Origin of the sequence: Nocardiopsis flavescens (genome assembly GCF_900141985.1) — a bacterium.
Classification (GTDB): Bacteria; Actinomycetota; Actinomycetes; order Streptosporangiales; family Streptosporangiaceae; genus Nocardiopsis; species Nocardiopsis flavescens.
Map to the genome: position 1 here is coordinate 1 of NZ_FQZK01000020.1, position 56,654 is coordinate 56,654.

The following is a 56,654-nucleotide window of genomic DNA, read 5'->3' on the forward strand; positions in this document are numbered from 1 at the left end:
GGGGCTTGCCCTCGTGGTTCAGGTCGGCGATGCGGATGCGCTCGGTCTCGTCGAGGTAACGCGAGGGGCCGGTGGGCGGCACCGCCCCGGTCAGGGGTGGTGCCGCCCTTCGACGGCCGGGCTCGGCGCTGCGGCCGTTGCGCCAGCGTCTGCCGGTCTTGGGGTTGATGCCCACGATCCGGCAGGCTTCGTCGTTGCTCAGGCCTTGCTGCATGAGTTGTGAGTATGCCGCTCGCTCAGCGGTCAGCCTCTTGCGGCCATGGATGATCGGGCTGTCCGGGATCTGGAAGTCCATCGCATTCCCTGAGGTGGGGTGTTGCGACAACCACTAGAACCCAAGCTCCACCGCGCGGGCCCCTTCGTGCGCCCCTCACCGAGGGGCCGGGATCACCAGCCCTGCTGCTGGCCGTACCCCGGGTACTGCTGCCCGTAGCCGGGCTGCTGGCCGTACCCCGGCTGCTGCCCGTAGCCCGGGTACTGCTGCTGGTCGTACCCCGGGTACTGCTGCTGCTGTCCGTAACCCGGCTGCTGGCCGTAACCGGCGTACGGGTCCTGCTGCTGGTGGGCGCCGGTCGGGTGCGGGTAGGCCTGCTGCTGGCCGGACGGCTCCGGCTGCTGCGCCTCCTGCTTCTCCGCCCCGCCCTTCCCGGCGTCCGCGTCCGGCCGGAAGATGAACATGCGGGTCGGCTTGTCCTTCTCGCCGTCCTCACCCGGGGTGATGAGGTCCAGCCGCCAGCCGGCCTCCTCGATCCCCTCCAGGATGCGGGTCAGGCCCGGGCGCAGCTTGCTGGAGGGCTCGTCGTAGGCGTTGATCTCCAGCTGGATGATGAACATCCGGCGCTTCTGCTGCGCCGCGACCTTGGCGTGCTCGACGACCGTGCTGTCCCTCACGACCTGTGTGACGCTCATGAATAACCGTGCCCATCTGCTCTGTTGGAGCCGTCAGTACCCGTCGCGGGCTGCTACCCGGTCATCCGCGTCCGACCATGGCGGGACTCCGCCGGGTTCCGTCACCATCATGATGCCTTCTATGGGGCCATCTGGCCACAGAAGTGCCGGGGCCGCCGCTGGGAGCGGCGGTGCCCGGCCCTCACCCGGCGGCGGCGCGGACGGCCTCGACGACGGGCGTCTCACCGTTCAGAAGGGTGAGAACCCTCCCGACGGTCCCTGGTTCGTCCAGGAGCGCCACGATCACGGCGGCCACGTCCTCCCGGGTCACCGAGTCGAGTTCGGAGTCCTCCTCCAGGGCCACCCGGCCGGTGCCCGGCTCGTCGGTGAGGCGCCCCGGGCGCAGGATGGTCCAGTCCAGCTCCAGAGAGCGCTCGCGCAGGTCGGCGTCGGCGGCGCGCTTGGCCTCCACGTAGGCGGCCCACACCTCCTCGCTGTCGGGCGGGAGCGGGTTGTCCACGCCGATCGCGGAGACCTGGACCAGGCGGCGCACCCCGGCCAGCGAGGCGGCGTCGGCGGTCAGCACCGCGGCCTTGTGGTCGACGGTCCGCTTGCGGGCGGCGCCGCTGCCCGGGCCGGCGCCCGCGGCGAACACCACGGCGTCGGCGTTCATGACCTTCTCCGCCAGCTCGGTGACGGTGGCCTGCTCCAGGTCGATGACGACGGGCTCGGCGCCCGCGTCGACGACGTCCTGCGAGTGGTCGGGGTTGCGGATGAGGGAGACGGGCTCGTCCCCGCGCGCGGCCAGCAGCCCGGCCAGCCGCAGCGCGATCTTCCCGTGTCCTCCGGCGATGACGATACGCATACCGGCACCCTAAACCCGGACCCCCGTGCCGGGGCGGCGGCGCCGGGCCGCGATGCCCCACATCCGGCCCGGGAATACCCGCGCCCCGGCCCCCGTCGGCGCGCCCGCGGCGCGCCCCTCCGGGCGGTCGCGCCCGACCCTGGGGACCACCCGCGTGCGGGGGCGCGTCGGCGGGACCTTCTCCGTCCGCGCCCCGGAGTCCCGGCCGCACAGGCCCCGGTCCGCCCGGGTCCCGGACCGGCTTGCGTGCGTCGGCGTTCCTCCCCGCGGGGCCGCCCCGGGCGCGGGACGGCGACGGCCCGCCCCCGCCTCGGCGGGAACGGGCCCTCGCGCGGTCCCGCTACTCCACGGTCCAGGTGTCCCCGCCCGCGAGCAGGGCCGACAGCTCCCCGTCGCCGCGCTCGGCGCGCGCGTCGGTGACCTGCTCGTTGACCAGCTCGTCGTACACGGGGCGGCGCACGTCCCGGAACACCCCGATCGGCACGTGCTCGAACGCCGGGCGGTCCAGCCGCGACAGCGCGAACGCGTACCCCGGGTCCTCCCGGTGCGCGTCGTGGCGGACCAGCCGCTCCTCACCCGCCGAGGCCGTGTCCACCACCTCCAGCGCGCCGTACTCCCCGGCGACCACGCCCCGGTCCCCGCCCAGGCGCAGCGGCTCGCCGTGCTCCAGCCGCAGCAGCCGGGCGTCCCGGGCCGACGGGTCCTTCAGCGGCTCGAACGCGTCGTCGTTGAAGATCGGGCAGTTCTGGTACACCTCCACGAACGACGCGCCCGGGTGCTCGGCCGCCGCCCGCAGCACCGACGTCAGGTGCTTGCGGTCGGAGTCGACCGACCGCGCCACGAACGTCGCCTCCGCGCCCAGCGCCAGCGACACCGGGTTGAACGGGTGGTCCAGCGACCCCGCCGGCGACGACTTGGTGATCTTGCCGGCCTCCGACGTCGGCGAGTACTGCCCCTTGGTCAGCCCGTAGATCCGGTTGTTGAACAGCAGCACGTTGATGTTGACGTTGCGGCGCAGCGCGTGGATCAGGTGGTTGCCGCCGATCGACAGCCCGTCGCCGTCACCGGTGACCACCCACACCGACAGGTCCGGCCGGCTCGTGGCCAGCCCGGTCGCGACCGCCGGGGCGCGGCCGTGGATCGAGTGCACCCCGTAGGTGCTCAGGTAGTACGGGAACCGGGAGGAGCAGCCGATCCCCGACACGATCACGATGTTCTCGCGCGGCACCCCCAGCTGGGGCAGGAACGACTGGAACGCGGCCAGGACCGCGTAGTCGCCGCACCCGGGGCACCAGCGCACCTCCTGGTCGGACTTGAAGTCCTTCATCTTGTAGGCGGTGTCGGTTTTGGGCACCAGCCGCAGCCCCGCGAACCCCTCGCCGCCCCCGTGCGTGTGCTCAGTCACGGTCGATCACCTCCTGAAGTGCCCCCGCCAGCTCCTCCGCGGTGAACGGCAGGCCGCGGACCTTGTTGTAACCGATGACGTCGACCAGGTACCGGCCGCGCAGCAGCAGCGCCAGCTGGCCCAGGTTGATCTCCGGGACCACCACCCGGTCGTAGCGGGCCAGCACCTCGCCCAGGTTCGCCGGGAACGGGTTGAGGTGGCGCAGGTGCGCCTGCGCCACCCGGCGCCCGGTCCGGCGCACGCGGCGCACCGCCGCCGTGATCGACCCGTACGTGCCGCCCCAGCCCAGCACCAGCACCCCGGCCCCGCCGTCCGGGTCGTCCGCCTCCAGCGGCGGGATGTCCCGGGCGACGGCGTCCACCTTGGCCTGGCGGGTGCGCACCATCAGGTCGTGGTTGGCGGGGGTGTAGGAGATGTCGCCGGTCGCGGCGTGCTTCTCGATGCCGCCGATCCGGTGCTCCAGCCCCGCGGTGCCCGGCACCGCCCACGGCCGGGCCAGCGTCTCCTCGTCGCGCAGGTACGGCAGGAAGGCGCCGTCGGGGCCGTTGGGCTCCGTCGCGAACCCGGGGTCGATGACCGGGAGGTCGGCCACCTCCGGCAGCCGCCACGGCTCCGAGCCGTTGGCCAGGTACCCGTCGGAGAGCATGATCACCGGGGTCCGGTGGGTGACGGCGATCCGCACCGCCTCCAGCGCCACCGCGAAGCAGTCGGCGGGGGAGGACGGCGCCACCACCGGCACCGGGGACTCGCCGTTGCGCCCGAACAGCGCCATCAGCAGGTCGGTCTGCTCCGTCTTGGTGGGCATGCCGGTGCTCGGACCGGCCCGCTGCACGTCCACGATGACCAGCGGCAGCTCGGTCATCACCGCCAGCCCCACCGTCTCCTGCTTGAGGACCATGCCCGGGCCGGAGGTCGTGGTCACCCCCAGGGAGCCGCCGAACGCCGCCCCCAGGGCCGCGCCCACGCCGGCGATCTCGTCCTCGGCCTGGAACGTGCGCACCCCGAACTCCTTGTGCCGGGACAGCTCGTGCAGGATGTCCGAGGCCGGGGTGATCGGGTACGAGCCCAGGAACAGCGGCAGCCCCGACCGCTGCGAGCCGGCGATGAGCCCGTAGGCGGTGGCCAGGTTCCCGGTGATGTTGCGGTAGGTGCCCGCGGGCAGCCGGGCCGGCTTGACCTCGTAGGAGACCGCGAAGTCCTCGGTGGTCTCGCCGAAGTTCCAGCCCGCCTGGAACGCCGCGAGGTTGGCCTCCAGGATGTCCGGCTTGGCGGCGAACTTGGACTTGAGGAAGGCCGTGGTGCCCTCCGTCGGCCGGTTGTACATCCACGACAGCAGGCCCAGCGCGAACATGTTCTTGGCGCGCTCGGCGTCCTTCTTGGAGATGTCCAGGTGCGCCAGGGCCCCCACCGTCATGGAGGTCAGCGGCACCGCGCTCACCTTGAACCCCTCCAGGGTCCCGTCGGTGAGCGGGTCGGTGGCGAACCCCACCTTGGCCAGGGCGCGCTTGGTGAACTCGTCCGTGTTGGCGATCACCGTGGCGCCGCGCGGCAGGTCGCCCAGGTTCGCCTTCAGGGCGGCGGGGTTCATCGCCACCAGCACGTCCGGGGCGTCGCCCGGCGTCATGATGTCGTGGTCCGCGAAGTGCAGCTGGAAGCTGGAGACACCGGGAAGGGTCCCGGCGGGCGCGCGGATCTCCGCGGGGAAGTTCGGCAGGGTCGACAGGTCGTTGCCGAACGACGCGGTCTCCTGGGTGAAGCGGTCACCGGTCAGCTGCATCCCGTCGCCGGAGTCCCCGGCGAAGCGGATGACGACGCGGTCGAGCTGTTCGATCTGTTTGGACACTGAGATCGACGACCTCCTCGGCCGCCGGTCGTTGGGGCGGCGGCGCTCGTGAGTGTCAGCCCTCCGGCCGGGGCGCACCGCTGCGGGGCGGCCCCCCGGTCCTGTGAGAGCGCGGACGGAGAGTGCGGCCCCCGGGCCCATCGGGTGCGCCAACCCTTGTGGACACGGTGAGGCATCGGTGCGCGGGGACACGGAGCGGTGTCCGCGGCCTCGCGCGCGGAGTGATCAGGGCCACGTTCGCACTATAGGTCGTCCGGGCCGCGCGCACCGAAGGCGGGTGGCGATTGTCACACCCGCGCCCGGAGGCCGACCGGGGCGGGCGCCGCGTCCGAGGTCCGGCGCCCGCCCCCGTCCGAGGGAGGAAGACGGGTGCCGGGGGGCCGGGCCGGGAACGCGGGACCCCGATCCACACGTTCATCACCATGTACACATACAGGGACGAGAGAGCGGGGAGGTGACGGCGTGCACGTCGGTGCGGCTCGCGCGGTCGGTCTGTTCACCGGCGTCGCGGTGGTCATCCTCCTCGCCGGCTGGCTGTGCGCGGCCGGCAAGGGGTTCCAGTTCGCCGTCACGCTCGTGGTGGCCGCCGCGATCCTGGTGCACCTGTTCGGGGACTCGCTGGCGCTGCGCGCCATGCGGGCGCGGCCGGTGGGGGAGATCGAGCGGCCCGACCTGTACCGGACGGTCCGCGAGCAGGCCACGGCCGCCCGCCAGCCCATGCCGCGCCTGTACCTGTCGCCGATCCGCTCGCCCAACGCGTTCGCGACCGGCACCGGCCGCCGGGCGGCGCTGTGCTGCACGACGGGGCTGCTGGAGACGCTCGACGAGCGGGAGCTGCGCGCCGTCATCGCCCACGAGCTGGCCCACATCAAGGCGGCGGACACGCTGGCCGGGTCGGTGACCGTCACCCTCACGGGGCTCATCACGGCGCTGAGCGCGATCGCGCTCCTGGTGCCGCTGGGCGACTCGGAGGAGACGGACGTGCCCGAGCTGCTGGGCGGGCTGCTGGTGGTGCTGCTGGCCCCGGTCGCCTTCCTGGTGGTGCGCGCCGGGGCGGGCCGGCACAGCGAGTTCCGGGCCGACGAGCAGGCGGCGCGCACCACGGGGGACCCGGAGGCGCTGGCCGCGGCCCTGCTCAAGCTGGAGGCCGGCATGCGCGAGCACCCGCTGCCCCGGCAGCGGACGCTGCTGCCGGCGGCGCACCTGATGACCACCAACCCGTTCCCGACGGGGGCCTGGCGGCTGTTCGCCGCCCACCCGCCCACCGGGGAGCGGGTGCGGCGGCTGCGCGAACTCCGCAGGGGCTGGGAACTCGGCTGACGCCCGCCGCGGGAGGCCGGGACCGGCCCCCCGCGGGGCGTCAGCCCCGCGCGGCGGGGACCGCCCGTCCGCGCGCACGCCGCCCCGGCAGAGCACGACGGCCGCTCCGGAGAGCGGCCGTTCGGTGCGTTCGGTCGGGAGCGGTGTCCGCTACCGGTAGTTCACGAACTGGAGCGCCAGGTCGAAGTCCTTCTCCTTGATGAGGTTCTGGACGTTCTGGAGGTCGTCCTTCTTCTTGGAGCTGACGCGCAGCTCGTCGCCCTGGATCTGCGCCTTGACGCCCTTGGGGCCCTCGTCGCGGATCAGCTTGGAGATCTTCTTGGCGTCCTCGGAGGTGATCCCCTCCTTGAGGGCGATCGGGAGGCGGTACTCCTTGCCGGAGATCTTGGGCTCGTCGGCGGGGTCGAGGATCTTCAGGGACAGCTTGCGCTTGATCAGCTTCTCCTTGAACACCTCCAGGGCGGCGGTGGCGCGCTCCTCGGAGGTGCTGCGGATCTCGATGCCGTCCTCGCCCTGCCAGGAGATGGTGGTCCCGGTGCCCTTGAAGTCGAACCGCTGGGAGAGCTCCTTGCCCGCCTGGTTCAGGGCGTTGTCGACCTCCTGGCGGTCGAGTTTGGACACGACGTCGAAGCTGGATTCGGCGGCCACGTTCTCACACCCCGTTGCTGGGTCTTCTATGGTCCGCGGGCGCCCAGGGGACGCCCGCGCGGTCGGATCGGAGCCCGGCCTGAGGCGGCGCGGGCACGGTCCCAGAGCTTAGTGGGGGCGTGGTTCCCGGTGGTCGAAGGGCCGACCCCGACGCGTCGGCGAAACCGATTTCAGGTTCGGGGCGAACATCCGCTATTCTCGTTCATGCGACGCGCGGAACCGCGACGTCGCAGCCCAGGCAGGTTGCCCGAGCGGCCAATGGGAGCGGACTGTAAATCCGTCGGCTTAGCCTTCGAAGGTTCGAATCCTTCACCTGCCACCCTGGGAACGAGGCCCCGACACCGTCAGGTGTCGGGGCCTCGTCGCGTTCACGGGTCCCCGCCTCTTCCCTCCCCGCCCTCCGCGCGCCCTCCCCGCCCCGCCCTCCGCGCCTCCGCGCGCCGTTGAGAGCCGGGTCACACCGCGGCCCCCGGTGCGGAGACGAACCGGGAGTAACGGACCGATTTCACAGAGTGAACGGGATTCGGTCGGTCGCGAGTCCATAGCGTGCCGGACACGAAGGCGTAACGCGCCCGCTCCGGTGTGTCGGAAAAGCAAGGAAAAAAAGGATTCATCGGGCCGACAAAAAGAATGCTCCGGGCAAACTGGACAATCCAATTCCGGGGGTTTCGGCGTTGACAAAAAACCGGGGCCCGATGATGATTGCCTTAGTCCACCGCGACACAGGTGCAAGAAGCGCCTGCGTCTTTTTCTGTCCACACCTCGACGATTTCCGGGGGAAGAACATGATCAAGAAGATGGCCGCTGCTGGCCTGGTCGCCGGTGCCGCGATGGGCGCGCTCCTCTTCGGAGCCCCCGCGCACGCCTCGCACGGTGGTGACCAGCAGTTCAACCAGAACCTCCAGCTGGTGCCGGTTCAGTCCTGCAACCTGACCGGCAGCGTCGGCCTGGTCGCCGTCACCGTGCCCATCCTGTCGCCGCAGACCACGGGCGACTGCGTGAACGGCCCCATCGGCACCAACATCAGCTAGTTCCGGCAATTAGCTCCGACCTTAGCTCACATCTTTTCGAAAGGTAATTCAATGCTGCGTAAGCTCGGCGTTGCCGGTCTCATCGCGGGCGCTGCCCTCAGCGCCGTTATCGCCGCCTCCCCGGCCTCGGCCTCGGGTTCCCACGGTGGCGACCAGCAGTACAACCAGAACCTGCAGGCCATTCCGGTGCAGCTGTGCAACACCAGCGCCGCCGTCGGCCTGGTCGGCGTCAACGTGCCGATCCTGTCGCCGCAGACCACCGGCGACTGCGTCAACGGCCCGATCAGCACCAACATCGACTAGGAGATCCCGAAATGCTGCGTAAGTTCGCCACCGCCACCGCCGTCGCCGGGATCGCCCTGGGCGCCGCGCTGTTCGCCGCCCCGGCCTCGGCCTCCGGTTCCCACGGCGGGGACCAGCAGTACAACCAGAACCTGCAGGCGGTTCCGGTCCAGCTGTGCAACACCGACCTGGCCGTCGGCCTGCTCGCCGGTGTGAACGTGCCGATCCTGTCGCCCGACACCACCGGCGACTGCGTCAACGGCCCGATCAGCACCAACATCGACTAGGAGGCACCGCCATGCTGCGCAAGCTCTCGATCGCGGGCGCGATCGCCGGCCTCGCGCTCGGTGCGGTCCTCGCCGCGTCCCCGGCCTCCGCCTCCCACGGCGGCGACCAGCAGTTCAACCAGAACCTGCAGCTCGTTCCGATCCAGCTCTGCAACACCGAGCTGGCGGTGGGTCTGGTCGGGGCCAACGTGCCGATCCTGTCGCCGCAGACCACGGGCGACTGCGTCAACGGTCCGGCGAGCACCAACATCAGCCAGGACGGCGACGCCGACCGTGAAGAAGACCGTGACCACGATGGTGGCAACGGCTACTAGTCACCACCCCGTGGTGACGGCGGGGCCCGAGCCCCGTTGACGTGAAAGAGCGTGACCAGAGGCCCCCCGGCGCGAGCCGGGGGGCCTCGTCGCAACCGGAGGAGGGGCAATGCGGGGCATCGGACCGTGGCTCGCCGCCGCGGCGGCCGCTGTGGCGGTCGCCGGGTGCGGGGACGGCGGGGCGCGGGAGTCCGGGGAGGGCGCCGCGCCGAGCGCCGCGCCGGGGGAGTCGGCGGCCCCGTCGCCGGACGGCGCGGACGCCGCGCAGGTGTACGTCCTCAACCGGTACGGGGACGAGAACGGGTTCGACGACCGTCGGCCCGTCGAGTACGTGGCCACCGAGTTCACGACCTTCTCCGGCATGGAGTGGGACGAGTGGTCGCCGGACCGGGCGCGGGGCGAGGGCGGACTCCTGGGCACCTGGTGCATGGAGCAGGAGTGCCAGAACGACCCCTACGAGGTGGAGGTCGAGCTGGCCGACCCGGTCGAGGTCGACGGCGTCCGCTACTTCACCGCCTACACGATCACCGGGTACGACGACGACATGACCGACGGCGTGCGCCGGGCCCTGGAGGACGCCGACGGCGGGAAGCTCGCCCGCCCGTCCGGAGAGTGACCGGGACCACTCGGGCCGGAGTCCCCGCGAGAATGATGCCAAAGTTCCTCAAACAGCCATAATCCCAGTTCAGAGATCGTGTCGCGGGGTGCCTAAGGGGGAGAACCCGACGTGCGCCGTCCCTGAGGTCTCTACCCTGCTGGAGTGTGGGACTCAACCAGTGGACGGATGACCGCGCGGACGACGCGCGCGGCGACGGCGAGAGGCCGGCGCCGCGCCACGGCCGCGCCGCGCTGCTGCGCCTGGCCGCGTGGTTCGAGGCGGCGGAGCCGGAGCGCGCCGACGCCCTGGCCGCCGCCGCCTATGCCCTGTACCCGGCCCGCCACCTGAAGGGGCGGGTCGACGAGAGCGTCGCGGCCACCACGGGGTGGTGGCAGGCCGAACCCGACCGCAGCACCGTCACCGAGCGCCCCGGGACCCGGCCGCCCGAACCGGTCCGCGACCACCGGGCGCAGCAGGCCCGGCTGCGCGACGCCGCCGAGTCCTCCGCCCACTGGCGGCGCACCGGCGCGGCCCAGGTCCGCGCCCTGCTGGCCCGGCCCACGGGGACGCGCGCCCACCTGGACCTGTCCGGCGCGGGCATGGAGGTGCTCATGGAGCTCCTCACCGCCGCGCTGGGCTCGGGCAACGCGGGCCGCGGTCCCACCTCGGCGGGCGACCTGGAGTTCGCCCTGCGGCTGCACGTGGTCTCCGCGCCGGGGGCGGAGGTGGTGATCCAGGGCGAGGGCGGCGAGCTGACCCTCGAAGGCCTGCGCCTGTGCGTCACCCCCTACGAGCAGCACGAGATCCCCCCGGAGGTCCTCGACCCCCTGGCGCCCCGCGCGGCGCCGCCGGCCTCGCTGCTGTCCGCGCCCCGCGGGCCCGCGCCGGCCCCGTCCGCGCCGGCCCCGGCCGGCGACGGCGCGCCCCCGTCCGACGACGACGCCCCGACGCCCCCGCAGGGCGTCCCGGCCGTGCCGCCCGCGCCCGCGGCCGGCTCCCCGCACCACTCCGGCGCCTTCTCCGCCGCCGCCTTCCTCGCGGCCGGCGGCCGGTCGGCCCGCCCCGGGGCCCCGGCGCCCGCCGCACCGGCCGCCCCGGCGCCCCCCGGGCCGGGGGACGCCGGCACCGGGACGCCGCCCGCGGGGACCGCCCCGGACCCGCCGGCCGAGGCCGACGGTGACGGCGGCGACGGCGCGGACGACCGGAACACGGGACCGATCGACCTCGGCCGGGAACGGCCGTGGACCCGGACATGGGGGTGAGGGAGACGGACATCCACAGCGAGGACACCGCGCTCATCGGCGAACGGCAGGCCGCGGCGCGCGCCCTCATGGCCCACCCCCTGCTCGCCGAGCGCACCCACCCCGCGGAGTTCTCTCTCGTCCGCTCGCACGCCGAATGGCTCACCCAGCGCTTCCACCGCGTCCTGGGCTACCGCCTGAGCGTCGCCGACGACCACGCCCGGCTCGTCAAGCGCGGCCCCGGGGCGCCCGCGCCGCTGACACGGCCCACCGGCGCGCCCTTCACCCCGCGCACCCACACCTACCTCGCCCTGGTCCTGGCGGTGCTGGTCGAGGACACCGGCCCCCTGGGCATCCGCGACCTGGCGCTGCGGGTCCGCGAGGCCGCCTACGAGGCCGGCATCGACGCCGACCCCGGCCGCGGCCTGGGCGAGCGCCGCGCCTACTGCGCGGCCCTGGAGTTCCTGGCCGGACTGGGCGCCCTCACCGAGGACGGCGGGCGCATCGCCGACCACCGCGCCGACGCCCTGGCCGACGCGCGGATCCACCCGCACACCCGCGTCGTCCGCTCGGTCGCCGCGCACCCGCCCCGGGCCGCCGACGACCCCGACTCCTTCCTCGCCGCGGCCGCGGTGGCCGACCCCGACGGCGACAACCCGGGCGAGCTCGCCCTGCGCCGCCTGCTGGCCGAGACCGCCGTCGTCCACCGCGAGGACCTCTCCGACCGCCAGCGCGACCGGCTCGCCGCCCACCAGTGGCGGGCCGCCGCGGCCCTGTCCAACCTGCTGGGCTGCGACGTGGAGGTCCGCGCCGAGGGCGTCGCCCTGGTCATGCCCGACGAGGCCGACGGCTTCCCCTCCGACGGCCCCGTCGGCCAGGTGGCGCTGGCCCTGGTCCGCCACCTCGCCGGACGCCTGCACCCCGGCCGCCCGGCCACCTCCGTCCCGGTCCCGGACGGGGAGCTGGACGCCGCCCTGGAGGTGTTCTGCGGCACCGACGCCCCCGAGCGCGCGGAGTGGTCGCGCACCGCGGGCCCGGAGGTCCCCGACCCCGAACGGCTGCGCGCCCTGGTCCTGGACCTGCTGCTCGGCCTGGGCCTGCTCCGGGGCGGACCCGGCGCCCGAAGACTCACCGCGGCAGCCGCCCGCTATGGGGCGGAAACGGACGATCGCGTCCCCCTGATCCAGGACAATGACCATGACACCCGGACACAACCCTCCCCGCCGAGCGGTTCCGATGGGGGAGAGGACACCCCCGACCCCCGGAACGACCTCGATCGGGTGGCGTCCGTGCTGCAAGCGGTGGCGAACGAGAAGGTGAGCGCGACCAGTGGTGACCCAGGAGACGACGGCGACGGCTGACCCCGCCGCCACCCCCCGCTACCGGCTCGAACGCGCGGGCATCCGCAACGTCTGGCAGTACGACGACCACGTCCTCGACTTCGCCGAGGGCCGCCTCCTCCTGCGCGGCCGCAACGGCGCCGGCAAGTCCAAGGCGCTGGAGATGCTCCTGCCGTTCCTCCTGGACGGCGACACCCGCCGCCTGGACACCACCGGCACCAACCGCACCAGCCTGCGCTGGCTGATGTCCGACGACCCGCGCGGCGCCCGCGCGCCCGGCCCCGAGGACACCGGCCCCGACCTGCTCGGCGGCCCGCAGGAGCCCGCGGCGGACGAGGCCCCCCAGGACCCGGCGGAGGCCGCCGACGGCGCCCCGCCGATCCGCCTGGGCTACCTGTGGGTGGAGTTCACCACCGCCCGCGGCGACCGCGGCCTGGACGGCGCCGCCCGCGGGGCCTCCTCCGCCTCCGCCCTGCTGGCCGCCTCCGCCGACGCCTCCGGCCCCCCGGCGGACGGGGACCCCGAACCCCGCCACCTCACCCTGGGCGCCGCCGTCATGGCCGTCGGGGACGCCGACCCGCGCTGCGTGTTCTTCGTCACCGAGCGCCGCGTCGGCCGCGACCTCGACCTCGTCGTCGACGGCCGCCCCAAGCCGGTGGACCGCCTGCGCTCGGAGATCGGCGCCGAGAACTGCTACACCTCGGCCGTGCCCTACCGGGCCCGCGTGATGCGCGACCTGTTCGGCATCGACGACTCCGTGCGCTACCGCAACCTCATCCACCTCCTCTACCGTCTGCGCCGCCCCACCATCGGCGACCGCCTGGAGGCCGGCGAACTCGTCGGCGTCCTCTCCGAGGCCCTGCCCCCCATGGACGAGTCCGTCCTGGACGAGGTCGCCCGCAACATCTCCGACCTGGAACAGGCCCGCACCGACAAGGACGCCCTCTCCGCCGCCGGCGACGGCGTCGCCGCCTTCCTGGACGACTACCGCGCCTACCTCGTCGGCGCCCTGCGCACCCGGGTGGCCGAGGTCCGCGAGCAGCTGGACGCCTGCGCCCACCGCACCGCCGAGGCCGACCGGCTGCGCGCCGAACTCGACGAGCTGGTCACCGCGGAGAGCCGCGTCGCGGAGGAGCGCGACCAGGTCCGCCGCACCCGCGACACCGCCGCCGCCGACGGCGGCACCCTCGAAGGGGTCCGGGGGGCCGCCGGAGCCGCCACCGCGGGCGAGCGCCGCGCCCTGGACGCCGCCGTCGGCGCCTACATCCGCGCCGCCGAGGCCACCTGGGTCGCCGCCGAGCACGCCGAGCGCGTCGAGCGCGCCGCCGTCGGCCTGCTCGGCGAGGACACCGACGCCATCGGCCGCGCCCTGGACTCCCTGCGCCAGACGCACGCCGAGGCGGCCCGCGCCGCCGTCGCCTCCGGCCTGGAACCCGAACTCCTGGGCGCCGTCCCCGACCCCGGCGCCACCGTCCTCACCCCCCGCGAGAGCACCACCCGGGTCGACCTCCAGGGCCTGGAGCAGGCGGTCGAGCGCGAACCGGTCGACGGCATCGACCTCGACGCCCTGCGCGACCACCTGGGACGCCTGCACGACCACCTCAGCGACGCCGCCGACCGGGCCACCGAGCGCGCCGACCAGGCCGCCCGGCTGACCGGCCTCACCACCACCGAGGCCGCCGCCGACCGCCGCCTGGTCGCCCTCACCAGCGAGGCCGAGAGCGCCGACGCCGTCCTGGAGAACGCCCACACCCGCGAACAGGACGCCATCTCCGACCTGCGCGCGCGCAGCGCCGACTACGCCGACGGCGTCCGCGCCTGGGCCGCCCGGCTGCACGACTCCAGCCACGCCCACGCCCTGGGCGAGGCCGTCCACGAGCTGGAGGGCAGCGTCGAACTGCCCATCACCGACTCCCTGCGCGTCCTGGACGCCTCCGTCCCGGCCACCGTCTCCCGGCTGGCCCACGCCGCCGTCGACCCCCTGCTGGAGGAGCTGCGGGCCCGCCGCGACCTCGCCGTCGGCGAGGAGGGCCGCCTCTCCGACGAACTCGCCGAGCTCGCCGACCGCCGCGCCCGCGGCACCGACCACGCCCCCGACCGCCCGGCCTGGGCCACCTACCCGCGCCCGGAGGCCGACGGCGTCCCGCTCTACCTCGCCGTCGACTTCGCCGACGGCCTCTCCGCCCGCGACCAGGCCGGCCTGGAGGCCGCCCTGGAGGCCAGCGGCCTGCTCGCCGGGTGGATCCGCGCCGACGGCGGCCTCTACGACCCCGCCACCCGCGACCTGATGATCACCACGGCGCGCCCGGCCAAGGGCCGCACCCTCCTGGACGTCCTCGTCCCGGTGGCCGTCCCGGACCGGGGCGTGGGCCACGACTCGCTGCGCGCGCTGCTCTCCTCCATCGCCCTGCTCGCCGACTCCGGCGCCGTCCCGGGCACGGCGGAGGGCGGCGAGGCCAAGCACCGCCGCGACGACTCCGTCGCCACCGTCAGCGCCATGTCCGTCTCCGGCTCCTGGCGCCTGGGCGTCGCCTCCGGCGCCCACTTCAAGAGCGAGCCCGAGTACATCGGCGAGGCCGCCCGCAAGCGCGCCCGCGACCGCCAGTCCGCCAACACCGACCGCCGCATCGCCATCGCCGAGGCGCTGCTCGCCGAGGCCGGCGAGCGCCGCTGGGGCCTGGAGAACTCCTACGCCGAACTCCTGGAGGTCGCCCGCGACCTCCCCGACCCGGCCCCGCTGATCCGGGCCTGGGCCGCCCTGGACATCTCCCGCGCCGACACCGCCGCGGCCCGCCGCGCCCACGAGACCACCCGCGGCGCCGCCGACGCCGCCCGCACCGAACTCCTCGACGTCCGCGCCCGGCTGGGCGCGGCGGCCGACGGGCACGGCCTGTCCACGGTCCGCGCCGACCTCGACAGCTCCCTGCGCGCCCTGGACCACCTGCGCGTCCTCATCGCCTCCGAACTGCGCGAGCTGGAGGTCCTGGCCTGGTCCCTGGCCGACCACGAGCGCCACGTCGCGTCCTGGCGCTCGGCCCGCGCCGACCGCCTCCTGGCCGAGGACGTGCGCGCCGCCGCCATCGACGACATGATCACGGTGCGCCGCCAGATCGAACTGGGCGACCGGGCCAAGGGCGTGCCCGACGACCAGCTCGCCGCCGCCCGCGCCCAGGTCCGCGAGCGCGCCGAGGCCGCCGCCCGGCGCCTGCCCGAACTGGAGAGGTCCGCCCAGCGCGCCCGCGACGAGCGCGTCGGGGCCGAGGCCCGCCTGGACACCGCCACCGCCGAGCGCGCCGAGCAGGTCCGCCGCGCCCTGGCCGCGGGGGACCGCCTCACCGCTGCCCTGTCCGTGCCCGGCGAGGGCGACGACCCCGACCGCCCCGACGCCGTCCTGCTGGGCGCCGCGGGGCTGGCCGCCTGCGCCGCCGAGGGCTCCGCCCCGGCCGCCCTCATGCTCGCCCGCCCGGGCAGCGCCGCCGACCCCGCCGCCACGGCCCCGGACACCCGCCTGGGACTCCTGGGCGCGTGCGTCGCCGAGCTGGAGGAGGGCCTGGCCGCACAGGGCGAGGTCCCCGAGGTCGACGACAGCGCCATCCTGGGCAGCCGCGAGGAGCTGCACCGGCTGCTCACCTCGGTCGGCTGGGCGCAGACCCGCACCGAGCTCACCGAGCCGCGCGGCCTCAAGCGCCTCACCGTCCACGACGAGGACGGCTCCCACGACGTCACCGCCTACGCCGAGCGCATCGCCGCCTCGGCCACCGGCGCCTCCGAGGCCGTCGCCCTCGCCGAGGAGGAGGCGTTCGAACGCCACCTGCTGGGCGAGCTGGCCGCGCACCTGGCCCGCCAGATCGACGAGGCCCGCGCCCTCATCGAGACCATGAACGACGTCCTCAAGGACGTCACCACCTCCGCCGGCCTGGGCGTGCGCCTGGACTGGAGGCTGGCGCCGGACGCCGGCGCCGACATCGAGGCCGTCGTCCCGCTGCTGGCCACCCCGGCCCAGGAGCGCACCCGCGTCCAGACCACCCGCCTGCGCGACGCCCTGCGCCGCTGCATCGAGGCCATCCGCCGCCTGGACCCCACCGCCACCGGCGGCGCCCAGCTGCGGTCCGCGCTCGACTACCGCTCCTGGTTCACGTTCACGGTCTACGTGACCGACGCCACCGGGGACGAGCGCCGCCTGGGCCACCGCACCGCCCTCAGCCAGGGCGAGCAGCGCGTCGTCGCCTACCTGGTGCTGTTCGCCGCCGCCGCCGCGCACTTCGACGCCCTGGCCGCCCGGGCGCCCTGGGCGCCGCGCCTGATCCTCCTGGACGACGCCTTCGCCAAGGTCGACGAACCCACGCACGGCCGCCTGCTCGGCCTCCTCGTGGAACTCGACCTGGACTTCGTCCTGACCTCCGAACGCGTCTGGGGCTGCTTCGCGAGCGTGCCCAGCCTCAACATCTACGAATGCCTGCGCGATCCCAACGTGCCCGGCATCGCCACCCTCCACTTCACCTGGGACGGGAGCAGACGCCGCCTGGTCGGCGTGTAGTACGCCTCGGCCGCCCCGGGTCCGCCCGTCCCGCCACCCCTCCGGGCACGGGTCCCGACCTTTACGGGCGGTTCTCATGCGGGCTGTCCTAGTCTGCTGATGCAGGAACGACGACAGATGGGGTACGACAATGACCCGGGTGCCCGAGGGGATCGAGACCGGCGACCGCGCCGCCGCCGCGACCGGCGACGATCCCACCGCCGCGGTCCTCCTGGACGCACTGGCGCGCGCGGGGCTGCCCCGCGGGGTCCACTCCTGGGTCACCGCCGCGCTCTGGGGGGACGAGGCGCTGGAGGCCCGCGCCCAGGGGCGGGCGGTCCCCGACGCCCCGCCGCCGGCCCCGGCCCCGCAGGCGCCCGCCCGGGTCCGCCGCGCCTACCTCACCCGCATCCGGGTCCAGGGCTTCCGCGGCATCGGCCGCCCCGCCGAGCTGACCTTCCCCCCGGGGCCGGGCCTGACCGTCATCGTCGGCCGCAACGGTTCGGGCAAGTCCAGCTTCGCCGAGTCCGCCGAGGCCGCCCTCACCGGGCGCAACCCCCGCTGGGACGCCATGCCCACCGGCTGGCGCGACGGCTGGCGCAACCTGCACTACGACGAGAGCACCGAGGCGACCGTCGACATCCTCATCGCGGGCGACGACGCGCCCACCCGGATCAGCCGCCGCTGGACCGGGGAGAGCGTCCGCTCCGCGCGCGGCGAGATCGTCCGCCCGGACGGCACGACCGCCCCGCTGCGCACCCTCGACTGGGGCGAGGACCTGATCCGGTACCGCCCCTTCCTGTCCTACGACGAACTGGGCCGCACCGTCACCGGGCGGTCCGCGGAGCTGTACGACACCCTCACGGCCCTGCTGGGCCTCACCGGGCTGGCCGAGGCCGAGCGGCGCCTGGCGCGCTTCTGCGACTCCCTGGCCAAGCGCCGGGACCGCCCCTCCCGGGAGCTGCCCCGCCTGCTGGACGCGCTGCGCGCCTGCGACGACCCGCGCGCGGCGCGCGCCGCGGAGCTGCTCACCGGACCCGGCCTGGACCTGGAGGCGCTGCGCCGCCTGGCCGAGGACGACGGCCCCAGCGACGCCGCCCTGCACGTGGTGATGCGCCGCCTGCGCCGCCTGTCGGTGCCCGAGCGCGTGGTGATGGCCGACGTCGTCAACGAGCTGCGCGGCGCCTCCATGGAGCTGGCCATGGCGGCCGGGAACAAGGGCGACCACGCCTACGGGGTGGTCCGCCTGCTGGAGGAGGCGATCGAGCTCCACCAGCGGCACCCGGCCGAGACCACCTGCCCCACCTGCGACACCCCCGGGACCCTGGGCGCCGACTGGGTGCGCCGGGCCCAGGCCCGCCTGCGCGTCCTGCGCCAGCAGGCGGCCCCGGCCGCCGCCGCGCACGAGCGGGCCGAGGCCGCCCGGGACCAGGCCAGGTTCCTCCTGGCCCCGACGCCCTCCTGGCTGCCGCCCGACAGCGAGCTGGGGCTGGTGTGGGCGCTCTGGGAGTCGGGGGCGACCATCACCGACCTGGGCGAGCTGGCCGACCACGTCGAGACCGTGGGCAAGAGCCTGCGCGCCGCCGCGCTCAGCGCCCGCCGGGACGCCGCCGAGCGCCTGGAGGACCCCACCGGGGGCTGGGCGGAGGAGGCCGAGCGGCTGGCCTCCTGGATCGACGCCGCGGGGGACGCGCTGGGCGCCCGCGACACCCTGGCCGAGGCCGAGGCCGCGCTCACCTGGCTCGCGGAGCAGGCCCGCCTGCTCCGCGACGAGCGCCTGGGGCCGGTGGCGGGTCAGGCCGAGCAGGTCTGGTTCCGGCTCCGCCAGGAGCGCCACATCGACCTGCGGGGCATGCGCCTCATCGGGCGCGGGGCGCGCCGCCGCGTCGAGGTCGACGTGACCGTCGACGGGGTCGGCGACCAGACGAGCGCCCCGGGGCTGCTCAGCCAGGGGGAGTTCCAGGCCCTGGCGCTCTCCATCTGCCTGCCGCGCACCCTCGTCGACGGCAACCCGTTCGGGTTCCTGGTGCTGGACGACCCGGTCCAGGCGATGGACACCGAGACCGTGGAGGGCCTGTCCGCGGTCCTGGCGGAGGTGGGCCGCCACCGCCAGCTGGTGGTGTTCACGCACGACACCCGGCTGCCCGACGCGCTGCGCCGGCTGGGGCTGCCCGCCGCCATCCGCACCATCAACCGGGACGCCATGTCCAACGTCTGGGTCTCGGACGGCTCCGACCGCTACTGAGCGGGCGCCGGGCCCCGCGTCCGGGTCCTTTCCCCGGGGGTGGGCGCGTGCCCGTCCCGGACCCCCGCAACCCCTGTGCCGCAAGGGCTGCGGGCCCGTGCGCAGGGGGGTGCCGGGCCTGCCCCGGGGGCGCCCGCATCCGATTTGGCAGAGCACCCCCCAACCCATGTATAGTCATGACCAGCGCAAGGGGGAACGCCCCGAAGGGCCGGGCCGAGAGGCCGGGACCGACGGAGCGGGAACCGTGCAGCGCGCCCCTTTAGCTCAGTCGGCAGAGCGTCTCCATGGTAAGGAGAAGGTCTACGGTTCGATTCCGTAAAGGGGCTCCACCACTTGATGAGGTCCGGTCCACTCAGGTGGGTGGCCGGTGGATCTCCGCCGGCCGACCGGGACGGGTCCGATAGCATGGGCCCCGTCCCTCCGATCGGGGCGGAGTAGCTCAGTCGGTAGAGCAAGCGGCTCATAATCGCTGTGTCGTCGGTTCAAGTCCGGCCTCCGCTACCACCTCGCTGGCCCCTGGACACCGCACACTGTGCACCAGGGGTCGATGCGGGGGCTTCGCAGTGTTCACCCTCGGTGCACTGCACGACCAAGTCCGACTTCCACGAGAAAGGCACTCCGACGTGGCTGCCACAGACGTGAGGCCGAAGATCACCCTGGCCTGCCAGGAGTGCAATCACCGTAACTACATCACGCGCAAGAACCGTCGGAACACCCCCGACCGGCTCACGATCAAGAAGTTCTGCCCGAACTGCCGCAAGCACAACGAGCACCGCGAGACCCGCTAGGTCCGCGTGAGCCGTTGCGGTCGATCCAACCGCGCGTGAGGAGCACGGCTTCTCATAGACTTCGAGCCCGGTGAGCGAAACGCTCACCGGGCCGTTCGCGTCCCAGGGCACTTTTCAGGAGAGGCAGAGCGTGGCGATCAACCCCGACTACGTGGGCCGGGAGTACCGGGCCCCCGAGGCCTACGAGGTCACCCGCGTCAAGATCCGCGAGTTCGCGGAGGCCGTGGGAGACCCGTCCCCGGTGCACACCGACCCGGCCGCGGCCAAGGCCGCCGGGTACGCCGACGTGGTGGCCCCGCCCACCTTCCCCGTCATCCTCGGCATGGCGGGCTCCGCCCAGGCGATCGCCGACCCCGGCCTGGGCGTCGACTTCTCCCGGGTCGTCCACGGCGACGAGGGGTTCCACTACAGCCGCCCGGTGGTCGCGGGCGACGTCCTCGACACCGTCACCCGCATCACCGACGTCAAGGCGCTGGGCGGCAACGAGCTGCTCACCCTGGAGACCGTCGCCACCGACGCCTCCGGCGAGCACGTCGTCACGGCGGGCATGATGCTCGTCGTCCGCGGCGAGTAGTCCACCGCCCCCACGAACCGAGGAACGCGACCGTGAGCAAGCTGCGCCACACCGACGTCGAGGTCGGCACCGAGATCCCCGAACGGACCTTCACCGTCCGCCGCCTGGACCTGGTCCGCTACGCGGGGGCCTCGGGCGACTTCAACCCCATCCACTGGAACGAGCGCTTCGCCAAGTCCGTCGGCCTGCCCGACGTGATCGCGCACGGCATGTTCACCATGGCGCAGGCGGCCCGCCTCGTGACCGACTGGACCGGCGACCCCGGCGCCGTCGTCGACTACTCGGTGCGCTTCTCCGCGCCCGTGGTGGTCCCCGACGACGACGAGGGCGCCGAGATCGTCGTCGGCGGCACCGTCAAGAAGAAGCACGACGACGGCACGGTCACCGTGGCCCTCACCGCCCGCTCCGGCGGCGCCAAGGTCCTGGCCCGCTCCACCGCCGTCGTCCGCCTGGCCTGAGCCGCAGCAGCAGGAGGAACACCCCGTGTCCGCACACACCGAGCCGGCCGCCGTACGCCTCGCCGACCACACCACCCTCGGCCTGGGCGGCCCCGCCCGGTCCTACCTGGCGGCCGACACCACCGACGGCCTCGTCGCGGCGGTCGCCGCGGCCGACGCCGCCGGCGAGCCGGTCCTGGTCCTGGGCGGCGGCAGCAATCTGGTGGTCGCCGACACGGGGTTCCCCGGCACCGTGGTCCACGTCGCCTCCCGCGGCGTCTCCCTGGAGGAGACCGGGGAGACCGACCCCGCCTCCGGCGAACCCGTCGTGCTGCTGCGCGCGCAGGCCGGCGCGGAGTGGGACCCGCTGGTGGAGCGGGTCGTCGCCGAGGGCCTCAACGGCCTGGAGTTCCTCTCCGGCATCCCCGGCCGGGTCGGCTCCACCCCCATCCAGAACGTCGGAGCCTACGGCCAGGACGTCTCCCAGACCGTCCGCGAGGTGTTGGTGTACGACCGGCGCGGGGGCGGGCTCCGGGTGCTGTCGGCCGCCGAGTGCGGGTTCACCTACCGCGACAGCGTTTTCAAGGGCGACGACCGGTACGTGGTGTGCGAGGTCGTTTTCGCCCTGCACCGAGGCAAGCTCAGCCGTCCCGTCGCCTACGCCGAGGTCGCCCGCGCCCTGGGGGCCGAGGCGGGGGAGCGGGTCCCCATGGACCTCGCCCGCGAGGCCGTCCTGGGCCTGCGCCGCGGCAAGGGCATGGTCCTGGACCCCGACGACCCCGACACCCGCAGCGCCGGGTCCTTCTTCACCAACCCGGTCGTGTCCCCCGCGGAGTTCGCGGCGGTGCGCGAGCGCGCCGCCGCCCTGCTGGGCCCGGACACCCCGGTACCCGGCCACCCGGGCGCCGACGGCAGCGTCAAGCTGTCCGCGGCCTGGCTCATCGACCGCGCCGGGTTCGGCAAGGGCTACGGCTCCGGCCCGGCCCGGCTGTCCGGCAAGCACACCCTGGCCCTGACCAACCCGGGCGGGGCCACCACCGCGGACCTGCTCGACCTGGCCCGCGAGGTCCGGGCCGGGGTGGAGGCGGCGTTCGGGGTGCGCCTGGTCAACGAACCCGTCATGGTCGGCGTCTCCCTCTAGGCTCCGGACCGGTCCGCGGCCACGGACCGCTCCGGGCCCTAGCAGAGCCGGGCGGTCCCGCACAAGCGGTGAAGACCCCGGTGCGGACCGGGCGCCGTACTCAGGCGCCGGCGGCCGGACCCCCGGAGGATGGGGGCATGACGAACAGACAGCACGCGGTCTCCCTCGGCGCCCTCGGCCTCCTCGCCCTCGCCCTCACGGCCTGCGGGGCCGGCCCCGGCCCCACCGGGGCGTCCGAGCAGGACGGGGTCCCGCCCCTGAACGCCTCCACCGCGGGGGCCGGGGAGGAGGGGCTCCCGCCCCTGAACGCCGACGGCAGCGCGCCCAGCGAGGAGATGTCCCTGGAGGAGGCCGCGCCCTTCCTGGAGGCGCAGGGGTACGCGCCCGCCGGGGACGACCTCGGCGGCTACACCGTGGGCCACCTGCCCGACGATGTCGCGGGCACCCCCTACGACCAGGACTCCACGGCCCTGGCCCGGGCGCAGGACCAGGTCGTCCCCGACCTGCACGAGGTCGAGCGCTCGTGGCTCGCCGACACCGTCCAGGTGGACCACCTCGTGGACGACGACGGCCGGGTGATGTCCGAGCGCGAGGCCGTGGCCGTCTCCGACCTGTACGTGTCGGTGATGCGGCGCGACGACCTCACCGACATGGACGCCTACTACGAGGTCATGGGCGTCGACCTCGACGAGGAGTTCTCCGACGCGCCCGCCCGCGAACTCCCCGACGGCGACGGCCACTACAACGGCTCGACCGCGCTCTTCTCCCCGGAGCCCGGCGTGGTCGTCCGGGTCATGTACGTGGACGACGCCTACTGGGACGAGCTGTACGCCACCGACGACCTGACGGCCGAGGGCGACCCCGGGGAGGTCCTGCGGATCGTCGAGGGCATCACCCCCTCCTGAGCCCTGCGCGGTCGCGGCGGGCGCGACGCACCGGCCGCCGCGCCGGGCGCACCGCCGGGGGACGGTGCGCCGGGTTCCGGCCCGTGTCCTGCCGCCCCCCGGCGCCCGTGCCCGCCCCGCGGCGGCACGGGCGCCGCCGTGTGCGCGGCGCAAGGCCCGGCGGCGCGGAACCCGACGGGCGGGGCGGCGCCGAAGAAAAAGCGGACCCTTGTCGAATGGAAAAGTGAGGCGCGCCGAACACCGTTATTCGACCGGCCTCCGCGGCGAATTCGCCTGATCCATGAATTGCAAGTCCCCGCCATTCTGTCCTAAAGTCGAACACGTCGAGGGGGAGTAGTCCCCGATCGCGTGGTCGACACACTGGACCCCCTGTGGTCCCGGTCACGCGGGCCCGGCCGTGCCCAACTCCCACGGGAGGGGCGGACACCAGGGCGGACGAGACCTTCGACCCGGCCATCACCACGACCGGGTCGAAGGGGCGTATCCGCCTCCTTCCGCCCAGACCGCCACGGGGGAGAACACATATGACGGCATTTCTCACGGGACTCGGAATCAGCGCCCTGGCCGTTTTCGTCGCCGAAATGGGCGACAAGACCCAGCTGGTCGCGATGTCCCTGGCGACCCGCTACCGCGCCCTCACCGTCATCCTCGGCATCACCGCCGCCACCGCCGTCGTGCACATCGCGAGCGTGTTCATCGCCGAGGTGCTGGGCGCGTCCCTGCCCACCGACTGGATCACCCTCGTCGCGGGCATCGCGTTCCTGGTCTTCGGCGCCTGGACCCTGCGCGGCGACGAGATGAGCGCCAAGGACGAGGAGCGCGCCGCCTCCCGCCGCATCAAGTCCGCGTTCGTCACCGTCTTCACGGTGTTCTTCATCGCCGAACTCGGCGACAAGACCATGCTGACGACCATCGCCGTCGGTACGCAGCACGACTGGTTCCCGGTCTGGATCGGCTCCACGGCGGGCATGGTCGCCGCCGACGCCATCGCGATCGCCGTCGGCGCGGTCCTGGGCAAGAAGCTCCCGGAGAAGGCCATCCGGATCGGCGCCGCGGCCCTGTTCTTCGTCGCGGGCGCGGTCATGGTCGGACAGGGCGCCCTCATGCTCCTGGGCTAGGGGCCGCCCGGTCCCCGCGGCCCCGCGGGTCCGTCAGCCCCGCGGCCGCGCGGGCTCGGGGTCGGCGGCCAGCCAGGCGTCGACCCCAGACAGCAGCTCCTTCTTGAGCGAGTCCGGCGCCCCCGCCCCCCGGATCGACATCCGCGCCAGCTCGGCCAGCTCCGGATCGGTGAACCCGAACACCTCGCGGGCGATCCGGTACTGCTCCACCAGGCGCGGGCCGAACAGCAGCGGGTCGTCGGTCCCCAGGGCGATCGGCGCCCCGGCCTCGAACAGCCGGCGCAGCGGCACGTGCGCCAGCTCGTTGAACACCCCCAGGCCCACGTTGGAGGTCGGGCAGATCTCCAGCGTCACCTCCTGGGTGGCGATCCGCTCCACCAGGTACGGGTCCTCGATCGCCCGCACCCCGTGGCCCACCCGGTCGGCCTCCAGCTCGTCCAGGCACTCCCGGATGCTCAGCGGGCCCTGGAGCTCCCCGCCGTGCGGCGTCGACAGCAGCCCGGCCCGGCGGGCGATCCGGAACGCCGCCTCGAACTCCCGGGCCCGGCCGCGCCGCTCGTCGTTGTTGAGCCCGAACGACACCACGCCCCGGCCCGCGTACTGGCGCGCCAGCCGGGCCAGCGCCCGGGCGTCCAGCGGGTGCCGGGTGCGGTTGGCCGCGACCATGATCCCCACGCCCACCCCGGTGGCGCGCTCGGCCGCCCGGGCGGCGTCCAGCACCAGCTCCAGGGTGGCGGTCAGCCCGTCGAAGAGCGCCGCGTACCCGCTGGGGTCCACCTGGATCTCCAGCCAGCCGGACCCGGCCTCGCGCTCGTCCTCGGCCGCCTCGCGCAGCAGCCGGTACATGTCCTCGGGCTCGCGCAGCACCGACCGGGCGACGTCGTAGAGGCGCTGGAACCGGAACCAGCCGCGCTCGTCGGTGGCGCGCAGCTTGGGCGGCCACTCCGTCACCAGGGCCTGGGGCAGGTGCACGCCCCGCTCCCGGGCCAGCTCCACCAGCGTGGAGTGCCTCATCGACCCGGTGAAGTGGAGGTGCAGGTGGGCCTTGGGCAGCCGGTCCAGACGGCGGCCGGTGATGGGTGTCTCCACCGGGTCCTCCCGATCTCTCGTCATTGCCACCCCCGTGCCGGGCACGGGCGCCCCGGTCCGTCCGCCGTCCGCGGGGCCGGTCCTCCCCCGCTTTCCGGCGGAGGGTAGGGGAGAGGCCCCGCACCCGCCGTGCGGGGGAGAGGGGCCACGACCCAAGAGTGCCGCACCGGTGGCTCCGTTGGTGTCCGATCACCGTATTTCGATGGTGTGCGGGGCACAAACGGCGGGGGCCGCCCGGATCGCTCCGGACGGCCCCCGCCGTTCACGCCCCGCGGCCCTACACGGCCTCGGCCAGCAGCTTCTGGATACGGCTGACGCCCTCGGCCAGGTCCTCGTCGCCCAGCGCGTAGGACAGGCGCAGGTAGCCCGGGGTGCCGAAGGCCTCGCCCGGCACCACCGCGACCTCGGCCTCGTCCAGGATCAGCTCGGCCAGCTCGGCGGAGGTCTGCGGGGTGCGCCCGCGGATCTCCTTGCCCAGCACGCCCTTCACCGAGGGGTAGGCGTAGAACGCGCCCTGCGGCTCCGGGCAGAACACGCCGTCGATCTCGTTGAGCATCCGCACCATGGTCTTGCGGCGGCGGTCGAACGCCTTCCGCATCTCGTCCACGGCCGCCAGGTCGCCCGACACCGCCGCGATCGCGGCGGCCTGCGAGACGTTGGCGACGTTGGAGGTGGCGTGCGACTGGAGGTTGGAGGCGGCCTTGACGACGTCCGCGGGCCCGATGAGCCACCCCACGCGCCAGCCGGTCATCGCGTACGTCTTGGCGACGCCGTTGACGATGACGGTGCGGTCGGCGATCTCGGGGACCTCGACCGGCAGCGAGGAGAACTCGGCGTCCCCGTAGACCAGGTGCTCGTAGATCTCGTCGGTGAGGACCCACAGGCCCTTCTCGGCGGCCCACCGCCCGATGGCGCGCACCTGCTCGCGCGGGTACACGGCGCCGGTCGGGTTGGACGGGGAGACGAACAGCAGGACCTTGGTGCGCTCGGTGCGCGCGGCCTCCAGCTGCTCCACGTCCGCCAGGTAGCCGGTGGTCTCGTCGGTGACCACGTAGACCGGGACGCCGCCCGCGAGCTTGATGGACTCGGGGTAGGTGGTCCAGTACGGGGCGATGACGATGACCTCGTCCCCCGGGTCGAGCAGGGCGGCGAACGCCTCGTAGATCGCCTGCTTGCCGCCGTTGGTCACCAGGACCTGGGAGGGCTCCACCCGGTAGCCGGAGTCGCGGGCGGTCTTCTCCGCGATGGCCTTCTTCAGCTCGGGCAGACCGCCGGCCGGCGTGTAGCGGTGGTAGCGCGGCTCGCGGGCGGCGGCGACCGCGGCGTCCACGATGTAGTCCGGGGTCGGGAAGTCCGGTTCCCCCGCGCCGAAGCCGATGACGGGGCGGCCCTCCGCCTTCATGGCCTTGGCCTTGGCGTCCACGGCGAGGGTGGCGGACTCGGAGATGGCGCTGATGCGTGCAGAGACACGGGGTCGGTTGGTCATGCCTTCCATGGTGTCATGCGGCGCCCGGCCCGCGCCGGGTGGGAAGGCTCACCCGATCCGGACGAAGTGCCCGTTCGGGACGGGTCGGGGCCGAACGGGGCGCACCGCGCGGCGGACGGTGCGGTTTGGTCCGGCGCCGCACAGCCCCTAAACTCTGACGCGTCGGCCGGTCGTGGCCCAGGTGTTACGCACGGGCAGTGTGCGGACACGGCCCGGACCGGCTATGGTGGGACCGCGGTTCCCGCTTAGGGCAGTGGCTCAATTGGCAGAGCACCGGTCTCCAAAACCGGCGGTTGGGGGTTCGAGTCCCTCCTGCCCTGCACGACCGTTCGCGCGGCGTGGCGGCCTGACCGGCAGCCTCGCCGCGCGAACGGGTTTTCCTGCTATCTCGGGGACACCCCGCGGACCCTAAGGACCCCAGGTGACTCAGACTGACGCCGACGCCAAGCCCGACAAGGAGCCGAAGCGCCGTACCGGTCCGGTGACGTTCACCAAGCAGGTCGTCGGCGAGCTGCGCAAGGTGCGCTGGCCCACGCGCCGCGAGCTGGTCACCTACACCATCGTGGTCCTGGTCTTCGTGCTCATGATCCTGGGATACGTCTCGCTCCTCGACTGGGGCTTCGGCGAGGCCGTCACCTGGCTCTACGGCACCTTCGGCACCCCCGAGGGCCTCTAGGGGACCCGCCCCGTGCGGGCCCCGCACCTCACAGGCCGTGTTCCGCCCCGTGCGGGACGCGGCCTCGTCCGTGCGCGCTTGTCCCCGCGCCGCTCCGGGAGAGCTTAAGCTGACAGGACCGGGTCCCGAACCGGACGCCCGTGCGGCGGCCGGCCCCGGCGCAGCGCATCATGAGAACCGCTGGGCATCGAGAAGCGCTGGGCGGAACCCGGGAGGGGCCGCGCAGCGCACCCGACGAGAGAAAGAGCAGCAGCCGTGTCCGAGTCCCCACTGACCAATGACGACTTCCCCGAAGAGGAGCCGGGTCAGTCGTCGGCGGAAGCGACCGGCCTGGCGGACGAGCCGTCCGAGGAGGCCGCGCAGGTCGACTCCGGCGACGCCGAGCCCGCCGACGACGCCGAGGCCGACGGCGCCGGGTCGGCCGACGACGGGGACGCGGAGGACGCGGAGGAGGCCCCGCGCCCCGACCCCGTCGAGGAGTTCAAGAACGAGCTCTTCCTGCTCCCCGGCGACTGGTACGTCGTGCACACGTACGCCGGGTACGAGAAGCGGGTCAAGGCCAACGTCGAGAGCCGTACCCAGTCCCTCAACATGGAGGAGTACATCTTCCAGGTCGAGGTCCCCGAGCACCAGGTCACCGAGGTCAAGAGCGGCAAGCGCCAGCAGGTCACCGAGAAGGTCCTGCCCGGCTACGTGCTCGTCCGCATGGACCTCACCGACGAGTCCTGGTCGGCGATCCGCAACACCCCCGGCGTCACCGGGTTCGTCGGCCTGTCCAACAAGCCCGCCCCGCTGAGCCTCACCGAGGTGGCCAAGCTCCTGGCCCCCGAGCCGGAGGAGGCGCCGGAGCAGGCCCAGAAGACCAGGGCCGGCGGCGGTGTGGACATCCGCTCCGACGTCGCCTACGAGATCGGCGAGTCCGTCACGGTCATGGAGGGCCCGTTCGCGACCCTTCCCGCGACCGTGAGCGAGATCAACCCCGACACCCAGAAGCTCAAGGTGCTGGTGTCGATCTTCGGCCGCGAGACCCCGGTCGAGCTCTCGTTCAACCAGGTCGCCAAGATCTGATCCGGCGACCGCGCCCGGGTACTCGCCCGGGCGGCGTAGACTTGGTGGGTCCGCCTCGTGCGGACCCACTCGCGTGCCCGGCCTCCGGCGGGGCGCGCACCGGCCCGCCCGGTCCCGGCGGGCCGCCGCCCGGCGCCTTCACCGCGCGGGCGCCGTTCCTCCCACCGAGGTGGTTCCCCGGCCGTTCCCGGCCGCGCGGTGCCCCGGGAGGACAGGGACCGGTACACAACGCAGATCAGGCAAAGGACCCGATATGCCTCCGAAGAAGAAACTGGCCGCACTCGTCAAGGTGCAGCTGCCCGCCGGTCAGGCGACCCCGGCTCCGCCCGTCGGTACCGCTCTCGGTCCGCACGGCGTCAACATCATGGACTTCTGCAAGCAGTACAACGCTGCCACGGAGTCCCAGCGCGGCAACGTGATCCCGGTCGAGATCTCGATCTACGAGGACCGGTCCTTCACCTTCGTCACGAAGACGCCGCCGGCGCCGAAGCTGATCCTGAAGGCCGCGGGCCTGGACAAGGCCGCCACCGACCCGGGTCGCAGCACGGCCGGTTCCATCACCGCCGAGCAGGTCCGCGAGATCGCGCAGACCAAGCTGCCCGACCTCAACACCGACGACATCGACGCCGCCACCAAGATCGTCGCCGGCACCGCCCGCTCGATGGGCATCGAGGTCAAGTAGCCCCGTCACCCGGCCCTGCGCCGGGCGAGGGACGCTCGACAGTTCCAGAACCGAATCGTGGCAGGGCCTCGCGCTGGCCCACCGACCACACGTTCCCCATAAGGAGAACAGCGTGAAGCGCAGCAAGAACCACCGCAAAGCCAGCGAACTGGTGGACCGCGACAAGCAGTACGCCCCCTCCGAGGCCGTGAAGCTGGCCAAGGAGACCTCCTCCACCAAGTTCGACGCGACCGTCGAGGTCGCCCTGCGCCTGGGCGTCGACCCGCGCAAGGCCGACCAGATGGTCCGCGGCACCGTCAACCTGCCGCACGGCACCGGCAAGACCGCACGGGTCCTGGTCTTCGCGACCGGTGAGCGTGCCGAGCAGGCTGTGGCCGCGGGCGCCGACATCATCGGCGACGACGAGATGATCGAGAAGGTCGCCAAGGGCTTCATCGACTTCGACGCCGTCGTCGCCACCCCGGACCTCATGGGCAAGGTCGGTCGCCTCGGCCGCGTCCTGGGTCCGCGCGGCCTGATGCCGAACCCGAAGACGGGCACGGTCACCCCCGACGTGGCCAAGGCCGTCACCGACATCAAGGGCGGCAAGATCGAGTTCCGCGTGGACCGCCACGGGAACCTGCACTTCATCATCGGCAAGTCCTCCTTCAGCGAGCAGCAGCTCGTGGAGAACTTCCAGGCCGCCCTCGACGAGGTGACGCGTCTCAAGCCGTCCGCCGCCAAGGGGCGCTACATCAAGAAGGCCGTGGTCAGCACGACCATGGGCCCGAGCATCCCGCTCGACGTCTGACGGTCCTCCTGACGTGAACGGCCCCCGGCTCCTCTCGGAGCCGGGGGCCGCCGCCGTTCCCGGGCCCCGCGCCCCCGCGAGGGGAGCGGGGCCCGGGGGGCTACATGTCGCTGATCTCGTCCTCGGACGGGATCTCGAACGACGTGGTACCGATCTCGGAGAACTCCATCCCCATGTCGGTCTCGTCGTCGGCCAGCTCCAGGCGCATGGGGAAGCCGTCCTCGGCGATCCAGATGCCGACCTCCAGGGCGCCGGAGACGGAGCCGCCCGTGAAGTCCTCCACGACCGCCCTGGAGGCGGGGTCCATGGCCTCGACCTGCTCCTGGGTCAGGGTGCCCGAGACCACGGTGGTCGGGACGCCGCCGACCTCCTCGGTGCCGGTCTCCTCGATCCCCTCGACTCCGGAGAACGCCCCCACGAGGTCGGGGAACTCCGAGAGGTCGAACATCTCCTCCGGCGCCATGCCCTCGGCCCCGGCGGTGCCGCCGCGGACCCACGGGGTGTCGGCCTCCTGGAGGCCGTTGTGGTTGGAGATGAGGGTCTCGCCCCCGACCGGGGCGATGATGACGGTCGTGCCGAGCTCCTCGGCGGTCAGGTCCCCTCCGGTGCCGCCGAGCGCGGCCAGCTCCAGGAGCATCTCGCCGATCTCCGGCATGACCATGGTGGTCTTCGCGGCCTCGGGGTCGTCCATCACCTCGAAGGTGAAGTCGACGCTGAATTCGCCCAGGTCGGGGTCCTCGGAGGCCATCTGCACGTCGAGGGTGTAGTTGGTGGCGTCCGCGGTGTTCTCCCGCAGGGAGGCCAGCAGGCCGGGGAGGCCGCCCCCGCCGCCCTCCCCGCCGGCGGCGGGAGAGGCCTCCGCGGCGGGCTCGGGGGTCTCCTCCGCGCCGCAGGCGGCGAGGGACAGGGCCAGGAGCCCGGTGGCGAACAGGGTCGGGACACGGGTCTTCACGGTGCTGGTGTCGCTTTCTCTCGAAGGGGGATGAGCACCCGAGAACGGGGGGTGTGCTCGATGCCGACGATGCTCCCACGAGCAGTGGACATTCCGGGCACCTTGAACGCGCATCCCAGGCGGGCACCGCGTTCCGCGGCGTGCGCCCCGGGCTCCGAAGGCGGATGTTTCGAGCACCGGTCGACTCGGGTATGATGGTTTCTTGCCGAAGACCGCTGGTCGTCACCCGAACGGGTGACCTAAGGATCCATCCACGATGGGCGCCCGCGCAGGTGTCACAGAAGCTTTCCCGTACCGCTCCACCGCGCCCCCGGGCCCGGAGCAGGATACGCGGACGTGCCCCGTGCGCCTGGCGCTCGGGGCTTTTTCGTGCTGACGCTCATGAGTGCGGATCCTTGGGAGTCCACCGGCGGTCAATGTTGGAAGGAGTCCCATGGCGAGGCCGGACAAGGCAGCCGCGGTCACCGCGCTCTCGGAGGAGTTCCGGGAGTCCAGCGGTGCCGTGCTGACCGAATACCGGGGGCTCACTGTGGCTCAGCTCACCGAGCTGCGCCGTAGCCTCGGTCAGAACGCGCGTTTCTCCATCGTGAAGAACACGCTGACCAAGCTGGCGCTCAAGGAGGCCGGAGTCGAGGCGCAGATCGATGATCTGCTCGTCGGCCCGTCCGCCGTCGCCTTCGTCCGCGGTGACGTGGTCGAGGCCGCCAAGGGTCTGCGCGACTTCGCGAAGGCGAACTCGCCCCTGGTGATCAAGGGCGGCATCATCGACGGCAAGTCGATGAGCGCCGAGGACGTCACCAAGCTGGCCGATCTGGAGTCCCGAGAGGTCCTCCTCTCGAAGCTGGCCGGCGCGCTCAAGGCCAAGCAGGGCCAGGCCGCCGCCGTCTTCCAGGCGCTGCCCTCCAAGACTGTGCGTCTCGCGCAGGCCCTGGCGGACAAGCGCTCCGAGGAAGCCGCTTAAACCTTTTGAACCACGGCGGGTGCCGACGGCGCCCGGTCACCGGCTCGCACGTGCCGCCCCTCGGCGCGCGTGTTCGTAAAGAAAGAGAGATCGCACCATGGCGAAGCTCAGCAACGAGGACCTGCTTGCCGCGTTCGAGGAGATGACCCTCCTTGAGCTGTCCGAGTTCGTGAAGCTCTTCGAGGACAAGTTCGACGTCACCGCCGCCGCTCCGGCCGCCGTCGTGGCCGCGGCCCCCGGCAGCCCCGCCGCCGAGGTCGAGGAGCAGAGCGAGTTCGACGTCATCCTTGAGGGTGCCGGCGACAAGAAGATCCAGGTCATCAAGGAGGTCCGCGGCCTCACGAGCCTGGGCCTCAAGGAGGCCAAGGACCTCGTCGACAACGCCCCGAAGCCGCTGCTGGAGGGCGTCAACAAGGAGACCGCGGAGAAGGCCAAGGCCGCCCTTGAGGGCGCCGGCGCCTCCGTCACCCTCAAGTAGTCCCCAGCGGGCCGCACGCGGCCCGTCGACTGCGCCTGGGCGGCCGTCCTCCCCTTTCCGGGGGAGGGCGGCCGCCTTCGTGTTCCCGGGGGCCGCAGGGGCCCTGCGGGGACGTCTCCGGGCGCGTCCGGAGGGGCCGCCGCGCCGAGCACCTCCGTGCGACGCGGAACAGTCCGGGTCGTGTGCGAAGCTTGTTCGTGCTCGGGCCCGGGAGGCCGGATCCGGGCCGGGTCCCGCGGCCGCGCGCGGATGCGGATCGTCCCACGGACACGGTAATCTCCGGTGCCGGGAATCTTGAGAGGCCCTGGGGCAAGGGTTTACCCGGCCGCCCCGGGGGAATCCTTCCGGATGTCCGATGGCTCACAACCCCCCGGGAGCCAGGGCGAGCGCACATCCGCCGGGCGGGTCGGCCCCTCGCAGGGCTTGACGGATCGCCTTCCACGGGTGATCCTGCCGGTGTCGTGAGTGGCGCTGTGGACCATGAGTGGACAGCGGTGTGGTGTTCGGCTACACTGCTCTTTTGCGCTGCCCTTTGGTGATCCCTGTGCCGGTGACCGGCTGCCGACCAGCCCGTTTCGTCTGGACACGGTACCCGTTCCCGCTCGATGTGACCGTCTCAACCGCGTTGCGGCGGTCCTTCCCGTGACGGATCGTCTGGCGTGCGCGCTTCAACCGCCACAAGCCTTCGGAAGGACCCCTGTTGGCAGCCTCGCGCAACGCCTCCGCTAACGCCCTTGGTCCGCACCGCGTTTCCTTCGCCCGTATCCAGGAACCCCTCGAGGTTCCGAACCTGCTTGCCCTGCAGACCGAGTCGTTCGACTGGCTGCTGGGCAACGACAAGTGGAAGGCCCGGGTCGACACCGCCCGGAACGCTGGCCGCAAGGACGTTACGGAGCAGTCCGGTCTCGAAGAGATCTTCGAGGAGATCAGCCCGATCGAGGACTTCTCGGGCACGATGTCCCTGTCGTTCCGTGACCACCGCTTCGAGCCGCCCAAGAACACGGTCGACGAGTGCAAGGAGCGGGACGCCACCTACTCCGCTCCGATGTTCGTCACCGCGGAGTTCATCAACAACGACACCGGCGAGATCAAGAGCCAGACGGTCTTCATGGGCGACTTCCCGCTCATGACCGACAAGGGCACCTTCATCATCAACGGCACCGAGCGTGTCGTGGTGTCCCAGCTGGTCCGCTCCCCGGGCGTCTACTTCGACAGGTCCGTCGACAAGACCACGGACAAGGACCTGTTCGGCTGCAAGGTCATCCCGTCCCGCGGTGCCTGGCTGGAGTTCGAGGTCGACAAGCGCGACTTCGTCGGCGTCCGCATCGACCGCAAGCGCAAGCAGGGCGTCACCGTCCTGCTCAAGGCGCTGGGCTGGACCACCGACCAGATCCTGGAGCGCTTCGGCCAGTACGAGTCCATCCGCAACACGCTGGAGAAGGACCCGACCGCCGGCACCGACGACGCGCTGCTGGACATCTACCGCAAGCTGCGTCCGGGAGAGCCGCCCACGAAGGAGTCGGCCCAGGCGCTGCTGGAGAACCTCTACTTCAACCCCAAGCGCTACGACCTGGCCAAGGTCGGCCGCTACAAGATCAACAAGAAGCTCGGTCTGGAGACCGACTACACGCAGGGGACGCTGACCGAAGAGGACGTCGTCGCCACCATCGAGTACCTCGTGCGCCTGCACGCGGGCGAGAAGGAGCGGGAGACCGCGCTCGGCACCCTGCCGATCGAGGTCGACGACATCGACCACTTCGGCAACCGCCGCCTGCGCACCGTCGGCGAGCTCATCCAGAACCAGGTCCGCCTGGGCCTGGCCCGCATGGAGCGCGTCGTCCGCGAGCGGATGACCACCCAGGACGTCGAGGCGATCACGCCGCAGACCCTGATCAACATCCGCCCCGTCGTGGCCTCCATCAAGGAGTTCTTCGGCACCTCGCAGCTGTCCCAGTTCATGGACCAGACCAACCCGCTCGCGGGCCTGACCCACAAGCGCCGCCTCTCGGCGCTGGGCCCGGGCGGTCTGTCCCGTGAGCGCGCGGGCTTCGAGGTCCGCGACGTGCACCCCTCCCACTACGGCCGCATGTGCCCGATCGAGACCCCCGAGGGTCCCAACATCGGCCTCATCGGCTCGCTGGCCGCGTACGGGCGGGTCAACCCGTTCGGCTTCGTGGAGACCCCGTACCGCAAGGTCGTCGACGGCCGCATCACGGACCAGGTCGACTACCTCACCGCGGACGAGGAGGACCGGTACATCATCGCGCAGGCCAACACGCCGATGAACCCGGACGGCACCTTCGCCGAGGACCGCGTGCTCGTCCGCCGCAAGGGCGGGGAGTTCGAGCAGGTCGGCACCGACGAGGTCGACTACATGGACGTGTCGCCGCGCCAGATGGTGTCGGTCGCCACCGCCATGATCCCGTTCCTGGAGCACGACGACGCCAACCGCGCGCTCATGGGCTCCAACATGCAGCGCCAGGCCGTGCCGCTGCTGCGCGCCGAGTCCCCGTTCGTGGGCACCGGCATGGAGTACCGCGCCGCCACCGACGCCGGTGACGTCGTGCTCGCCGAGAAGGCCGGCCTGGTCGAGGACGTCACCGCCGACTACGTCACCATCATGGCCGACGACGGCACGCGCAAGACGTACCGCCTGCACAAGTTCCAGCGCTCCAACCAGGGCACCTGCTTCAACCAGCGGCCCATCGTCACCGAGGGCCAGCGGGTCGAGGAGCGCCAGGTCCTGGCCGACGGCCCGTCCACCGACCAGGGCGAGATGTCGCTGGGCAAGAACCTCCTCGTGGCCTACATGTCCTGGGAGGGCCACAACTACGAGGACGCGATCATCCTCTCCCAGCGCCTGGTGCAGGACGACGTCCTCTCCTCGATCCACATCGAGGAGCACGAGGTCGACGCCCGCGACACCAAGCTGGGCCCGGAGGAGATCACCCGCGAGATCCCCAACGTCAGCGAGGAGGTCCTGGCCGACCTCGACGACCGGGGCATCATCCGCATCGGCGCCGAGGTCGTCGACGGCGACATCCTCGTCGGCAAGGTCACGCCCAAGGGCGAGACCGAGCTGACCCCGGAGGAGCGCCTGCTGCGCGCCATCTTCGGCGAGAAGGCCCGCGAGGTCCGCGACACCTCCCTGAAGGTGCCGCACGGCGAGTCCGGCAAGGTCATCGGCGTCAAGGTGTTCAGCCGCGAGGAGGGCGACGAGCTCGCCCCCGGCGTGAACGAGATGGTCCGCGTCTACGTGGCCCAGAAGCGCAAGATCACCGACGGCGACAAGCTCGCCGGCCGCCACGGCAACAAGGGCGTCATCTCCAAGATCCTCCCGCAGGAGGACATGCCCTTCCTGGAGGACGGCACCCCCGTCGACATCATCCTCAACCCGCTGGGCGTTCCCGGCCGGATGAACGTCGGCCAGGTGCTGGAGGTCCACCTGGGCTGGCTGGCCAAGAACGGCTGGGTGGTCGAGGGCCTGGAGGACGACTGGCAGAAGGCGCTCGACGCCATCGGCGCCACCGACGTGCCGCCGAACTCCCGGGTCGCCACGCCGGTCTTCGACGGCCTGCACGGCGAGGAGCTCAGCGGCCTCATCACGTCGGTCCGCCCGAACAAGGACGGCAACCGCCTCATCAACGAGGACGGCAAGGCCCGCCTGTTCGACGGCCGCACCGGTGAGCCCTTCGCGGAGCCCATCTCCGTCGGCTACAAGTACATCCTGAAGCTCCACCACCTCGTGGACGACAAGATCCACGCGCGCTCCACCGGCCCGTACTCCATGATCACCCAGCAGCCGCTGGGCGGTAAGGCGCAGTTCGGCGGCCAGCGCTTCGGCGAGATGGAGGTGTGGGCGCTGGAGGCCTACGGCGCCGCCTACGCCCTCCAGGAACTGCTCACCATCAAGTCCGACGACGTGGTGGGCCGGGTCAAGGTCTACGAGGCCATCGTCAAGGGCGAGAACATCCCCGAGCCGGGCATCCCCGAGTCCTTCAAGGTGCTCATCAAGGAGATGCAGTCGCTCTGTCTGAACGTGGAGGTGCTGTCCAGTGACGGTATGTCCATCGAAATGCGGGACAGCGACGAGGACGTCTTCCGCGCGGCGGAAGAACTGGGAATCGACCTGGGTCGGCGCGAGCCGAGCAGTGTCGAAGAGGTCTAACTTCCGCATTCTTCGAGAGCAGGGGACGAATTAAGTGCTCGACGTCAACTTCTTCGACGAGCTGCGCATCGGCCTGGCCACGGCCGACGACATCCGCCAGTGGTCTCACGGCGAGGTGAAGAAGCCCGAGACCATCAACTACCGCACCCTCAAGCCCGAGAAGGACGGCCTCTTCTGCGAGAAGATCTTCGGCCCGACCCGGGACTGGGAGTGCTACTGCGGCAAGTACAAGCGCGTCCGCTTCAAGGGCATCATCTGTGAGCGCTGCGGCGTCGAGGTGACCCGCGCCAAGGTGCGCCGCGAGCGGATGGGCCACATCGAGCTGGCCGCTCCCGTCACGCACATCTGGTACTTCAAGGGTGTGCCCTCCCGCCTGGGCTACCTGCTGGACCTGGCGCCGAAGGATCTCGAGAAGATCATCTACTTCGCCGCCTACATGGTCACGTGGGTGGACACCGAGGCCCGTGAGCGCGACCTCCAGTCCCTGGAGGCGCGGATCGCGGTCGAGAAGCAGCACATGGAGCAGCGCCGCGACTCCACCATCGAGGAGCGGCACCGCAAGCTCGAGGCCGACCTGGCCGAGCTGGAGGAGCAGGGCGCCAAGGGCGACGCCCGCCGCAAGGTGCGCGAGGGCGCCGAGCGCGAGATGCGCCAGCTGCGCGACCGCGCCCAGCGCGAGATCGACCGCCTCGACGAGGTCTGGAACAGGTTCAAGAACCTCAAGGTCCAGGACCTCGAAGGCGACGAGATGCTCTACCGCGAGATGCGGGACCGCTTCGGGAAGTACTTCCGCGGCGGCATGGGCGCCCAGGCCATCCAGGACCGGCTCGCCAACTTCGAGCTGGACGAGGAGGCCGAGAAGCTCCGCGAGACCATCCGCACCGGCAAGGGCCAGAAGAAGGCCCGTGCCCTCAAGCGGCTCAAGGTCGTCTCGGCGTTCCTCAACACCCGCAACAGCCCCATGGGCATGGTGCTGGACTGCATCCCGGTCATCCCGCCGGACCTGCGTCCGATGGTGCAGCTGGACGGTGGCCGCTTCGCGACTTCCGACCTCAACGACCTGTACCGCCGCGTCATCAACCGCAACAACCGCCTCAAGCGGCTGCTGGACCTCGGCGCGCCCGAGATCATCGTCAACAACGAGAAGCGGATGCTCCAGGAGGCCGTCGACGCGCTGTTCGACAACGGCCGCCGCGGCCGACCCGTCACCGGGCCCGGCAACCGTCCGCTCAAGTCGCTGTCCGACATGCTCAAGGGCAAGCAGGGCCGGTTCCGCCAGAACCTGCTGGGCAAGCGCGTCGACTACTCCGGCCGTTCGGTCATCGTCGTCGGCCCGCAGCTGAAGCTGCACCAGTGCGGTCTGCCCAAGCAGATGGCCCTGGAGCTCTTCAAGCCGTTCGTGATGAAGCGCCTGGTCGACCTGAACCACGCGCAGAACATCAAGAGCGCCAAGCGCATGGTGGAGCGGTCCCGCCCCGTCGTGTGGGACGTCCTCGAAGAGGTCATCACCGAGCACCCGGTCCTGCTGAACCGCGCCCCGACCCTGCACCGCCTGGGCATCCAGGCGTTCGAGCCGCAGCTGGTCGAGGGCAAGGCCATCCAGATCCACCCGCTCGTGTGCACCGCCTTCAACGCGGACTTCGACGGCGACCAGATGGCCGTGCACCTGCCGCTGTCCGCCGAGGCCCAGGCCGAGGCGCGGCTGCTGATGCTCGCCACCAACAACATCCTCAAGCCGTCCGACGGCAAGCCCGTGACCATGCCCACCCAGGACATGATCATCGGCCTGTACTACCTGACGACGGAGCGGGCCGGGGCGCCCGGCGAGGGCCGCGCCTTCCGCGGTCCGGCCGAGGCGATCATGGCCTACGACCTGGGCGACCTCGACCTGCAGGCGAAGATCCGCCTGCGCATCGAGGACGGCGCTCCGGCTCCCAAGGACTGGACGCCGCCCGAGGACTGGAAGCCGGGGGTGCCGTACACCCTGGAGACCACCCTGGGCCGGTACCTCTTCAACGAGACCACCCCGGTGGACTACCCGTACATCAACTTCCAGGTCGGCAAGAAGCAGATCTCGGTGCTGGTCAACGACCTCGCCGAGAACTACCCCAAGGTGCAGGTCGCCACGACCCTGGACGCCCTCAAGGACGCCGGCTACCGCTGGGCCACCCGGTCCGGCCTGACCATCGGCATCGAGGACGTCGTCGCGCCTCCGCAGAAGGCGGAGATCCTCGCGGGCTACGACCGCAAGGCGGACAAGATCCAGCGCGAGTACGACCGCGGTCTGATCACCGACGACGAGCGCCGCAACGAGCTCACCGAGGTGTGGACCCAGGCCACCGCCGAGGTCGCCAGGAACATGGAGGAGAACTTCCCCGCCGACAACCCGGTGTGGATGATGGTCCAGTCCGGCGCCCGCGGCAACCCGATGCAGGTGCGCCAGATCGCCGGCATCCGCGGCCTGGTGTCCAACACCAAGGGCGAGACGATCCCGCGCCCGATCAAGTCCTCCTACCGCGAGGGCCTGTCCGTGCTGGAGTACTTCATCTCCACGCACGGCCAGCGCAAGGGCCTGGCCGACACCGCGCTGCGGACCGCCGACTCGGGTTACCTGACCCGTCGCCTGGTGGACGTCGCGCAGGACGTCATCGTCCGCGAGATCGACTGCGGCACCGACCGGTCGCTGTGGCACGAGATCGGTGAGAAGAACGCCGCCGGCGTCGTCGTGCGCAAGCACAACGTGGAGAACACCGGCTTCGGCCGCACGCTCTCCGAGGAGGTCCTCGACGCCGACGGCGAGCACGTGCTGCCGGCGCTGTCCGACACCTCCGAGCAGAACATCGACAAGCTGATCGCCGCCGGGATCACCCGGGTGCGCATCCGCTCGTCGCTGACCTGCGAGGCGAAGATCGGCGTCTGCACGACCTGCTACGGCCGCTCCATGGCGACCGGCAAGCCGGTCGACGTCGGCGAGGCCATCGGCATCATCGCGGCCCAGTCCATCGGTGAGCCCGGCACCCAGCTGACCATGCGGACCTTCCACATGGGCGGTTCGGCCGGCCAGGACATCACCCACGGTCTGCCCCGTGTCCAGGAGCTCTTCGAGGCCCGCATCCCCAAGGGTGTGGCACCGATCTCCGAGGTCGAGGGCCGGATCCGGATCGACGACACCGAGAAGAGCCGCAAGATCGTCGTCATCCCCGACGACGGCACCGACGAGATCGCCTACCCGGTCCCGATGCGCGCTCAGCTCCTGATCAGCGAGGGCGACCACGTCAAGGTCGGCCAGCAGCTGATCCAGGGTGCGATCAACCCGCACGAGGTCCTGCGCATCCAGGGCCCGCGCGCGGTGCAGCAGCACCTGGTGTCCGAGGTCCAGGAGGTGTACAAGTCGCAGGGTGTGTCCATCCACGACAAGCACATCGAGATCATCGTGCGCCAGATGCTCAAGCGCGTGAACATCCTGGAGTCGGGCGACACCGAGCTGCTGCCCGGCGAGATGGTCGAGCGCCCCAAGTTCGAGCAGATCAACCGCCGCGTCGTGTCCGAGGGCGGACAGCCCGCCTCCGGCCGCCCGGTGCTGCTCGGCATCACCAAGGCGTCGCTCGCCACCGAGTCGTGGCTGTCGGCGGCCTCCTTCCAGGAGACCACCCGCGTGCTCACCGAGAACGCGATCCACGGCAAGAGCGACCCGCTGCTCGGCCTCAAGGAGAACGTCATCATCGGTAAGCTCATCCCGGCCGGTACGGGCATCCCCCAGTACCGCAACATCCGGGTGGAGCCCACCGAGGAGGCCAAGGCCTCGATGTACTCGGTCTCCGGTTACGAGGAGCCGAGCGAGTACACCTTCGGGCAGGGCTCCGGCGAGGCCGTGCCGCTGGAGGAGTACGACTTCGGGCCGTACAACCGGTAGCGAAGTGAACTGACGGCGGCGGCCTGCCGCCCCTTACGGGGGGCGGTGCCGCCGCCGTTCGGTGTCAGAGGGTCCGTGACACGGGCCGGGGAGAGGGCGCCACGGCGCCGGCGGGAGAGGCATGACGGATAACGGGGGCGGACGGGTCGCCGGCGGTGACGCTTCGTGGTTCAAGCCCAGCGAGGACCGCCACCTGAAGCAGTCGGACTACCAGGACCCGCTCGATGACCAGGAGCAGCAGGAGGAGACGGTCTTTCCGGACAGCGGGGGGTACGCGGGCCTGAGCTCGTCGCGCCCCGCCCTGGCGGACCCGTACCCGGAGGCGCTGGGCGGGCCTCCCGTGGAACCGCCCAACCCGCTCTCCTACCCGGGGGCGGGGGACGCGGCCTACCGGCCGCTCACCCGCATCCCGGGCGAGGAGGGAGCGCCGGGGGCCCGGGAGGGGGCCGCCGCGCCGCAGGAGCCGGGAGCCCCGTGGACCGACGTCCCGGAGGGCGGGACCGACGACGTCCACGGGCGCTTCGACGACCCCTGGGACGCCGCGGGCGCCGCGGGCGCCTCCGGTCTCCGCGACGCCGACGGTGTCGCCGGAGCCGGGCGCCCGGACACCCCGTGGGGCGCCGGCGCGGACGCCGCGGACCACGGCCGGACCGCCGGCCGTCCGCAGGCCCCGCACGGCGCGGACAGCGACCCGTTCGGCGACCGCGCCGCCCCGGGGGAGGCCGGCGAGGCGTACGGCTCCGCGGGATGGGACGCCGAGCCCGGGGACGGGCGCGTCCCCGCCTGGAGTCCCGAGGGCTCCGACCCGCTGGGCGGCGCCCGCGGTGCCGGGGACCCGCCGGGTTCGCGCACCCCCTGGGACGCCGACGGCTCCGACCCCCTGGGTTCGGGCGCCCGACCGGACCGCGGCCACGACGCCTCGCGCGACGAGGCGGACCCGCTCGGCGGTGACGACCGCGCGGCGGCCTGGAGCGCCGACGGCCTCCACGGCGACCGCACCCCTGCGTGGAGCCCCGACGACCCCGACCCCCTCGGTGTCGACGCACGTCCGGACCGCGCCCCCTCCTGGGAGTCCGGTGCCGCCGACCCCCTGGGTGGCGACGCCCGTCCCGCGTGGGAGTCCGAGGGTCCCGGTCGTTCGGCCGCCTGGGATTCCGACCCGCTGGGCGGGGACACCCGTCCGTCGTGGGATTCGGGTGACGCGGGGCGTTCCGGTGCGTGGGACTCCGGCGACTCCGATCCCCTGGGCGGGGACACCCGTTCGGACCGCGGTCGCGACGACCGCGCCCCCTCCTGGGAGCCCGGTACCGCCGACCCCCTGGGCGGCGACGCCCGTCCGTCGTGGGATTCCGAGGGTTCCGGTCGTTCGGCCGCCTGGGATTCCGACCCGCTGGGCGGCGATACCCGTCCGTCGTGGGATTCGGGTGACGCGGGGCGTTCCGGTGCGTGGGACTCCGGCGACTCCGATCCCCTGGGCGGGGACACCCGTCCCGCGTGGGAGTCCGGTGCCGCCGATCCGCTGGGCGGGGACACCCGTCCGTCGTGGGATTCCGAAGGTTCCGGCCGTTCGCCCGCGTGGGGCGCGGACGACTCCGACCCCCTGGGCGGGGACACCCGTCCGTTGTGGGATTCCGAGGGTTCCGGTCGTTCGGCCGCCTGGGATTCCGACCCGCTGGGCGGGGACACCCGTCCGTCGTGGGATTCCGAGGGTTCCGACCGTTCGCCCGCGTGGGACTCCGGCGACTCCGACCCGCTGGGCGGGGACACCCGTCCGGCCCGGGACCTCGACGACCGTCCGGACACCCCCTGGGGGGCGGACCCGCTCGCGGCCGACGGCGGCCGGGCCGGCGCGGACGTCGACCCGTTGACCGACGGCTCCTACGGTGTGCGCGGCGACGACCGCGGTACCTCCCGGGGCCCGGACGACGACCCGCTCGGAGCCGGCCGGGACGCGGAGCAGGGCTCCGAGCCGGACCCCTGGGGATGGAGCAGGGACGCCGACGCGGCCCCCGGGCCCGTCCGGACGCCCGACTCCCGGGAGGAGCGGCCCTCCACGCCCTGGACCGACGTGCCCGAGCCGGACGCCTGGGACGAGTCGCCCGGCGCCACCGGCAACACCTGGGCCTTCGACCGCAACGACCCCCGGCTGCCCGACGTTGTGCGCGAGGCCGAGCGGCGCCGCCGCGAGGAGCGCGGGACCGAGGTGCCGGAGGACCCGCTGGCGGCGATCGCCGAGGCGCAGTCGCGGGCCGCGGCGGCCGACCCCGGGGCCACGCAGATGATCGACCCCGTGGAGGAGGACGAGGCCCCGGCGGCGGACGACCCGGACTACGACGACGGCTTCACCCCCGCCGACTACGGGATGCCGGTCAAACCCAAGGCGAAGAAACGGCGAAAGGACGTCATCGCCGAGGAGTTCCCCGGTTTCGAGGACCGCCCCCTGGGCGGCGAGGCCGGGGACTCCTACCCCGGTTACGACAGCGTCGACTTCCTCGCCGACACCGACCGCGGGGCGGTGGCCACCCTGTGGCTCGGCGTCGCCTCGCTGATCCCCGGTGTCGGTCTGGTCACGGCCCTGCTCGCCCTGCTGGTCACCGGACCCCGCGCCAAGCGGGCGATCCGCGGTTCCAACGGCACCCTCGACGGGCTCGGTTTCATCACCGGCGGCACCGTTTTCGCGGTGCTCGGCATCCTGGTGACGGTGATCTCCGTCGCGATCTGGCTGCTCCCGTAGAGAAGGCGGCCGCTCCCTGTGACAATGGTCGGAGGGAGCGGCCGCCGTGCCATTCCCGGTCCCGGTGGAAAACCGGGGCGAAGCAGCGCCGGAACGGCGTAGACTGAGAGTGACCCACGGCTGCGCGAGAATCCGGTTCGGCGGTTCGCGCCATGTCGCACACCGTTTTGACCGCCTAGAGGGTAGACGGTAGCCTGTGTGATTGTGCCCGTGAGTCGACGGGTCACACGTGTGTGTGCGGCGCCCCGGTCCTTGGAGATCTGCGGCGCGCGGTGCATGTGAACCCCCTCCCGTGAAAATCGGCCCCTTTTCAGGTGTCCGTCGTGCGTCCGAACGAGCGCGACACGCCCGACAGCGTGGGTCGGGGAGGTTCGGGAAATCCAGCAGGTCAATAGCGATACGGCTACGAGAACCGGCGTAGGTCACGAGGAAGACGGAGACGCGGTGCCCACCATCCAGCAGCTGGTCCGCAAGGGCCGACAGGACAAGGTCGCAAAGAACAAGACCCCGGCGCTGAAGGGGAGTCCGCAGCGACGTGGCGTGTGCACGCGCGTTTACACCACCACGCCGAAGAAGCCGAACTCCGCCCTGCGCAAGGTCGCTCGCGTGAAGCTGAGCAGCGGTATCGAGGTCACGGCCTACATCCCCGGCATCGGCCACAACCTCCAGGAGCACAGCATCGTGCTGGTGCGCGGCGGTCGTGTGAAGGACCTGCCGGGTGTCCGCTACCGAATCGTCCGCGGTTCGCTCGACACCCAGGGTGTCCGAGGCCGCAAGCAGGCGCGTAGCCACTACGGCGCCAAGAAGGAGAAGTAAGCATGCCGCGCAAGGGCCCGGCGCCGAAGCGCCAGCTCATCACCGACCCGGTCTACGGCTCGCCGCTCGTCACCGCACTGATCAACAAGGTGCTGCTCGACGGCAAGCGCTCGATCGCCCAGCGCGTCGTCTACGACGCCCTGGAGGGCGCCCGCGAGAAGACCGGCCAGGACCCGCTGGTCGTTCTCAAGCGCGGTCTGGACAACGTCAAGCCCGCGCTGGAGGTCCGCAGCCGCCGTGTCGGTGGCGCGACCTACCAGGTTCCGGTCGAGGTCCGCGCCTCCCGGTCCACCACGCTGGCCCTGCGCTGGCTGGTCTCCTTCGCGCGCCAGCGCCGTGAGAAGACCATGACCGAGCGTCTGATGAACGAGCTGGTCGACGCCAGCAACGGTCTCGGCGCGGCCGTCAAGAAGCGTGAAGACACGCACAAGATGGCCGAGTCGAACAAGGCCTTCGCCCACTACCGCTGGTAACCCCGCGGCTGTATCGCTTGAGACCCAGGGAAGACGAACCCCATGGCTGCAAAGACTGCGCTTGACCTGGCCAAGGTCCGCAACATCGGGATCATGGCCCACATCGACGCGGGCAAGACCACCACCACTGAGCGGATCCTCTACTACACCGGTGTGACCCACAAGCTCGGCGAGACGCACGACGGCGCCTCGACGATGGACTGGATGAAAGAGGAGCAGGAGCGGGGTATCACCATTACCTCCGCTGCTATCACCACCCACTGGGACGACCACACCATCAACATCATCGACACGCCCGGCCACGTCGACTTCACGGTCGAGGTCGAGCGGTCGCTGCGTGTTCTCGACGGTGCTGTCGCGGTCTTCGACGCCAAGGAAGGCGTCGAGCCCCAGTCGGAGCAGGTCTGGCGTCAGGCTGACCGCTACGGCGTGCCGCGCATCTGTTTCGTCAACAAGATGGACAAGATCGGTGCCGAGTTCCAGCGCTGCGTGGACATGTTCCGCGAGCGCCTGGGCGCCAACGCGATGCCGATCCAGCTGCCCATCGGCGCCGAGGGCGACTTCAAGGGTGTCATCGACCTCGTGAAGATGAAGGCCTACGTGTGGAGCAGCGACACTCCGCTCGGCGAGATGTACGACACGGTCGAGATCCCCGAGTCCCACGCCGACGCCGCGCGTGAGGCCCGCGACCAGTTCCTGGAGACGCTGGCCGAGGCCGACGACGAGATCATGGAGCTGTACCTGGAGGGGCAGGAGCCCACCCTGGAGCAGCTGGTGCCGGCCATCCGCCGCGCCACCATCGCCGGCACGGCGATCCCGGTCGTCTGCGGCACCGCGTTCAAGAACAAGGGCGTCCAGCCCCTGCTCGACACCGTCGTGTCGTACCTCCCCTCGCCCCTGGACATCGAGGCCATCGAGGGCCACGACCCCAAGGACGAGTCCGAGGAGACCAAGCTCCAGCGCAAGCCCAGCAACGACGAGCCGCTGTCCGCCCTGGTCTTCAAGATCGTGAGCGACCCGCACCTGGGCAAGCTGTCCTACCTGCGCGTCTACTCCGGTCTTCTCCAGACCGGTACCCAGGTGCTCAACAGCATCAAGGGCCGCAAGGAGCGCATCGGCAAGATCTACCGCATGCACTCCAACAAGCGCGAGGAGATCGCCTCCGTGGGCGCCGGCGACATCGTCGCCGTCATGGGCCTGAAGGACACCACCACGGGCGAGACGCTCTGCGACCAGCAGAACCCGATCGTCCTGGAGTCCATGACCTTCCCGGCCCCGGTCATCGAGGTGGCCATCGAGCCGAAGACGAAGAGCGACCAGGAGAAGCTGGGCATCGCGATCCAGCGCCTCGCGGAGGAGGACCCCTCCTTCCAGGTCGCCACCGACGACCAGACCGGCCAGACCGTGATCTCCGGTATGGGCGAGCTGCACCTCGAGGTGCTCGTCAACCGCATGCGCGACGAGTTCAAGGTCGAGGCGAACATCGGTAAGCCCCAGGTGGCCTACCGCGAGACCATTCGCAAGAAGGTCGAAGGCCACGTCTACACCCACAAGAAGCAGACGGGTGGATCGGGCCAGTTCGCCAAGGTCAAGATCGACGTCGAGCCCCTCGAGTCGGACAGCGGCGACACCAGCGGCTACGAGTTCGTCAACGCCGTCACCGGTGGCCGCATCCCGCGCGAGTACATCCCCTCGGTCGACGCCGGCTGCCAGGAGGCCGCGGAGCTGGGCGTCCTCGCCCACTACCCGCTGGTCGGCGTGAAGGTGACGCTGACCGACGGTCAGTACCACGAGGTCGACTCCTCCGAGATGGCCTTCAAGACCGCCGGCTCGATGGCCTTCAAGGAGGCCGTCAGGCTGGCCAAGCCGACTCTCCTGGAGCCGGTCATGGCGGTCGAGGTCACCACCCCCGAGGAGTACATGGGCGACGTGATCGGCGACCTGAACTCCCGCCGTGGACAGATCCAGTCCATGGACGAGCGTTCCGGCGTCCGTCTCGTGAAGGCCCTCGTGCCCCTCTCCGAGATGTTCGGCTACGTGGGTGACCTGCGCAGCCGTACGCAGGGTCGAGCCAACTACTCGATGGTGTTCGACTCCTACGCGGAGGTTCCGTCCGCTGTCGCCCAAGAAATTGTGGCGAAGGTTCGCGGCGAGTAGTCGCGAACACGTAACCAATCCGGTCCCGCCCCCAGCGGGGCGGACCGGGTACCAGATAGCTCTGTACGTCTAGGAGACATCCAGTGGCGAAGGAAAAGTTCGAGCGGACTAAGCCGCACGTCAACATCGGCACCATCGGTCACATCGACCACGGCAAGACCACGCTGACCGCGGCCATCACCAAGGTGCTGCACGACGCGTACCCGGAGATCAACCCGTTCACGCCGTTCGACGAGATCGACAACGCTCCCGAGGAGCGCGAGCGCGGTATCACCATCTCCGTCGCCCACGTCGAGTACCAGACCGAGGCGCGTCACTACGCCCACGTCGACTGCCCCGGTCACGCGGACTACGTGAAGAACATGATCACCGGTGCCGCCCAGATGGACGGTGCGATCCTGGTCGTGGCCGCCACCGACGGCCCGATGCCGCAGACCAAGGAGCACGTGCTCCTGGCCCGCCAGGTCGGCGTGCCCTACATCGTGGTGGCCCTGAACAAGGCCGACATGGTGGACGACGAGGAGATCTTCGAGCTCGTCGAGCTCGAGGTCCGCGAGCTGCTCAGCGAGTACGAGTTCCCCGGCGACGACATCCCCGTCACCAAGGTCTCCGCGCTGAAGGCCCTCGAGGGCGACGCCGAGTGGGGCAAGTCCGTCCTGGAGCTCATGGGCACCGTGGACCAGTACATCCCCGAGCCCGAGCGTGACACCGACAAGCCCTTCCTCATGCCGATCGAGGACGTCTTCTCGATCACCGGTCGCGGCACCGTCGTCACCGGCCGCATCGAGCGCGGCATCGTCAACGTCAACGAGACCGTCGACATCGTCGGTATCAAGGACGAGAAGCAGACCACCACGGTCACCGGTGTCGAGATGTTCCGCAAGCTGCTCGACCAGGGCCAGGCCGGCGACAACGTCGGTCTGCTCCTGCGCGGCATCAAGCGCGAGGACGTCGAGCGCGGCCAGGTCGTCATCAAGCCCGGCACGACCACCCCGCACACCGAGTTCGAGGCCCAGGTCGTCATCCTGTCCAAGGACGAGGGTGGCCGCCACACGCCGTTCTTCAACAACTACCGCCCGCAGTTCTACTTCCGCACCACCGACGTCACCGGCGTCGTGACGCTGCCGGAGGGCACCGAGATGGTCATGCCCGGTGACAACACCGAGATGACCGTCCAGCTGATCCAGCCGGTCGCGATGGAAGAGGGCCTGAAGTTCGCCATCCGCGAGGGTGGCCGGACCGTGGGCGCCGGTCGCGTCACGAAGGTCCTCAAGTAGCACACGACGGGGAGGCTCCCCATGGAGCCGCCCCGCCGTGCGGGGCGGGCCGCCCCTGCGGCGGCCCGCCCGGCACAACGAAAAGACGTCATCGGGCTCTGTGACGGTGACGCACCGCAGGGGCAAGCCCTGTTGCGGTTTCTCAAGGGAATAGGGGCTCACGGCTTCACGGCGGATTCCGCCGGGCCTGGGCGTCTGTGACCGGACACCGTTACGGACACTGAAGCGAAGGACGAACAGGCCACATGGCGGGACAGAAGATCCGCATTCGGCTAAAGGCCTATGACCACGAGGTCATCGACAGCTCGGCGAAGAAGATCGTCGAGACTGTGACGCGAACTGGCGCACAGGTCGCGGGCCCGGTGCCGCTGCCGACGGAAAAGAACGTTTACTGCGTCATCCGATCGCCGCACAAGTACAAAGACTCGCGCGAGCACTTCGAGATGCGCACGCACAAGCGGCTGATCGACATCATCGACCCGACGCCGAAGACCGTCGACTCGCTCATGCGGCTCGACCTCCCGGCTGGCGTTGACATCGAGATCAAGCTTTAAGGACGCACAGACATGGCCACCAAGCAGATCAAGGGAGTCCTGGGCGAAAAGCTCGGCATGACCCAGGTCTTCGACGATGCGGGCAAGATGGTGCCCGTGACGGTTCTGAAGGCCGGTCCGTGCGTCGTGAGCCGGATCCGGACCCCGGACACCGACGGCTACTCCGCCATCCAGATCGGTTACGGGCAGATCAACCCGCGCAAGGTCAACAAGCCGCTCGGCGACTACCTGCGCAAGAACGAGCTGACCCCCCGCCGCCACTACGTCGAGGTCCGCACGACCGATGCCTCCGAGTACACGCTCGGCCAGGAGGTCTCCGCGGACGTCTTCGAGAGCGGCCAGAAGGTCGACGTCTCGGGCAAGAGCAAGGGCAAGGGCTTCGCGGGTGTGATGAAGCGCCACGGCTTCCGTGGCCTCTCCGCCTCGCACGGTACCCAGCGCAAGCACCGCTCGCCCGGTTCCATCGGCGGCTGCGCCACGCCCGGCCGCGTTTTCAAGGGCATGCGGATGGCCGGGCGCATGGGCAACGTGCGCAAGACCGTCCAGAACCTGACCGTCCACTCCGTGGACACGGAGAAGGGCCTCATCCTGGTCAAGGGTGCTGTTCCCGGTCCCAACGGCGGTCTGGTGCTCGTCCGCACCGCTGTGAAGGGGGACAAGTAAGCCATGGCCCAGATCGAGGTCAAGAACCCCGCGGGCGGCGCCGAGGGCAGCGTCGAGCTGCCGGAGAGCGTCTTCGCCCAGCAGGTCAGCATCCCGCTGATCCACCAGGTCGTGAACGCCCAGCTGGCCGCCGGCCGCCAGGGCACCCACGCGACCAAGACCCGCGGCGAGGTCCGCGGCGGTGGTAAGAAGCCGTACCGCCAGAAGGGCACGGGTCGCGCCCGCCAGGGCTCCATCCGCGCTCCTCAGTACACCGGCGGTGGCACGGTCCACGGGCCCCAGCCCCGCGACTACAGCCAGCGCACCCCGAAGAAGATGAAGGCCGCCGCCCTGCGCGGTGCCCTCTCCGACCGGGCGCGCCACGGCCGCATCCACGTCATCAGCCACTTCGTGGCCGAGGACGCCGACGCGAAGCTCACGCAGACCGCCCTCAAGGCGCTGCGCCAGGTGACCGAGTCCGACAAGGTCCTGGTCGTCCTGGCGCGCGAGGACGAGCACAACCGACGTGCTCTGCGCAACCTCGAAGAGGTGCACATCCTCGACGCCGACCAGGTGAACACCTACGACGTCCTCTACTCGGACGACATCGTGTTCACCGAGGCGGGCTACACCGAGTTCCTGGCTCACGCCTCCGGCGCCGCCAAGGCCGCTGCTCAGTCCGAGGAGGACGACCAGTGAGGATCCCCGACCCGCGGGACATCATCATCGAGCCGGTGATCTCGGAGAAGAGCTACGGGCTCATGGACGAGAACAAGTACACGTTCGTCGTTCACCCGGACGCCAACAAGACCCAGATCAAGATCGCCATCAAGGAGATCTTCGAGGTCGAGGTCACCGCTGTGAACACGATCAACCGCAAGGGCAAGCGCAAGCGCACCCGCTTCGGGTACGGCAAGCGCCCTGACACCAAGCGCGCGATCGTCAGTGTCGCGGACGGCCAGCAGATCGACATCTTCGGTCGCTAGCTGATCCGGTCTGACCGCTCCACACCAGTAACACGTAAAGGAATGCACGAAGAAGATGGGCATTCGTAAGTACAAGCCGACGACACCGGGTCGTCGCGGTTCCAGCGTGAGCGACTTCGTCGAGATCACGCGCTCGGAGCCGGAGAAGTCCCTGGTCCGTCCGCTCCACTCCAAGGGCGGCCGCAACGGCCACGGCCGGATCACCGCCCGCCACCAGGGCGGCGGTCACAAGCGCGCCTACCGCGTGATCGACTTCCGTCGCCACGACAAGGACGGGGTGCCGGCCAAGGTCGCTCACATCGAGTACGACCCCAACCGCACCGCGCGCATCGCCCTCCTCCACTACGTGGACGGTGAGAAGCGCTACATTCTCGCGCCCGCCGGCCTCAAGCAGGGCGACCGCGTCGAGAACGGCCCCCAGTCCGACATCAAGCCGGGCAACTGCCTCCCGCTGCGCAACATCCCCACGGGTACGTTCGTGCACGCGGTCGAGCTGAAGCCGGGCGGCGGTGCCAAGCTGGGCCGCTCCGCTGGTACGCAGATCCAGCTCCTCGCCAAGGAGGGACGTTACGCCACGCTGCGCATGCCCTCCGGCGAAATGCGCATGGTGGAGATCTCCTGCCGCGCGACCGTCGGCCAGGTGGGCAACGCCGAGCAGTCCAACATCAACTGGGGCAAGGCCGGCCGCTCGCGGTGGAAGGGCAAGCGCCCGACCGTCCGCGGTGTGGTCATGAACCCCGTCGACCACCCGCACGGCGGTGGCGAGGGCAAGACCTCGGGTGGTCGCCACCCGGTCAGCCCGTGGGGCAAGAAGGAAGGCCGGACCCGGGCCAAGAACAAGGCCAGCGACAAGTTGATCGTTCGGCGTCGGCGTAGCGGTAAGAAGAAGCGGTAAGGAGCACGTCTGATGCCACGTAGCCTGAAGAAGGGCCCGTTCGTCGACGACCACCTTCTCAAGAAGGTGGAGACGCAGAACGAGGCGAACACCAAGAACGTCATCAAGACGTGGTCCCGTCGGTCCATGATCATCCCGGAGATGATCGGCCACACCATCGCCGTCCACGACGGTCGCAAGCACGTCCCCGTGTTCGTGTCCGAGTCCATGGTCGGCCACAAGCTCGGCGAGTTCGCTCCCACGCGTACTTTCCGCAGCCACGTCAAGGAAGACCGCCGTAGCCGCCGTTAGTCGGTTGCAGCAGGCAGTAAGAACCACGTTCTCCACGGTGAGTGGGGATGAATTTCCGTGAGCGAGGGAAAAGCGATGGGAACGAGGGCACAGGCACGGTTCGTCCGTGTTACGCCCCGGAAGGCCCGCCGGGTGGTGGACCTTATTCGCGGGTTGCCCGCTGACGAGGCACAGGCGGTGCTCCGGTTCGCGCCCCAGTCGGCTAGCGAGCCTGTTGGCAAGGTACTGGCCAGTGCCATCGCCAACGCTGAGCACAACGACAAGCTGGACCGTGAGTCGCTGGTCGTCGAGGGCGCGTGGGTGGACGAGGGTCCGACCCTGAAGCGCATTCGGCCCCGTGGCTTCGGCCGGGCATTCCGGGTGACCAAGCGTACGAGCCACATCACCGTGGTCGTCGCCGAGCGCTCGGGCGCTTCGTCCAAGACCAAGGAAAGGACCCGATAGTGGGGCAGAAGGTTAACCCGCACGGGTTCCGCCTCGGCATCACCACCGACTTCAAGAGCCGGTGGTACGCCGACAAGTCCTACAAGGACTACGTCAAGGAAGACGTCGCGATCCGGCGGATGCTGACCCGCGGCATGGAGCGCGCGGGCATCTCCAAGGTCGAGATCGAGCGCACCCGTGACCGCGTCCGCGTCGACGTCTACACCGCCCGGCCGGGCATCGTCATCGGCCGCCGCGGCGTGGAGGCCGACCGCATCCGGACCGACCTCGAGAAGCTGACCTCCAAGCAGGTCCAGCTGAACGTCTTCGAGGTCAAGAACCCGGAGGTCGACGCGCAGCTGGTCGCCCAGGGCGTCGCCGAGCAGCTCGGCAGCCGTGTGGCGTTCCGCCGCGCGATGCGCAAGGCCATGCAGAGCGCGATCAAGTCCGGTGCCAAGGGCATCCGGATCCAGTGCGGTGGCCGTCTGGGCGGGGCCGAGATGTCCCGCTCGGAGTTCTACCGCGAGGGTCGCGTGCCGCTGCACACCCTGCGCGCCGACATCGACTACGGCTTCTTCGAGGCCCGTACGACGTTCGGCCGCATCGGTGTGAAGGTCTGGATCTACAAGGGTGACGCTCCGGCGACCCGCGCCGAGCGCGAGGCGGCCCAGGCCGCGCAGCGCTCCGCCGGCGGTGGCGGCGGCGGTGGCGGCGGTCAGCGCCGCGAGCGCCCGCAGCGCCGTCGTCGCGGCGGTGCCGCCGGCGGCGCTCAGCCGCAGAACGCCGAGGCCAAGGCCCCGGCCGAGTCCGCTCAGTCCGAGGGGAGCTGACCAGTGCTTATTCCTCGTAAGGTCAAGTACCGCAAGCAGCACCACCCCGACCTGCGCGGCAAGGCCAAGGGCGGCACGACCGTCAACTTCGGTGAGTTCGGCATCCAGGCCCTGGAGTCGGCTTACGTGACCAACCGGCAGATCGAGTCCGCTCGTATCGCCATGACGCGTCACATCAAGCGCGGCGGCAAGGTCTGGATCAACATCTTCCCGGACCGCCCGCTGACCAAGAAGCCCGCCGAGGTCCGCATGGGCTCCGGTAAGGGTTCCCCGGAGTGGTGGGTCGCGCCGGTCAAGCCCGGTCGTGTGATGTTCGAGCTGTCGGGCGTGCCCGAGGACGTGGCCAAGGAGGCCATGCGCCGTGCGATGCACAAGCTCCCGATGAAGTGCAAGTTCGTTAAGCGGGAGGGGGAGTGATGGCCAAGTCCGTGACTGCCCAGGAGCTCCGCGACCAGTCCGTCGAGGACCTGGCCGAGAAGCTCAAGGAGGCCAAGGCTGAACTCTTCAACCTCCGCTTCCAGGCCGCGACCGGTCAGCTCGACAACCACAGCCGCCTGCGCACCGTGAAGCGCGAGATCGCGCGGATCTACACGATCCTGCGCGAGCACGAGCTGGGCATCGCCCCGCTGTCTGGTGAGTCGGCGCAGGAGTCGAAGGAAGCAGCCGAATGAGTGAGAACCAGACCGAGGCGCGCAACTACCGCAAGGTCCGCGAAGGCTACGTCGTCAGCGACAAGATGGACAAGACCGTCGTCGTCGAGGTCGAGGACCGTGTGAAGCACGCCCTGTACGGCAAGGTCATCCGCCGTACGACCAAGTACAAGGCGCACGACGAGGCGAACTCCTGCGGCGTCGGCGACCGTGTCCGAGTGATGGAGACGCGGCCGCTCTCCGCGACGAAGCGTTGGCGCGTCGTGGAGATCCTGGAGAAGGCTAAGTAACCCCAGCCTGTCGGCGGCCGACATCCGTTGTCGGCCGCCGGCGCGAGGGGTGCAGACCACCTAGCCGTGCGGCAGTGGACCGCACGCATCACATCAGGAGCAGACGTGATTCAGCAGGAGTCGCGACTCAAGGTCGCCGACAACACGGGTGCGAAGGAGATTCTCACCATCCGTGTTCTCGGTGGCTCGGGTCGGCGCTACGCCGGGATCGGCGACACGATCGTCGCCACGGTGAAGGACGCCCTGCCTGGCGCTGGAGTCAAGAAGGGCGACGTCGTCAAGGCCGTTGTCGTGCGCACCGTCAAGGAGCGCCGCCGGCCCGACGGCTCCTACATCCGCTTCGATGAGAACGCTGCCGTGCTCATCAAGGACGGTGGGGACCCGCGAGGCACCCGTATCTTCGGCCCGGTGGGCCGCGAGCTGCGGGACAAGAAGTACATGCGCATCATTTCGCTTGCGCCGGAGGTGCTGTAGGCGATGAAGATCAAATCTGGCGACGAGGTCATCGTCATCGCCGGCAAGGACAAGGGTGCCACGGGCAAGGTCGTCAAGGCCCTGCCCAAGGAGGACCGTGTCGTCGTCGAGGGCGTCAACCTGGTCAAGAAGCACAGGAAGGCCAACCCGGCGGGCGGCCAGCAGGGCGAGGTCGTCACCAAGGAGGCCCCGATCCACGTGAGCAACGTCTCGCTCGTGGAAGACGGCAAGGCCGCCCGGGTGGGCTACCGCTTCGAGGAAGACGGAACCAAGGTTCGCGTCTCCCGCCGCACCGGTAAGGACATCTGATGACGGTTACCAACGACATCACGGCCCCGCCGATGCCGCGTCTCAAGGAGAAGTACCGGAACGAGATCGTTCCGGCCCTCAAGGACGAGCACGGCATCGCCAACATCATGCAGGTCCCCGGTCTCACGAAGATCGTGGTCAACATGGGTGTCGGCGAGGCGGCGCGTGACGCGAAGCTCATCCAGGGCGCGATCGCCGACCTGTCGGCGATCACCGGGCAGAAGCCGCGGGTCAACCGGGCGAAGAACTCCATCGCGCAGTTCAAGCTGCGCGAGGGCCAGCCGATCGGCGCCAGCGTCACGCTGCGCGGCGACCGGATGTGGGAGTTCCTCGACCGGCTGCTCTCCCTGGCGCTGCCCCGTATCCGGGACTTCCGAGGCCTGTCCCCGAAGCAGTTCGACGGGAACGGCAACTACACCTTCGGTCTGACCGAGCAGGTCATGTTCCACGAGGTGGACCCGGACAAGGTCGACCGCGTGCGTGGGATGGACATCACCGTCGTCACCAGCGCGATCAACGACGACCAGGGCCGCAGCCTGCTCAAGCGGCTCGGTTTCCCGTTCAAGGAAGCCTGAGGGGTAAGCACACATGGCTAAGAAGGCTCTGATCGCCAAGTCGCAGCGGAAGCCGAAGTTCGGCGTTCGCGCGTATACTCGATGCTCGCGGTGCGGCCGCCCGCGCGCCGTCTTCCGGAAGTTCGGCCTGTGCCGTATCTGCTTCCGCGAGATGGCGCACCGGGGCGAGCTGCCCGGTATCACCAAGTCGAGCTGGTAGTCCCCGGCGGGGCCGACCCGCGCCCGTCCCCCTGAGACGGCGTGTGCGGGGTTCGGCCCCCCGAGGCGCCCCCCGGCGCCGCACAGAAGTGTCCGTCCCCGCACGGGGGCGGTCCGACATGAAGTCAACCAATCAGGGCACGGCAGTCCCGCGAGGGACGGCGGTGCCCACGACCACGCCGAAGGTCCGGTCGTGCCTCTCCGCGGTTTCCCGCGGGGAACGGGTTCTGGAAAGACCCGCACACGGAAACCGCGGTGAGGAAGGGCCAGTCGGCCATGACGATGACCGACCCGATCGCAGACATGCTGACGCGTCTGCGTAACGCGAACTCGGCTTACCACGACACCGTGGGAATGCCGTATTCCAAGATCAAGGCGCACATCGCCGAGATCCTCCAGCAGGAGGGCTTCATCCAGGGCTGGAGGAGCGAGGACGCCCAGGTGGGCAAGAGCCTCGTCCTCGACCTGAAGTACGGCCCCACCCGGGAGCGTTCGATCGCGGGCATCCGCCGGGTCTCCAAGCCCGGTCTGCGCGTGTACGCCAAGAAGGAGAACCTGCCCCGGGTCCTGGGTGGCCTCGGCGTGGCGATCATTTCGACGTCCGGTGGCCTGATGACGGACAAGCAGGCCAAGAAGAACGGCGTTGGCGGCGAAGTCCTCGCCTACGTCTGGTAACCAGGGAGAGATTGAAGCATGTCGCGTATCGGTCGACTGCCGATCTCGGCCCCCAAGGGCGTCGAAGTCACGATTAACGGGCAAGACGTCACTGTCAAGGGGCCGAAGGGCGAACTGAAGCACACCGTCTCCGAGCCGATCACCGTGGGGAAGGACGCCGAGGGCGTCGTCACGGTGTCCCGCCCGGACGACAAGCCGGAGAACCGCTCGCTGCACGGGCTCACCCGTGCGCTGCTGGCCAACCTGGTCGAGGGCGTCTCCAAGGGGTACGCCAAGACCTTGGAGATCCACGGCGTCGGTTACCGCGTCCAGGCCCGCGGCTCCAACCTGGAGTTCTCGCTGGGCTACAGCCACCCGGTCGTGGTGGAGCCCCCGGAGGGCATCACCTTCCGCGTGGAGAAGCCGACGATCCTCCACGTCGAGGGCATCGACAAGCAGCTCGTGGGTCAGGTCGCGGCGAACATCCGCAGTCTGCGCAAGCCCGACCCGTACAAGGCCAAGGGCGTGCGGTACCAGGGTGAGCACATCCGCCGCAAGGCCGGAAAGGCTGGTAAGTAGGCATGGGTATCACCGTGGCCCGCAAGCGGACCGCCAAGCGCGCGACCTCGCGTGCACGTCGCCAGTTCCGCGTGCGCAAGAAGATCTTCGGCACCGCCGAGCGCCCGCGCCTGGCCGTGTTCCGCTCCTCCAAGCACATCGTCGCCCAGGTCATCGACGACGTCCAGGGGCACACCCTGGTGGCCGCCTCCAGCGTTGAGACCGACCTGCGCTCCTTCGAGGGCAGCAAGTCGGACAAGTCCGCCGAGGTGGGCCGTCTCATCGCCGAGCGCGCCAAGGCCGCCGGCGTCTCCACCGTGGTCTTCGACCGCGGCGGTTTCCAGTACGCCGGCCGGATCGCCAAGCTCGCCGACGCGGCGCGCGAGGGCGGGCTGGAGTTCTAGGCGTATGACCTGTGTAAAGGCTGAGATCAACCACGAGAAGAGGAACCACTGATGGCTGCAGCACCGCGGCGCGGCGCCGGTGGCGAGCGGCGTGATCGCCGTGACGATCGCCGCGGCGGCGCCGCAGACAAGGGTGTCTCCTACATCGAGAAGGTCGTGACCATCAACCGGGTCGCGAAGGTCGTCAAGGGCGGCCGTCGCTTCTCCTTCACCGCCCTGGTCGTCGTCGGCGACGGCAACGGCATGGTCGGTGTGGGTTACGGCAAGGCCAAGGAGGTCCCGGCCGCGATCGCCAAGGGTGTCGAGGAGGCGAAGAAGAACTTCTTCCGCGTCCCCCGCATCCAGGGCACGATCACGCACCGGGTCCAGGGTGAGGCCGCCGCCGGCGTCGTCCTGCTCCGTCCGGCCGCCCCGG

At 71.1% G+C, this 56,654-nt stretch carries 56 protein-coding genes, 4 tRNA genes and 1 pseudogene (1 of these 61 running past the window's edge); 52 read left to right on the forward strand and 9 right to left on the reverse strand.

Going from position 1 to position 56,654, the window contains the following annotated elements; translation table 11 throughout:
- From BUE45_RS32015 to BUE45_RS24445, 5 genes and pseudogenes are all read right to left on the reverse strand, one after another.
- Window positions 1-214: pseudogene (locus BUE45_RS32015) on the reverse strand (IS30 family transposase); the annotation flags it as partial.
- Between the two features lie 173 nt (window positions 215-387).
- Window positions 388-909: a hypothetical protein gene (locus tag BUE45_RS24430; protein ID WP_073382215.1), complete on the reverse strand. Its 522-nt coding sequence runs from the start codon at window positions 907-909 to the stop codon at window positions 388-390.
- A gap of 181 nt (window positions 910-1,090) precedes the next feature.
- Window positions 1,091-1,753 carry an NAD(P)H-binding protein gene (locus tag BUE45_RS24435; RefSeq protein ID WP_073382218.1) on the reverse strand — a complete coding sequence of 221 codons (663 nt, stop codon included), beginning with the start codon at window positions 1,751-1,753 and terminating at the stop codon, window positions 1,091-1,093.
- 340 nt (window positions 1,754-2,093) lie between these two features.
- Window positions 2,094-3,080 carry a 2-oxoacid:ferredoxin oxidoreductase subunit beta gene (locus BUE45_RS24440; protein ID WP_245833456.1) on the reverse strand — a complete coding sequence of 329 codons (987 nt, stop codon included), beginning with the start codon at window positions 3,078-3,080 and terminating at the stop codon, window positions 2,094-2,096.
- Window positions 3,081-3,150: 70 nt separating this feature from the next.
- Window positions 3,151-5,001 carry a 2-oxoacid:acceptor oxidoreductase subunit alpha gene (locus BUE45_RS24445; protein WP_073382223.1) on the reverse strand — a complete coding sequence of 617 codons (1,851 nt, stop codon included), beginning with the start codon at window positions 4,999-5,001 and terminating at the stop codon, window positions 3,151-3,153.
- A 462-nt stretch (window positions 5,002-5,463) separates the two neighbouring features.
- Here BUE45_RS24445 and BUE45_RS24450 point away from each other — a divergent pair, with 462 nt between their 5' ends.
- Complete coding sequence (locus tag BUE45_RS24450) at window positions 5,464-6,321, forward strand: M48 family metalloprotease (RefSeq protein ID WP_073382226.1); 858 nt, start codon at window positions 5,464-5,466, stop codon at window positions 6,319-6,321.
- Between the two features lie 150 nt (window positions 6,322-6,471).
- Here BUE45_RS24450 and BUE45_RS24455 read toward each other — a convergent pair whose 3' ends face one another.
- Window positions 6,472-6,969 carry a YajQ family cyclic di-GMP-binding protein gene (locus tag BUE45_RS24455; RefSeq protein ID WP_073382229.1) on the reverse strand — a complete coding sequence of 166 codons (498 nt, stop codon included), beginning with the start codon at window positions 6,967-6,969 and terminating at the stop codon, window positions 6,472-6,474.
- A gap of 237 nt (window positions 6,970-7,206) precedes the next feature.
- Here BUE45_RS24455 and BUE45_RS24460 point away from each other — a divergent pair.
- The 18 genes from BUE45_RS24460 (at window position 7,207) to BUE45_RS24545 (ending at window position 23,786) form a co-directional block, all read left to right on the forward strand.
- Window positions 7,207-7,288 (forward strand) — tRNA-Tyr (locus BUE45_RS24460).
- 466 nt (window positions 7,289-7,754) lie between these two features.
- Entirely contained in the window at window positions 7,755-8,000 is a 246-nt protein-coding gene (locus BUE45_RS24465) for a hypothetical protein (RefSeq protein ID WP_073382231.1), read from the forward strand.
- Between the two features lie 51 nt (window positions 8,001-8,051).
- Window positions 8,052-8,303 (forward strand): hypothetical protein, encoded by a 252-nt coding sequence (locus tag BUE45_RS24470; RefSeq protein WP_073382234.1) that lies wholly within the window; start codon window positions 8,052-8,054, stop codon window positions 8,301-8,303.
- A gap of 11 nt (window positions 8,304-8,314) precedes the next feature.
- Window positions 8,315-8,569: a hypothetical protein gene (locus BUE45_RS24475; protein ID WP_073382237.1), complete on the forward strand. Its 255-nt coding sequence runs from the start codon at window positions 8,315-8,317 to the stop codon at window positions 8,567-8,569.
- An 11-nt stretch (window positions 8,570-8,580) separates the two neighbouring features.
- Window positions 8,581-8,883, forward strand: a complete 303-nt coding sequence (locus BUE45_RS24480) for a hypothetical protein (RefSeq protein ID WP_073382239.1) — start codon at window positions 8,581-8,583, stop codon at window positions 8,881-8,883.
- A 109-nt stretch (window positions 8,884-8,992) separates the two neighbouring features.
- Window positions 8,993-9,499, forward strand: a complete 507-nt coding sequence (locus BUE45_RS24485) for a hypothetical protein (RefSeq protein WP_073382243.1) — start codon at window positions 8,993-8,995, stop codon at window positions 9,497-9,499.
- A 146-nt stretch (window positions 9,500-9,645) separates the two neighbouring features.
- Entirely contained in the window at window positions 9,646-10,743 is a 1,098-nt protein-coding gene (locus tag BUE45_RS31435) for a DUF2397 family protein (RefSeq protein ID WP_084737784.1), read from the forward strand.
- The gene (locus BUE45_RS24495) at window positions 10,734-12,083 is read left to right on the forward strand and encodes a TIGR02678 family protein (RefSeq protein WP_073382435.1); all 1,350 of its coding nucleotides are present in this window, start codon (window positions 10,734-10,736) and stop codon (window positions 12,081-12,083) included. Before BUE45_RS31435 ends, BUE45_RS24495 begins: the two co-directional genes overlap by 10 nt.
- The gene (locus BUE45_RS24500) at window positions 12,052-16,599 is read left to right on the forward strand and encodes a TIGR02680 family protein (protein ID WP_073382245.1); all 4,548 of its coding nucleotides are present in this window, start codon (window positions 12,052-12,054) and stop codon (window positions 16,597-16,599) included. The genes BUE45_RS24495 and BUE45_RS24500 overlap by 32 nt, the downstream gene beginning before the upstream one ends.
- A gap of 130 nt (window positions 16,600-16,729) precedes the next feature.
- Complete coding sequence (locus BUE45_RS24505) at window positions 16,730-18,823, forward strand: ATP-binding protein (protein WP_073382247.1); 2,094 nt, start codon at window positions 16,730-16,732, stop codon at window positions 18,821-18,823.
- A gap of 253 nt (window positions 18,824-19,076) precedes the next feature.
- Window positions 19,077-19,152, forward strand: a tRNA-Thr gene (locus BUE45_RS24510).
- 99 nt (window positions 19,153-19,251) lie between these two features.
- A tRNA-Met gene (locus BUE45_RS24515) sits at window positions 19,252-19,327 on the forward strand.
- A gap of 134 nt (window positions 19,328-19,461) precedes the next feature.
- A complete protein-coding gene (gene rpmG / locus BUE45_RS32705) occupies window positions 19,462-19,611 on the forward strand; it encodes a 50S ribosomal protein L33 (protein WP_014910184.1) in 150 nt (49 codons plus the stop codon).
- Between the two features lie 130 nt (window positions 19,612-19,741).
- Window positions 19,742-20,185, forward strand: coding sequence for a MaoC family dehydratase N-terminal domain-containing protein (locus tag BUE45_RS24525; protein WP_073382250.1), 444 nt, complete (start codon window positions 19,742-19,744; stop codon window positions 20,183-20,185).
- A gap of 32 nt (window positions 20,186-20,217) precedes the next feature.
- Entirely contained in the window at window positions 20,218-20,643 is a 426-nt protein-coding gene (locus BUE45_RS24530) for a MaoC family dehydratase (protein WP_073382254.1), read from the forward strand.
- Between the two features lie 25 nt (window positions 20,644-20,668).
- Complete coding sequence (locus BUE45_RS24535) at window positions 20,669-21,763, forward strand: UDP-N-acetylmuramate dehydrogenase (RefSeq protein ID WP_073382257.1); 1,095 nt, start codon at window positions 20,669-20,671, stop codon at window positions 21,761-21,763.
- Between the two features lie 137 nt (window positions 21,764-21,900).
- On the forward strand, window positions 21,901-22,668 hold the full coding sequence (locus BUE45_RS24540) for a hypothetical protein (protein WP_073382259.1): 768 nt from the start codon (window positions 21,901-21,903) through the stop codon (window positions 22,666-22,668).
- A gap of 524 nt (window positions 22,669-23,192) precedes the next feature.
- Window positions 23,193-23,786, forward strand: a complete 594-nt coding sequence (locus tag BUE45_RS24545) for a TMEM165/GDT1 family protein (RefSeq protein WP_073382262.1) — start codon at window positions 23,193-23,195, stop codon at window positions 23,784-23,786.
- 33 nt (window positions 23,787-23,819) lie between these two features.
- On the opposite strand, the gene BUE45_RS24550 is transcribed toward BUE45_RS24545, so the two are convergent.
- Both BUE45_RS24550 and BUE45_RS24555 read right to left on the reverse strand, forming a co-directional pair.
- Window positions 23,820-24,875, reverse strand: a complete 1,056-nt coding sequence (locus BUE45_RS24550; protein ID WP_245833454.1) for an adenosine deaminase — start codon at window positions 24,873-24,875, stop codon at window positions 23,820-23,822.
- A gap of 277 nt (window positions 24,876-25,152) precedes the next feature.
- Window positions 25,153-26,361 (reverse strand): pyridoxal phosphate-dependent aminotransferase, encoded by a 1,209-nt coding sequence (locus tag BUE45_RS24555; protein ID WP_073382269.1) that lies wholly within the window; start codon window positions 26,359-26,361, stop codon window positions 25,153-25,155.
- Window positions 26,362-26,608: 247 nt separating this feature from the next.
- Here BUE45_RS24555 and BUE45_RS24560 point away from each other — a divergent pair.
- The 5 genes from BUE45_RS24560 to rplA all read left to right on the forward strand — a co-directional run bounded on the left by BUE45_RS24560 (window position 26,609) and on the right by rplA (window position 29,577).
- Window positions 26,609-26,681 (forward strand) — tRNA-Trp (locus BUE45_RS24560).
- Window positions 26,682-26,782: 101 nt separating this feature from the next.
- Entirely contained in the window at window positions 26,783-27,037 is a 255-nt protein-coding gene (secE, locus tag BUE45_RS24565) for a preprotein translocase subunit SecE (protein ID WP_073382271.1), read from the forward strand.
- 255 nt (window positions 27,038-27,292) lie between these two features.
- Entirely contained in the window at window positions 27,293-28,105 is an 813-nt protein-coding gene (gene nusG, locus BUE45_RS24570; protein ID WP_073382274.1) for a transcription termination/antitermination protein NusG, read from the forward strand.
- 253 nt (window positions 28,106-28,358) lie between these two features.
- On the forward strand, window positions 28,359-28,787 hold the full coding sequence (gene rplK, locus BUE45_RS24575; protein WP_073382277.1) for a 50S ribosomal protein L11: 429 nt from the start codon (window positions 28,359-28,361) through the stop codon (window positions 28,785-28,787).
- A 112-nt stretch (window positions 28,788-28,899) separates the two neighbouring features.
- Complete coding sequence (rplA, locus tag BUE45_RS24580; RefSeq protein WP_073382280.1) at window positions 28,900-29,577, forward strand: 50S ribosomal protein L1; 678 nt, start codon at window positions 28,900-28,902, stop codon at window positions 29,575-29,577.
- A gap of 100 nt (window positions 29,578-29,677) precedes the next feature.
- On the opposite strand, the gene BUE45_RS24585 is transcribed toward rplA, so the two are convergent.
- Window positions 29,678-30,529: an SCO4651 family lipoprotein gene (locus BUE45_RS24585; protein WP_073382282.1), complete on the reverse strand. Its 852-nt coding sequence runs from the start codon at window positions 30,527-30,529 to the stop codon at window positions 29,678-29,680.
- Between the two features lie 433 nt (window positions 30,530-30,962).
- Between BUE45_RS24585 and rplJ the strand changes: the two genes are divergently transcribed.
- The 28 genes from rplJ to rpsE all read left to right on the forward strand — a co-directional run.
- Window positions 30,963-31,490 (forward strand): 50S ribosomal protein L10, encoded by a 528-nt coding sequence (gene rplJ / locus BUE45_RS24590; protein ID WP_073382285.1) that lies wholly within the window; start codon window positions 30,963-30,965, stop codon window positions 31,488-31,490.
- 97 nt (window positions 31,491-31,587) lie between these two features.
- Entirely contained in the window at window positions 31,588-31,968 is a 381-nt protein-coding gene (gene rplL, locus BUE45_RS24595; protein WP_073382287.1) for a 50S ribosomal protein L7/L12, read from the forward strand.
- A 700-nt stretch (window positions 31,969-32,668) separates the two neighbouring features.
- Window positions 32,669-36,136, forward strand: coding sequence for a DNA-directed RNA polymerase subunit beta (gene rpoB, locus BUE45_RS24600; RefSeq protein ID WP_073382290.1), 3,468 nt, complete (start codon window positions 32,669-32,671; stop codon window positions 36,134-36,136).
- 34 nt (window positions 36,137-36,170) lie between these two features.
- Entirely contained in the window at window positions 36,171-40,049 is a 3,879-nt protein-coding gene (locus BUE45_RS24605; RefSeq protein WP_073382292.1) for a DNA-directed RNA polymerase subunit beta', read from the forward strand.
- A 121-nt stretch (window positions 40,050-40,170) separates the two neighbouring features.
- The gene (locus BUE45_RS24610; RefSeq protein ID WP_073382295.1) at window positions 40,171-42,783 is read left to right on the forward strand and encodes a hypothetical protein; all 2,613 of its coding nucleotides are present in this window, start codon (window positions 40,171-40,173) and stop codon (window positions 42,781-42,783) included.
- Window positions 42,784-43,227: 444 nt separating this feature from the next.
- Window positions 43,228-43,599, forward strand: a complete 372-nt coding sequence (gene rpsL / locus BUE45_RS24615; protein WP_014912437.1) for a 30S ribosomal protein S12 — start codon at window positions 43,228-43,230, stop codon at window positions 43,597-43,599.
- Between the two features lie 2 nt (window positions 43,600-43,601).
- A complete protein-coding gene (gene rpsG, locus BUE45_RS24620) occupies window positions 43,602-44,072 on the forward strand; it encodes a 30S ribosomal protein S7 (RefSeq protein WP_073382298.1) in 471 nt (156 codons plus the stop codon).
- A 42-nt stretch (window positions 44,073-44,114) separates the two neighbouring features.
- Entirely contained in the window at window positions 44,115-46,229 is a 2,115-nt protein-coding gene (gene fusA / locus BUE45_RS24625; protein WP_073382300.1) for an elongation factor G, read from the forward strand.
- An 83-nt stretch (window positions 46,230-46,312) separates the two neighbouring features.
- Window positions 46,313-47,506, forward strand: coding sequence for an elongation factor Tu (gene tuf / locus BUE45_RS24630; protein WP_073382304.1), 1,194 nt, complete (start codon window positions 46,313-46,315; stop codon window positions 47,504-47,506).
- Between the two features lie 245 nt (window positions 47,507-47,751).
- On the forward strand, window positions 47,752-48,060 hold the full coding sequence (rpsJ, locus tag BUE45_RS24635) for a 30S ribosomal protein S10 (RefSeq protein WP_014908366.1): 309 nt from the start codon (window positions 47,752-47,754) through the stop codon (window positions 48,058-48,060).
- A 12-nt stretch (window positions 48,061-48,072) separates the two neighbouring features.
- Window positions 48,073-48,723, forward strand: a complete 651-nt coding sequence (gene rplC / locus BUE45_RS24640; RefSeq protein WP_073382307.1) for a 50S ribosomal protein L3 — start codon at window positions 48,073-48,075, stop codon at window positions 48,721-48,723.
- 3 nt (window positions 48,724-48,726) lie between these two features.
- Complete coding sequence (gene rplD, locus BUE45_RS24645) at window positions 48,727-49,401, forward strand: 50S ribosomal protein L4 (protein ID WP_073382309.1); 675 nt, start codon at window positions 48,727-48,729, stop codon at window positions 49,399-49,401.
- Complete coding sequence (gene rplW, locus BUE45_RS24650) at window positions 49,398-49,688, forward strand: 50S ribosomal protein L23 (protein WP_073382312.1); 291 nt, start codon at window positions 49,398-49,400, stop codon at window positions 49,686-49,688. Before rplD ends, rplW begins: the two co-directional genes overlap by 4 nt.
- A gap of 55 nt (window positions 49,689-49,743) precedes the next feature.
- A complete protein-coding gene (gene rplB, locus BUE45_RS24655) occupies window positions 49,744-50,583 on the forward strand; it encodes a 50S ribosomal protein L2 (RefSeq protein WP_073382314.1) in 840 nt (279 codons plus the stop codon).
- A 12-nt stretch (window positions 50,584-50,595) separates the two neighbouring features.
- The gene (gene rpsS, locus BUE45_RS24660) at window positions 50,596-50,874 is read left to right on the forward strand and encodes a 30S ribosomal protein S19 (RefSeq protein WP_073382317.1); all 279 of its coding nucleotides are present in this window, start codon (window positions 50,596-50,598) and stop codon (window positions 50,872-50,874) included.
- A gap of 75 nt (window positions 50,875-50,949) precedes the next feature.
- Complete coding sequence (gene rplV, locus BUE45_RS24665; protein ID WP_073382319.1) at window positions 50,950-51,318, forward strand: 50S ribosomal protein L22; 369 nt, start codon at window positions 50,950-50,952, stop codon at window positions 51,316-51,318.
- A complete protein-coding gene (gene rpsC / locus BUE45_RS24670) occupies window positions 51,318-52,127 on the forward strand; it encodes a 30S ribosomal protein S3 (RefSeq protein ID WP_073382322.1) in 810 nt (269 codons plus the stop codon). Before rplV ends, rpsC begins: the two co-directional genes overlap by 1 nt.
- Window positions 52,128-52,130: 3 nt before the next feature.
- Complete coding sequence (gene rplP / locus BUE45_RS24675) at window positions 52,131-52,544, forward strand: 50S ribosomal protein L16 (protein ID WP_073382324.1); 414 nt, start codon at window positions 52,131-52,133, stop codon at window positions 52,542-52,544.
- Window positions 52,544-52,798: a 50S ribosomal protein L29 gene (gene rpmC, locus BUE45_RS24680; RefSeq protein WP_073382437.1), complete on the forward strand. Its 255-nt coding sequence runs from the start codon at window positions 52,544-52,546 to the stop codon at window positions 52,796-52,798. The genes rplP and rpmC overlap by 1 nt, the downstream gene beginning before the upstream one ends.
- Complete coding sequence (rpsQ, locus tag BUE45_RS24685) at window positions 52,795-53,067, forward strand: 30S ribosomal protein S17 (protein WP_073382327.1); 273 nt, start codon at window positions 52,795-52,797, stop codon at window positions 53,065-53,067. Before rpmC ends, rpsQ begins: the two co-directional genes overlap by 4 nt.
- Window positions 53,068-53,172: 105 nt before the next feature.
- Window positions 53,173-53,541 carry a 50S ribosomal protein L14 gene (gene rplN, locus BUE45_RS24690; RefSeq protein WP_013156121.1) on the forward strand — a complete coding sequence of 123 codons (369 nt, stop codon included), beginning with the start codon at window positions 53,173-53,175 and terminating at the stop codon, window positions 53,539-53,541.
- 3 nt (window positions 53,542-53,544) lie between these two features.
- The gene (gene rplX / locus BUE45_RS24695; protein ID WP_073382328.1) at window positions 53,545-53,850 is read left to right on the forward strand and encodes a 50S ribosomal protein L24; all 306 of its coding nucleotides are present in this window, start codon (window positions 53,545-53,547) and stop codon (window positions 53,848-53,850) included.
- Entirely contained in the window at window positions 53,850-54,425 is a 576-nt protein-coding gene (rplE, locus tag BUE45_RS24700; protein WP_073382331.1) for a 50S ribosomal protein L5, read from the forward strand. Before rplX ends, rplE begins: the two co-directional genes overlap by 1 nt.
- A gap of 13 nt (window positions 54,426-54,438) precedes the next feature.
- Window positions 54,439-54,624, forward strand: a complete 186-nt coding sequence (locus BUE45_RS24705) for a type Z 30S ribosomal protein S14 (RefSeq protein ID WP_073382333.1) — start codon at window positions 54,439-54,441, stop codon at window positions 54,622-54,624.
- A 275-nt stretch (window positions 54,625-54,899) separates the two neighbouring features.
- Complete coding sequence (gene rpsH / locus BUE45_RS24710; RefSeq protein ID WP_073382439.1) at window positions 54,900-55,298, forward strand: 30S ribosomal protein S8; 399 nt, start codon at window positions 54,900-54,902, stop codon at window positions 55,296-55,298.
- A gap of 18 nt (window positions 55,299-55,316) precedes the next feature.
- Window positions 55,317-55,856, forward strand: coding sequence for a 50S ribosomal protein L6 (gene rplF, locus BUE45_RS24715; protein WP_073382336.1), 540 nt, complete (start codon window positions 55,317-55,319; stop codon window positions 55,854-55,856).
- A gap of 2 nt (window positions 55,857-55,858) precedes the next feature.
- Complete coding sequence (gene rplR, locus BUE45_RS24720; protein WP_073382337.1) at window positions 55,859-56,239, forward strand: 50S ribosomal protein L18; 381 nt, start codon at window positions 55,859-55,861, stop codon at window positions 56,237-56,239.
- 51 nt (window positions 56,240-56,290) lie between these two features.
- Window positions 56,291-56,654, forward strand: partial view of a 30S ribosomal protein S5 gene (gene rpsE, locus BUE45_RS24725; RefSeq protein ID WP_073382340.1) — the 5' portion only. It continues 239 nt past the right edge of the window; only the first 364 of its 603 coding nucleotides appear in the window; its start codon is at window positions 56,291-56,293; its stop codon lies beyond the right edge, outside the window.

Bases quoted from the DNA above. Each gene is read 5' to 3' on its own strand.
- BUE45_RS24555 (WP_073382269.1), bottom strand. From the start codon at position 26,361: ATGACCAACCGACCCCGTGTCTCTGCACGCATCAGCGCCATCTCCGAG.
- rpsJ (WP_014908366.1), top strand. From the start codon at position 47,752: ATGGCGGGACAGAAGATCCGCATTCGGCTAAAGGCCTATGACCACGAG.
- rpmC (WP_073382437.1), top strand. From the start codon at position 52,544: ATGGCCAAGTCCGTGACTGCCCAGGAGCTCCGCGACCAGTCCGTCGAG.
- rplV (WP_073382319.1), top strand. From the start codon at position 50,950: ATGGGAACGAGGGCACAGGCACGGTTCGTCCGTGTTACGCCCCGGAAG.
- BUE45_RS24440 (WP_245833456.1), bottom strand. From the start codon at position 3,080: ATGAAGGACTTCAAGTCCGACCAGGAGGTGCGCTGGTGCCCCGGGTGC.
- BUE45_RS24470 (WP_073382234.1), top strand. From the start codon at position 8,052: ATGCTGCGTAAGCTCGGCGTTGCCGGTCTCATCGCGGGCGCTGCCCTC.
- rplX (WP_073382328.1), top strand. From the start codon at position 53,545: ATGAAGATCAAATCTGGCGACGAGGTCATCGTCATCGCCGGCAAGGAC.
- rpsG (WP_073382298.1), top strand. From the start codon at position 43,602: ATGCCGCGCAAGGGCCCGGCGCCGAAGCGCCAGCTCATCACCGACCCG.
- rplC (WP_073382307.1), top strand. From the start codon at position 48,073: ATGGCCACCAAGCAGATCAAGGGAGTCCTGGGCGAAAAGCTCGGCATG.
- BUE45_RS24540 (WP_073382259.1), top strand. From the start codon at position 21,901: ATGACGAACAGACAGCACGCGGTCTCCCTCGGCGCCCTCGGCCTCCTC.
- rplJ (WP_073382285.1), top strand. From the start codon at position 30,963: ATGGCGAGGCCGGACAAGGCAGCCGCGGTCACCGCGCTCTCGGAGGAG.
- BUE45_RS24705 (WP_073382333.1), top strand. From the start codon at position 54,439: ATGGCTAAGAAGGCTCTGATCGCCAAGTCGCAGCGGAAGCCGAAGTTC.
- BUE45_RS24545 (WP_073382262.1), top strand. From the start codon at position 23,193: ATGACGGCATTTCTCACGGGACTCGGAATCAGCGCCCTGGCCGTTTTC.
- BUE45_RS24505 (WP_073382247.1), top strand. From the start codon at position 16,730: ATGACCCGGGTGCCCGAGGGGATCGAGACCGGCGACCGCGCCGCCGCC.
- rplR (WP_073382337.1), top strand. From the start codon at position 55,859: ATGGGTATCACCGTGGCCCGCAAGCGGACCGCCAAGCGCGCGACCTCG.
- BUE45_RS24485 (WP_073382243.1), top strand. From the start codon at position 8,993: ATGCGGGGCATCGGACCGTGGCTCGCCGCCGCGGCGGCCGCTGTGGCG.
- rplL (WP_073382287.1), top strand. From the start codon at position 31,588: ATGGCGAAGCTCAGCAACGAGGACCTGCTTGCCGCGTTCGAGGAGATG.
- fusA (WP_073382300.1), top strand. From the start codon at position 44,115: ATGGCTGCAAAGACTGCGCTTGACCTGGCCAAGGTCCGCAACATCGGG.
- rplK (WP_073382277.1), top strand. From the start codon at position 28,359: ATGCCTCCGAAGAAGAAACTGGCCGCACTCGTCAAGGTGCAGCTGCCC.
- rplB (WP_073382314.1), top strand. From the start codon at position 49,744: ATGGGCATTCGTAAGTACAAGCCGACGACACCGGGTCGTCGCGGTTCC.
- BUE45_RS24435 (WP_073382218.1), bottom strand. From the start codon at position 1,753: ATGCGTATCGTCATCGCCGGAGGACACGGGAAGATCGCGCTGCGGCTG.
- rplD (WP_073382309.1), top strand. From the start codon at position 48,727: ATGGCCCAGATCGAGGTCAAGAACCCCGCGGGCGGCGCCGAGGGCAGC.
- rplF (WP_073382336.1), top strand. From the start codon at position 55,317: ATGTCGCGTATCGGTCGACTGCCGATCTCGGCCCCCAAGGGCGTCGAA.
- rpsQ (WP_073382327.1), top strand. From the start codon at position 52,795: ATGAGTGAGAACCAGACCGAGGCGCGCAACTACCGCAAGGTCCGCGAA.
- BUE45_RS24495 (WP_073382435.1), top strand. From the start codon at position 10,734: ATGGGGGTGAGGGAGACGGACATCCACAGCGAGGACACCGCGCTCATC.
- rpsS (WP_073382317.1), top strand. From the start codon at position 50,596: ATGCCACGTAGCCTGAAGAAGGGCCCGTTCGTCGACGACCACCTTCTC.
- BUE45_RS24475 (WP_073382237.1), top strand. From the start codon at position 8,315: ATGCTGCGTAAGTTCGCCACCGCCACCGCCGTCGCCGGGATCGCCCTG.
- BUE45_RS24465 (WP_073382231.1), top strand. From the start codon at position 7,755: ATGATCAAGAAGATGGCCGCTGCTGGCCTGGTCGCCGGTGCCGCGATG.
- BUE45_RS24430 (WP_073382215.1), bottom strand. From the start codon at position 909: ATGAGCGTCACACAGGTCGTGAGGGACAGCACGGTCGTCGAGCACGCC.
- rplE (WP_073382331.1), top strand. From the start codon at position 53,850: ATGACGGTTACCAACGACATCACGGCCCCGCCGATGCCGCGTCTCAAG.
- rpsH (WP_073382439.1), top strand. From the start codon at position 54,900: ATGACGATGACCGACCCGATCGCAGACATGCTGACGCGTCTGCGTAAC.
- BUE45_RS24480 (WP_073382239.1), top strand. From the start codon at position 8,581: ATGCTGCGCAAGCTCTCGATCGCGGGCGCGATCGCCGGCCTCGCGCTC.
- BUE45_RS24610 (WP_073382295.1), top strand. From the start codon at position 40,171: ATGACGGATAACGGGGGCGGACGGGTCGCCGGCGGTGACGCTTCGTGG.